The 55,999-nt window shown below is 69.1% G+C and carries 56 protein-coding genes and 1 pseudogene (2 of these 57 cut by a window edge); 25 read left to right on the top strand and 32 right to left on the bottom strand.

The genetic code is table 11. The features are described from left to right. Window positions 1–929, bottom strand: partial view of an alpha/beta hydrolase gene (locus AB0M14_RS31815; protein WP_365001687.1) — the 5' portion only. Its footprint begins 307 nt before the window's first position; only the first 929 of its 1,236 coding nucleotides appear in the window; the start codon lies at window positions 927–929; its stop codon lies beyond the left edge, outside the window. A gap of 72 nt (window positions 930–1,001) precedes the next feature. Here AB0M14_RS31815 and AB0M14_RS31810 point away from each other — a divergent pair, with 72 nt between their 5' ends. Further along, window positions 1,002–1,613 carry a TetR/AcrR family transcriptional regulator gene (locus AB0M14_RS31810; protein ID WP_365001685.1) on the top strand — a complete coding sequence of 204 codons (612 nt, stop codon included), beginning with the start codon at window positions 1,002–1,004 and terminating at the stop codon, window positions 1,611–1,613. Window positions 1,614–1,761: 148 nt separating this feature from the next. Here AB0M14_RS31810 and AB0M14_RS31805 read toward each other — a convergent pair whose 3' ends face one another. Next, window positions 1,762–2,157 carry a hypothetical protein gene (locus tag AB0M14_RS31805; protein ID WP_365001682.1) on the bottom strand — a complete coding sequence of 132 codons (396 nt, stop codon included), beginning with the start codon at window positions 2,155–2,157 and terminating at the stop codon, window positions 1,762–1,764. 220 nt (window positions 2,158–2,377) lie between these two features. Beyond that, complete coding sequence (locus tag AB0M14_RS31800; protein WP_365001680.1) at window positions 2,378–3,346, bottom strand: YafY family protein; 969 nt, start codon at window positions 3,344–3,346, stop codon at window positions 2,378–2,380. A 118-nt stretch (window positions 3,347–3,464) separates the two neighbouring features. On the opposite strand from AB0M14_RS31800, the gene AB0M14_RS31795 reads away from it, so the two are divergent. The 3 genes from AB0M14_RS31795 to AB0M14_RS31785 all read left to right on the top strand — a co-directional run bounded on the left by AB0M14_RS31795 (window position 3,465) and on the right by AB0M14_RS31785 (window position 6,459). Next, window positions 3,465–3,968 carry a DUF488 domain-containing protein gene (locus tag AB0M14_RS31795; RefSeq protein WP_365001678.1) on the top strand — a complete coding sequence of 168 codons (504 nt, stop codon included), beginning with the start codon at window positions 3,465–3,467 and terminating at the stop codon, window positions 3,966–3,968. Between the two features lie 217 nt (window positions 3,969–4,185). Continuing rightward, entirely contained in the window at window positions 4,186–5,715 is a 1,530-nt protein-coding gene (locus tag AB0M14_RS31790) for a phosphatase PAP2 family protein (protein WP_365001675.1), read from the top strand. 36 nt (window positions 5,716–5,751) lie between these two features. Then, the gene (locus AB0M14_RS31785) at window positions 5,752–6,459 is read left to right on the top strand and encodes a TVP38/TMEM64 family protein (RefSeq protein ID WP_365001673.1); all 708 of its coding nucleotides are present in this window, start codon (window positions 5,752–5,754) and stop codon (window positions 6,457–6,459) included. 42 nt (window positions 6,460–6,501) lie between these two features. On the opposite strand, the gene AB0M14_RS31780 is transcribed toward AB0M14_RS31785, so the two are convergent. Then, entirely contained in the window at window positions 6,502–7,089 is a 588-nt protein-coding gene (locus tag AB0M14_RS31780) for a hypothetical protein (RefSeq protein WP_365001670.1), read from the bottom strand. A 172-nt stretch (window positions 7,090–7,261) separates the two neighbouring features. Here AB0M14_RS31780 and AB0M14_RS31775 point away from each other — a divergent pair, with 172 nt between their 5' ends. Together AB0M14_RS31775 and AB0M14_RS31770 are read left to right on the top strand one after the other, a co-directional pair. Continuing rightward, a complete protein-coding gene (locus AB0M14_RS31775; protein ID WP_365001668.1) occupies window positions 7,262–7,834 on the top strand; it encodes an SRPBCC family protein in 573 nt (190 codons plus the stop codon). 56 nt (window positions 7,835–7,890) lie between these two features. After that, on the top strand, window positions 7,891–8,625 hold the full coding sequence (locus AB0M14_RS31770; protein ID WP_365001666.1) for a dienelactone hydrolase family protein: 735 nt from the start codon (window positions 7,891–7,893) through the stop codon (window positions 8,623–8,625). On the opposite strand, the gene AB0M14_RS31765 is transcribed toward AB0M14_RS31770, so the two are convergent. Continuing rightward, window positions 8,601–10,559 (bottom strand): Na+/H+ antiporter, encoded by a 1,959-nt coding sequence (locus AB0M14_RS31765; protein ID WP_365001663.1) that lies wholly within the window; start codon window positions 10,557–10,559, stop codon window positions 8,601–8,603. The genes AB0M14_RS31770 and AB0M14_RS31765 overlap by 25 nt on opposite strands. Before the next feature lie 71 nt (window positions 10,560–10,630). Between AB0M14_RS31765 and AB0M14_RS31760 the strand changes: the two genes are divergently transcribed. From AB0M14_RS31760 to AB0M14_RS31745, 4 genes are all read left to right on the top strand, one after another. After that, the gene (locus tag AB0M14_RS31760) at window positions 10,631–11,569 is read left to right on the top strand and encodes an alpha/beta hydrolase (RefSeq protein ID WP_365001660.1); all 939 of its coding nucleotides are present in this window, start codon (window positions 10,631–10,633) and stop codon (window positions 11,567–11,569) included. Between the two features lie 338 nt (window positions 11,570–11,907). Beyond that, the gene (locus AB0M14_RS31755) at window positions 11,908–12,522 is read left to right on the top strand and encodes a TetR/AcrR family transcriptional regulator (protein ID WP_365001658.1); all 615 of its coding nucleotides are present in this window, start codon (window positions 11,908–11,910) and stop codon (window positions 12,520–12,522) included. Between the two features lie 337 nt (window positions 12,523–12,859). Next, window positions 12,860–13,834 (top strand): enoyl-CoA hydratase/isomerase family protein, encoded by a 975-nt coding sequence (locus tag AB0M14_RS31750; protein ID WP_365001656.1) that lies wholly within the window; start codon window positions 12,860–12,862, stop codon window positions 13,832–13,834. A gap of 267 nt (window positions 13,835–14,101) precedes the next feature. Continuing rightward, window positions 14,102–14,491, top strand: coding sequence for a hypothetical protein (locus AB0M14_RS31745; protein WP_365001653.1), 390 nt, complete (start codon window positions 14,102–14,104; stop codon window positions 14,489–14,491). Window positions 14,492–14,797: 306 nt separating this feature from the next. Here the strand turns inward: AB0M14_RS31745 and AB0M14_RS31740 are convergent, their stop codons facing one another. From AB0M14_RS31740 to AB0M14_RS31730, 3 genes are all read right to left on the bottom strand, one after another. Beyond that, the gene (locus AB0M14_RS31740) at window positions 14,798–16,987 is read right to left on the bottom strand and encodes a molybdopterin oxidoreductase family protein (RefSeq protein WP_365001650.1); all 2,190 of its coding nucleotides are present in this window, start codon (window positions 16,985–16,987) and stop codon (window positions 14,798–14,800) included. A 142-nt stretch (window positions 16,988–17,129) separates the two neighbouring features. Further along, window positions 17,130–18,011 (bottom strand): SGNH/GDSL hydrolase family protein, encoded by an 882-nt coding sequence (locus tag AB0M14_RS31735; RefSeq protein WP_365001647.1) that lies wholly within the window; start codon window positions 18,009–18,011, stop codon window positions 17,130–17,132. Window positions 18,012–18,124: 113 nt separating this feature from the next. Beyond that, window positions 18,125–18,709: a TetR/AcrR family transcriptional regulator gene (locus AB0M14_RS31730; protein ID WP_365001645.1), complete on the bottom strand. Its 585-nt coding sequence runs from the start codon at window positions 18,707–18,709 to the stop codon at window positions 18,125–18,127. Window positions 18,710–18,805: 96 nt separating this feature from the next. Between AB0M14_RS31730 and AB0M14_RS31725 the strand changes: the two genes are divergently transcribed. After that, window positions 18,806–19,591 (top strand): SDR family oxidoreductase, encoded by a 786-nt coding sequence (locus AB0M14_RS31725; RefSeq protein WP_365001643.1) that lies wholly within the window; start codon window positions 18,806–18,808, stop codon window positions 19,589–19,591. Next, on the top strand, window positions 19,588–20,661 hold the full coding sequence (locus AB0M14_RS31720) for a dihydrodipicolinate reductase (protein ID WP_365001639.1): 1,074 nt from the start codon (window positions 19,588–19,590) through the stop codon (window positions 20,659–20,661). Before AB0M14_RS31725 ends, AB0M14_RS31720 begins: the two co-directional genes overlap by 4 nt. Window positions 20,662–21,014: 353 nt before the next feature. On the opposite strand, the gene AB0M14_RS31715 is transcribed toward AB0M14_RS31720, so the two are convergent. Continuing rightward, on the bottom strand, window positions 21,015–21,644 hold the full coding sequence (locus tag AB0M14_RS31715) for a hypothetical protein (protein ID WP_365001636.1): 630 nt from the start codon (window positions 21,642–21,644) through the stop codon (window positions 21,015–21,017). A gap of 189 nt (window positions 21,645–21,833) precedes the next feature. Between AB0M14_RS31715 and AB0M14_RS31710 the strand changes: the two genes are divergently transcribed. Further along, the gene (locus tag AB0M14_RS31710; protein ID WP_365001633.1) at window positions 21,834–22,550 is read left to right on the top strand and encodes a metal-dependent hydrolase; all 717 of its coding nucleotides are present in this window, start codon (window positions 21,834–21,836) and stop codon (window positions 22,548–22,550) included. Window positions 22,551–22,685: 135 nt separating this feature from the next. On the opposite strand, the gene AB0M14_RS31705 is transcribed toward AB0M14_RS31710, so the two are convergent. Next, entirely contained in the window at window positions 22,686–22,952 is a 267-nt protein-coding gene (locus tag AB0M14_RS31705; protein ID WP_365001631.1) for a hypothetical protein, read from the bottom strand. A 174-nt stretch (window positions 22,953–23,126) separates the two neighbouring features. Then, the gene (locus AB0M14_RS31700; protein WP_365001628.1) at window positions 23,127–24,221 is read right to left on the bottom strand and encodes a hypothetical protein; all 1,095 of its coding nucleotides are present in this window, start codon (window positions 24,219–24,221) and stop codon (window positions 23,127–23,129) included. A gap of 161 nt (window positions 24,222–24,382) precedes the next feature. Here AB0M14_RS31700 and AB0M14_RS31695 point away from each other — a divergent pair, with 161 nt between their 5' ends. Beyond that, window positions 24,383–25,180: a DUF2470 domain-containing protein gene (locus AB0M14_RS31695; RefSeq protein WP_365001625.1), complete on the top strand. Its 798-nt coding sequence runs from the start codon at window positions 24,383–24,385 to the stop codon at window positions 25,178–25,180. 172 nt (window positions 25,181–25,352) lie between these two features. Continuing rightward, window positions 25,353–26,225 (top strand): TIGR03619 family F420-dependent LLM class oxidoreductase, encoded by an 873-nt coding sequence (locus AB0M14_RS31690; protein ID WP_365001623.1) that lies wholly within the window; start codon window positions 25,353–25,355, stop codon window positions 26,223–26,225. Window positions 26,226–26,228: 3 nt separating this feature from the next. Here AB0M14_RS31690 and AB0M14_RS31685 read toward each other — a convergent pair whose 3' ends face one another. From AB0M14_RS31685 to AB0M14_RS31655, 7 genes are all read right to left on the bottom strand, one after another. Then, entirely contained in the window at window positions 26,229–26,999 is a 771-nt protein-coding gene (locus tag AB0M14_RS31685) for a helix-turn-helix transcriptional regulator (RefSeq protein WP_365001620.1), read from the bottom strand. Between the two features lie 63 nt (window positions 27,000–27,062). Further along, window positions 27,063–27,662 (bottom strand): TetR/AcrR family transcriptional regulator, encoded by a 600-nt coding sequence (locus AB0M14_RS31680; protein ID WP_365001617.1) that lies wholly within the window; start codon window positions 27,660–27,662, stop codon window positions 27,063–27,065. Window positions 27,663–27,712: 50 nt separating this feature from the next. After that, entirely contained in the window at window positions 27,713–28,714 is a 1,002-nt protein-coding gene (locus tag AB0M14_RS31675; RefSeq protein ID WP_365001615.1) for an NADP-dependent oxidoreductase, read from the bottom strand. A 32-nt stretch (window positions 28,715–28,746) separates the two neighbouring features. Next, a complete protein-coding gene (locus AB0M14_RS31670; RefSeq protein ID WP_365001611.1) occupies window positions 28,747–29,970 on the bottom strand; it encodes an acyl-CoA dehydrogenase family protein in 1,224 nt (407 codons plus the stop codon). 2 nt (window positions 29,971–29,972) lie between these two features. Further along, window positions 29,973–31,016, bottom strand: coding sequence for a phosphotransferase family protein (locus AB0M14_RS31665; RefSeq protein ID WP_365001608.1), 1,044 nt, complete (start codon window positions 31,014–31,016; stop codon window positions 29,973–29,975). A gap of 175 nt (window positions 31,017–31,191) precedes the next feature. Beyond that, complete coding sequence (locus tag AB0M14_RS31660) at window positions 31,192–31,488, bottom strand: hypothetical protein (RefSeq protein WP_365001606.1); 297 nt, start codon at window positions 31,486–31,488, stop codon at window positions 31,192–31,194. Beyond that, a complete protein-coding gene (locus AB0M14_RS31655) occupies window positions 31,485–32,627 on the bottom strand; it encodes a hypothetical protein (protein WP_365001603.1) in 1,143 nt (380 codons plus the stop codon). The genes AB0M14_RS31660 and AB0M14_RS31655 overlap by 4 nt, the downstream gene beginning before the upstream one ends. Before the next feature lie 255 nt (window positions 32,628–32,882). Between AB0M14_RS31655 and AB0M14_RS31650 the strand changes: the two genes are divergently transcribed. Further along, window positions 32,883–34,616, top strand: coding sequence for a pyruvate dehydrogenase (locus AB0M14_RS31650; RefSeq protein ID WP_365001600.1), 1,734 nt, complete (start codon window positions 32,883–32,885; stop codon window positions 34,614–34,616). Between the two features lie 64 nt (window positions 34,617–34,680). Here AB0M14_RS31650 and AB0M14_RS31645 read toward each other — a convergent pair whose 3' ends face one another. The 5 genes from AB0M14_RS31645 to AB0M14_RS31625 form a co-directional block, all read right to left on the bottom strand. Then, entirely contained in the window at window positions 34,681–35,772 is a 1,092-nt protein-coding gene (locus tag AB0M14_RS31645) for an FAD-dependent oxidoreductase (protein WP_365001597.1), read from the bottom strand. Window position 35,773: 1 nt separating this feature from the next. Further along, window positions 35,774–39,244: a LodA/GoxA family CTQ-dependent oxidase gene (locus tag AB0M14_RS31640; protein WP_365001595.1), complete on the bottom strand. Its 3,471-nt coding sequence runs from the start codon at window positions 39,242–39,244 to the stop codon at window positions 35,774–35,776. Between the two features lie 113 nt (window positions 39,245–39,357). Beyond that, window positions 39,358–40,017 (bottom strand): hypothetical protein, encoded by a 660-nt coding sequence (locus tag AB0M14_RS31635; RefSeq protein WP_365001592.1) that lies wholly within the window; start codon window positions 40,015–40,017, stop codon window positions 39,358–39,360. A 77-nt stretch (window positions 40,018–40,094) separates the two neighbouring features. Beyond that, complete coding sequence (locus AB0M14_RS31630) at window positions 40,095–41,678, bottom strand: molybdopterin-dependent oxidoreductase (RefSeq protein WP_365001589.1); 1,584 nt, start codon at window positions 41,676–41,678, stop codon at window positions 40,095–40,097. Window positions 41,679–41,680: 2 nt separating this feature from the next. Then, window positions 41,681–42,289 carry a fasciclin domain-containing protein gene (locus tag AB0M14_RS31625; RefSeq protein ID WP_365002037.1) on the bottom strand — a complete coding sequence of 203 codons (609 nt, stop codon included), beginning with the start codon at window positions 42,287–42,289 and terminating at the stop codon, window positions 41,681–41,683. A gap of 322 nt (window positions 42,290–42,611) precedes the next feature. On the opposite strand from AB0M14_RS31625, the gene sigK reads away from it, so the two are divergent. After that, the gene (gene sigK / locus AB0M14_RS31620; protein ID WP_365001586.1) at window positions 42,612–43,262 is read left to right on the top strand and encodes an ECF RNA polymerase sigma factor SigK; all 651 of its coding nucleotides are present in this window, start codon (window positions 42,612–42,614) and stop codon (window positions 43,260–43,262) included. Continuing rightward, complete coding sequence (locus AB0M14_RS31615; RefSeq protein ID WP_365001583.1) at window positions 43,255–44,004, top strand: anti-sigma factor; 750 nt, start codon at window positions 43,255–43,257, stop codon at window positions 44,002–44,004. The genes sigK and AB0M14_RS31615 overlap by 8 nt, the downstream gene beginning before the upstream one ends. Before the next feature lie 19 nt (window positions 44,005–44,023). On the opposite strand, the gene AB0M14_RS31610 is transcribed toward AB0M14_RS31615, so the two are convergent. Then, on the bottom strand, window positions 44,024–44,536 hold the full coding sequence (locus AB0M14_RS31610) for an anthrone oxygenase family protein (protein ID WP_365001580.1): 513 nt from the start codon (window positions 44,534–44,536) through the stop codon (window positions 44,024–44,026). Window positions 44,537–44,619: 83 nt separating this feature from the next. Here AB0M14_RS31610 and AB0M14_RS31605 point away from each other — a divergent pair, with 83 nt between their 5' ends. Next, window positions 44,620–45,201 (top strand): TetR family transcriptional regulator, encoded by a 582-nt coding sequence (locus tag AB0M14_RS31605; RefSeq protein WP_365001578.1) that lies wholly within the window; start codon window positions 44,620–44,622, stop codon window positions 45,199–45,201. Window positions 45,202–45,232: 31 nt separating this feature from the next. Here AB0M14_RS31605 and AB0M14_RS31600 read toward each other — a convergent pair whose 3' ends face one another. Together AB0M14_RS31600 and AB0M14_RS31595 are read right to left on the bottom strand one after the other, a co-directional pair. Next, the gene (locus AB0M14_RS31600) at window positions 45,233–45,883 is read right to left on the bottom strand and encodes a maleylpyruvate isomerase family mycothiol-dependent enzyme (RefSeq protein ID WP_365001575.1); all 651 of its coding nucleotides are present in this window, start codon (window positions 45,881–45,883) and stop codon (window positions 45,233–45,235) included. Between the two features lie 140 nt (window positions 45,884–46,023). Further along, window positions 46,024–46,563 carry an ester cyclase gene (locus AB0M14_RS31595; protein ID WP_365001572.1) on the bottom strand — a complete coding sequence of 180 codons (540 nt, stop codon included), beginning with the start codon at window positions 46,561–46,563 and terminating at the stop codon, window positions 46,024–46,026. 133 nt (window positions 46,564–46,696) lie between these two features. On the opposite strand from AB0M14_RS31595, the gene AB0M14_RS31590 reads away from it, so the two are divergent. Both AB0M14_RS31590 and AB0M14_RS31585 read left to right on the top strand, forming a co-directional pair. Next, entirely contained in the window at window positions 46,697–47,176 is a 480-nt protein-coding gene (locus AB0M14_RS31590; protein WP_365001569.1) for an Rrf2 family transcriptional regulator, read from the top strand. A 71-nt stretch (window positions 47,177–47,247) separates the two neighbouring features. Continuing rightward, the gene (locus AB0M14_RS31585; RefSeq protein WP_365001566.1) at window positions 47,248–48,426 is read left to right on the top strand and encodes an MFS transporter; all 1,179 of its coding nucleotides are present in this window, start codon (window positions 47,248–47,250) and stop codon (window positions 48,424–48,426) included. Window positions 48,427–48,475: 49 nt separating this feature from the next. On the opposite strand, the gene AB0M14_RS31580 is transcribed toward AB0M14_RS31585, so the two are convergent. After that, window positions 48,476–49,336 (bottom strand): NAD(P)-binding domain-containing protein, encoded by an 861-nt coding sequence (locus AB0M14_RS31580; protein WP_365001563.1) that lies wholly within the window; start codon window positions 49,334–49,336, stop codon window positions 48,476–48,478. Between the two features lie 687 nt (window positions 49,337–50,023). Between AB0M14_RS31580 and AB0M14_RS31575 the strand changes: the two genes are divergently transcribed. From AB0M14_RS31575 to AB0M14_RS31565, 3 genes and pseudogenes are all read left to right on the top strand, one after another. Then, on the top strand, window positions 50,024–50,305 hold the full coding sequence (locus AB0M14_RS31575) for a hypothetical protein (RefSeq protein WP_365001560.1): 282 nt from the start codon (window positions 50,024–50,026) through the stop codon (window positions 50,303–50,305). Between the two features lie 89 nt (window positions 50,306–50,394). Then, window positions 50,395–50,763, top strand: a complete 369-nt coding sequence (locus AB0M14_RS31570; RefSeq protein WP_365001558.1) for a hypothetical protein — start codon at window positions 50,395–50,397, stop codon at window positions 50,761–50,763. 38 nt (window positions 50,764–50,801) lie between these two features. Further along, a pseudogene (locus AB0M14_RS31565) lies at window positions 50,802–50,951 on the top strand (AAA family ATPase); the annotation flags it as partial. A gap of 50 nt (window positions 50,952–51,001) precedes the next feature. On the opposite strand, the gene AB0M14_RS31560 reads toward AB0M14_RS31565, so the two are convergent. The 4 genes from AB0M14_RS31560 to dgt form a co-directional block, all read right to left on the bottom strand. Then, window positions 51,002–51,793, bottom strand: coding sequence for an AraC family transcriptional regulator (locus AB0M14_RS31560; protein ID WP_365001556.1), 792 nt, complete (start codon window positions 51,791–51,793; stop codon window positions 51,002–51,004). Further along, entirely contained in the window at window positions 51,783–52,148 is a 366-nt protein-coding gene (locus AB0M14_RS31555) for a DUF4345 family protein (RefSeq protein WP_365001554.1), read from the bottom strand. The genes AB0M14_RS31560 and AB0M14_RS31555 overlap by 11 nt, the downstream gene beginning before the upstream one ends. Beyond that, the gene (locus tag AB0M14_RS31550; RefSeq protein WP_365001551.1) at window positions 52,145–52,546 is read right to left on the bottom strand and encodes a hypothetical protein; all 402 of its coding nucleotides are present in this window, start codon (window positions 52,544–52,546) and stop codon (window positions 52,145–52,147) included. The genes AB0M14_RS31555 and AB0M14_RS31550 overlap by 4 nt, the downstream gene beginning before the upstream one ends. 114 nt (window positions 52,547–52,660) lie before the next feature. Then, on the bottom strand, window positions 52,661–54,235 hold the full coding sequence (dgt, locus tag AB0M14_RS31545) for a dGTP triphosphohydrolase (RefSeq protein WP_365001548.1): 1,575 nt from the start codon (window positions 54,233–54,235) through the stop codon (window positions 52,661–52,663). Window positions 54,236–54,361: 126 nt separating this feature from the next. On the opposite strand from dgt, the gene AB0M14_RS31540 reads away from it, so the two are divergent. Next, entirely contained in the window at window positions 54,362–55,273 is a 912-nt protein-coding gene (locus AB0M14_RS31540; RefSeq protein WP_365001546.1) for an SPFH domain-containing protein, read from the top strand. On the opposite strand, the gene AB0M14_RS31535 is transcribed toward AB0M14_RS31540, so the two are convergent. Further along, window positions 55,259–55,999, bottom strand: partial view of a cation:proton antiporter gene (locus tag AB0M14_RS31535; protein WP_365001543.1) — the 3' portion only. The gene runs 468 nt beyond the window's last position; the window shows 741 of its 1,209 coding nt (coding positions 469–1,209); the start codon falls outside the window, past its right edge; the stop codon is at window positions 55,259–55,261. The two genes, AB0M14_RS31540 and AB0M14_RS31535, sit on opposite strands and share 15 nt — an antisense overlap.

The raw sequence follows: 55,999 nt of genomic DNA, 5'->3' as shown, positions 1-55,999 counted from the left end.
TCGGCGTCGGGGCCGATGAGGTGTTGGAGGCGGTTGCGGTCGGTGCGTGTCAGCAGCGGGTGCGCGAATCCGTCGGTGCCGTAGGTGGCGTGGCAGATCGCGGCCAGCCTGGTTCGCGGGCTGGCGTTCCAGTCGCGGGTGAGGGCGTGGACCCGGTGCAGATGGGCGAGCAGGGTTCCGCCGGGATGGTCGAGGTGCTCGGCGCCGAGGGCCTGTTGCAGGTCGAAGGCGCGCTGCACGATCTCGTCGGTCGCGAGCCAGCGGGTGGCGTGGTCGGTGAGGAGGCGGGCGAGGTCGGCGGGGGCGTCGCGGGCGACGAGGTGGCCGGCTTCGGGGACGACCGCGAGCGTGACGCGCGGGTTGGCGGTGCGGAAGCGGTGCACGTCGGTGTCGGTGAGGGGAGAGTCCCGTCCGGCGCGCACCAGCAGGATCGGCAGGTCCGGGGTGGCGGCGCCGGAGAGCAGGGTGGCGCCCGGTCCGAGGATGTCGGCGACCAGTTCGGTGAAGTGTGCGGCGAGCCCGTGGTCATCGCGCCAGCGGCGCACCCGATCCGGGTCGGCCTCGGGGACGACATCCACCAGCACCAGCCCGGTGACGCGCTGTGCGACAGCGGGTTCGGTGAGGGCCGCGAGGGCGGCCAGACCGCCGAGGGAGGCGCCGACCACCACGATCGGCGCCGGCTCGCGGAGCACCATCGCGATCACGTCGTCGGCGACCGCGCGCAGAGTGGTGGCGCGTCCGGAGCTTTCGCCGTGCCCGCGCAGGTCGAAAGCCACCGTCCGCAGCCCGTGCGAGGCCATGTGTGCGGCGATCGGGGCCCAGACGCCTCGGCGTTCACCGCCCGCGTGCAGAAGGAGCACGGTGGGTCCGGTGCCTGTCACGGTGGCGTGCAGCGTGGCGTCGTCCCGGGTGAAGTCGATCATCGGCATCTCGCACTCCCTCTTACCTTGGGATCTCAAGGTAAGTCGGTCAACCTTGGCATGTCAAGGTAATGTGGTCTCGTGAGCACTCCCAGAACGCGCCGGACCTCGCAGGAAGCCCGCCGGTTGATCCTCGATTCCGCCGCCGAGCTGCTCGCCGAGGGCGGTGTCGCCGCCGTGCAGGTGCGCGCGGTGGCGGCACGCGTCGGCATGACCGACGCCGGTGTCACCCACCACTTCGGCAACCGCGACACCTTGCTCACCGAACTCTTGCGCCACGGCGGCCGCCGGCTGCGCGACGCCCTCGAACAGGTCCTCGCCCGCTGGCTCGAGCACGCCCCGGACCTGCGCGAACTCGTCGCATCCCTGGAGCGCCTGTACCGGGACGGCTACGGCGAACTCGCGGTCGCGCTGCACGCGGCAGGCTGGCGTGATTCCGGCAGCGGCATGCTCGACCCGGTCGTCGACGCTCTGCACCGCCTGCGCCCACCCGGCAGCGCCCTCCCCGACACCCGCCACGCAGTCGCCGCCCTGCACCAAGCGATGGCCACAGAAGCCTTGTATGGCAGCGCTTTCCGTCGCAGCGCCGGTCTCACCGGCGCCGCCGCCGACGACTCCGCGGCACACATCGAATGGTGGGCCGTCCACCTCCAACACACACTGGGCCTCCCGGAACCCTCGCCGACTCGGTGACCCTTACCGAGTCGAAACAGGTCCGATCGACCGACGATCCGGTTGCCGACCGGCACTGGCAAAGAACGGCAACGGGCACAGTTGTGGCCATAGCGCGGGCCAATCCCGCACTATGGCCACTAGTGATGTTGTGCCGGTGCGGCATTCGTCAGCCGTTGAGGGCGGCGGTGATCTTGGCTGCCATCGCGGTGACGGCGGGGCTGGGCTTGCAGGTCTGGGTGGCGGCTTGGATTGCGACCTGGATGGTGTCGTGGAAGTTGCCGGCTTCGCCGGGGTGCTGGGCGAGCAGGTTCATGGCCGCGGTCAGGCTGGGCAGGACGTGGTCGGCGAGGTCGGCGACGGACTTGCCCGGCAGGTGGATGTCCTTGGTTTTGGCCGAGAGGACGTGCCCGACGAGTCCGGTTGCCGAGGTCAAGGCGATGGAGCCGTGGCTGATGGCCTTGTGGGGTGCGCCGGCCGCGGCGATCAGGGAGACCGCGCCGTAGGCGGCGGTGCGCAGGGTGGCCTTGTCGGAGTCGGTCAGGGTGCTGGTGGTGACGGACATGGTGTGTGCTCCTTGTGTTCGGTTGCGGCACTGTGGGTGCCGGTCGTTGTGTTCGATGTACACACTGTGTCGAGGTCGGCTGTCACCGTGCTGACAGCCGCCTGACATCACCTCTGACACCACGACCTCCGCCTCTCGAACCCGATGCCGGGGTCAGCCGGGACATGACCGAGGCAAACGCGTGTGCGTTCCACGCGGATGTCCCACCGATCGCGCGGGGTCAGGTGTCGTAGCGGGTGACCAGTGTGGCCGCGCGGTCGCGCAGGGCGGTGCGTAGCCAGGGTGGGGACAGGGCTTCGCCGGTCGCGCCGAGCTGCCACAGGGCCCAGATGGCGTGGCGGCGGTCTTGGAAGGTGACTTCGAGGTGGAGTTGTCCGTCGGTGCCGGTGTCTTCGGACAGGACCGCCAGGGCGGTGCCGACGAGTTCTTCGCGCTGGCCGGGGTGCAGCCGGACCAGCACGGTGACCTGGTCGCCGCCGGTGCGGAAGCGGGTGCTGCGCTCCTGCCAGGCTTGGTCGAGATCGACTCGGTCGGGTCGCTGTGCGGGTTCGGGCAGGACTTCGGCGGCGGCGATGCGGGAGAGCCGGTAGGTGCGGTCGGCGCCGTCCCGGAGGGCGAGCAGGTAGGCGTGGTCGCGGACGGTGACCAGGCCGATCGGGTCGACGGTGCGCCAGGTGGGGTCCTGGTTCACCGCGGCGTAGTGGATGCGCAGTTTGTGGCCGCGGAACACCGCGCGCCGGACCGCCGCCACGACCGTGTCGGGGACGTGTTCGGTGCTCTGGCGGCGCGCGAGCAGGTCGGTTTCGGGGTCGATGAGCAGGCGCTGGGCGGCGCCGTCGGCGCTGGTGCGGGAGCTTTCGGGTAGCGCGTCGACGACTTTGCGCATGGCGGCGGCCAGCGCCGAGCCGAGGCCGAATGCTTGTGCGCCACGCCGTGATCCGGCGACGAGCAGGGCAAGGGCTTCCTCGTGGTTGAGGCCGGTGAGTTCGGAATGGAAACCGGGCAGCAAGGCGAAACCGCCGTGGCGGCCGCGTTCGGCGTAGACCGGGACGCCGGCGGCCGAGAGCGCCTCGATGTCGCGCAACACGGTGCGGGTGGACACCTCGAGCTCACGGGCCAGCGCCGCTGCGGACATCCGGCCGTGCCGGCGCAGCAGCAGCACCATGGAAACCAGACGATCGGCGCGCATAGCAAAACCTTCTCAGAAATACGCGACACAGGATGTCGTGATTAGTGGGGAAGCTGATCCTATGACGAACACGCGAGTGGCCACTGAGCGTGCGGTGGCGCGCCGGAACGGACCTGTGATGCGGATTGTGACGATCGGTGTCTACGGATTCACAGCGGAAACGTTTCTCGCTCAGCTCACCGGGGCCGGTGTGGGGTTGGTGCTGGATGTGCGGCAGCGCCGGGGTGTGCGCGGGACGCAGTACTCGTGGGCGAATTCGGTGCGGTTGCAGCGGATGCTCGGCGCGGCCGGGGTCGGTTATCGCCATGTGAAGGGGTTGGCGCCGACGACGGAGCTGCGTCAGCTGCAATATCGTGCCGACGATCGTCAGGGTGTGGGCAAACGCAATCGGGTCGCGTTGGCGCCGGAGTACACCGCGGGCTATACCCGGGAGATTCTCGACCCGTTCGATCTCGGCGCGCTCGTGACCGAGCTTCCTCGGGATGTGGTGACCGCGGTGCTCTGCGTCGAGCGCGATGCCGCGGCGTGTCACCGTTCGCTGGTGGTGGCACGGCTGCACACCGAGCACGGTCTGCCGGTCACCGACCTGCACCCGGGCTTGCACTCCAATACCGTTGCCTAGCAGCGGATTTTGCCGGATCAAGGGTGGCCGATGCCGACTCGCCCCGTCGGCGGGCGGAGTCTTCGGCGAGGACCCGCACCGTGCCTTCGGGCACCGCGCGGCCGGGCGGGCGCGGCGTTTTCGGGCACCCCGGCTGATTGCGATCGCTCGTTGTGGGAAACCGTGGACAACGAACGACACCCACACCGGGTGGTCGCATCGAGCGAGAGGTGCTGCATTGACTGTCGACCGGCAAGGTGAGGTCGCAACGCGCACCGACAGCCCTGGCGGTACCGGCGAGTCCGCGGCCACCGAACGATTCCTGCTGCACAGCGTGGCCGCGTTGCTGGGTGCGGTCGCGGTCGGTCTCGGGTTCGCGGCGCTCACCGCGCTGGTGCGGTCGCGGTGGGAGCCGCTGCTGAGCGCGGATCAGGCGGTCTCGGACCGGGTGGTCGCGGTGGTGGCGCGCAACCCGATGCTGCTCCAGGTCCTCACCGTGGTCACCGCTTTCGGGGCGACCGCGACCTTGCTGTCGGTGCTCGCCGTGGCCGCGGTGTGGTTGTCGCTGCGCCGGTTACCGCGGCTGGCGGTGTATGTGATCCTCACCGGCGCGGGCGGTCTGATGCTCAACGCGGTGGTCAAGCAGCTGGTGGAACGGTTGCGGCCGGTGGTGGAGACGCCCGTCCACAGTGTCGCCGGGTGGAGCTTCCCGAGCGGGCACGCGATGGGTTCGCTGGTCTGCTACGGCGTGGTCGTGCTGGTGTTCGCGCCGATCCAACGCGAACGGGTCCGGCGGACGGTGACCGGGTTCGCGGTGCTGCTGGTGGCGGTGATCGGGCTGAGCCGGATCGCGCTGGGCGTGCACTACCTCACCGATGTGCTGGCGGGCTGGCTGCTGGGGGCGCTGTGGTTGCTGCTGGCCACGGTCGCTTTCGATCGGTGGCGCCGCGAGGCCGGGATCGCGGACCCGGGTCCGCTGCCCGGGGACGTGGCGGCGGACGCGGAAGCGGACTTGCGCCCGGTTCCGGTGCGGCACGCGCCCACGTTGCCGCATCCGTGGCGTGGCGCGGGCGAGCTGGCGGTGGCGTGGGTGCTGCTGGTCGGGGTGTTGCTCGGCATCGGGTTGTCGGTGCGGGAGCTGGCCGCCGAGACCACGGTCCTGCACTGGGATCATCGGGTGGTGGCGGTGCTGGCCGAGCATCGGAATGCGGTGTGCACCACCGTGCTCGAGGTGTTCGGCACGGTCGGCAACACCGTGGCGATCCTTTCGGTCGCGGTGGTCGTGGCGGTGCTGCGCAGCTGGCGGCCGGTGGTGTTTCTGGGTGTCGCGCTGGTCGGGGAGATCACCGCGTTTCTCACCGTCGCCGCGATCGTCGATCGTGATCGCCCGGCGGTGGCGCCGCTGGATCCCGACCTGCCGCCGACCGCCAGTTTCCCGTCCGGGCATGTGGCGGCCTCGGTGACGTTGTATGCGGGCACCGCCGCGCTGGTGTGGGCGTCCACGCGTGGCCGGCGGTTCCGGTTCCTGGCGGGCGTGGCGTTGCTGGTGCCCGTGCTGGTCGGCGTGCAGCGCCTGTATGCCGGAGCCCACCACCCCACCGACGTAATGGGCGCGGTGCTGCTGGGCGCGGTGTGGACCGCGATCGCGTGGTGGGTGGTCGAACCGGTCGCTGCCGATCGGTCCTCGGCGCTGCGAACCCGCCCGCCCGCGGTCCCGGCGATCTCGAACCAGTGCGGCGGGAGAACCCTTATGCGCGGGCTCGATTAGCGAGCCCGCACCGCGTGCGGCAGGGTTGTGCGCACCATGACAGACAACGACGACCTCGCCACCGACCGCCGCTGGCGGCACGGAGCGCGCCTGGCGGTGTACGCGGCGTTCCTGCTCGGGATGTTCTATCTCGTGGCCGTTGCCCGCGTCATCGATATCGACGCGGTGCGCGCGGCGATCGAGGCGACCGGTCCGGCGGCGCCGCTGGTGTACGTGGCGGTTTCGGCGCTGCTGGGGGCCGCGCTGGTCCCGGGCCCGATCTTGGCCGGAGGCAGTGGCCTGTTGTTCGGGCCGCTGCTCGGAACCTTCGTGACCCTCGGCGCCACCGTGGGGACCGCGACGTTGTGCGCGTTTCTCGGCCGGCGGGCCGGGCGGCGCAGCGCCCGCGGCATGCTCGGCGCCGAACGCGCCGAACGCATCGATGCACAGATCGCCCGGCGCGGCCTGTGGGCGGTGGTCGGGCAGCGCTTCATCCCGGGCGCCCCGGACGCGCTGGCCTCCTACACTTTCGGCGCTTTCGGCGTTCCGCTGTGGCAGATGGCAGTCGGTGCGTTCATCGGGTCCGCGCCACGAGCGTTCGTCTACACCGCCCTGGGCGCCTCGATCGGCGACTTGTCGGCGCCACTGGCCTACACGGCGATCACGGTCTGGTGCGTTGTCGCGATCATCGGCGCTTTCGCCGCGCACCGCGGAATTCGGAGCTGGCGCCGCCGGGATCGGGATACGGAATCGACGCAGGCCTAGGTTCGGCGTAATCGGTTTGGCGGCCGGTCCGGATCGACCTCGTCACGCGGGCGTCAGGGCTTCGTCGGGCCAGAGCGCCGCGGATGCGTGGCCGAGCAGGAGTTTGGTGTAGAAGACCGGCGCGAACCATGGTGCGGCGCGCGAAGGTCCCGCGGCACGGTCGAGTGCCAGTCCGGCGAGTGTCAGCACCGGACCGAGTGCTCGACGGTGCGGGCCGGCTCGACGAATCGCGAACGTAGCCGCCAGCAGGTAGCCGTAATGCGCTCCGGCCCACAACCATCCGGGCAGGCGGCGCGGTTCGCGGCGATCCAGCCAGGCCACAGCGATCGGGTGCAGGTGCAGGGCGGCGAACAGCAGGTGATCGGTGTCGGTTTGGCCCGGTCGTTCATACCAGCGAGCGCACGTCTTGGTGTTGTTCACCCACGCGCCGCCCCACAGATCGAATGCCATCAGTCGTAGCGTCAGCGATTCGCTGCGGGTGCTGTTCCAGGTGTTGGCGAGATTCGGCGCCGCGACCGTTCCCACGGTCGCGAGCCCCAGGGTGATGGCGGTGTTCGTGGGTGTTGCACCGGGGCCGACCAGCGAACTCCACGCTGACCGGATCGGGTGGCGAAATCGAATGTCGGCCATCTCAGTCTCCGTTTCGTGCGGTCCGGTGCCCTGGATGTTGCGCCGCGCCCGTCACGACCGGGCGTGCAGCAATATTTCAGCAACACATTCGAGTGTGCCATGTCCCCGGATAGAGTTCCGGCGCGGCTCGAGCGTGATAACGTCTACTTGTCCCAGACAGTCAGGGTCGAAGATGGCCGACAAGGTAAGCGCAACGCTGCGGCGATTTCTGCGGCCGCCGGAAGAGGTGGTTCGCACCCGGTCCGAGCAGGCCATGACCGATACGATGTCAATCGTCGTCGACGCACCGGCACAACAACTTTGGGACCTGGTCACCGATATCACCGGAATGGGCCGCTGGAGTACAGAGAATCGCCGCGGGCGCTGGCTGAACGGTGCCGTGGAACCGCGAGTGGGCGCATGGTTCATCGGGGTCAACCGGATCGGGCCCCTCACATGGGCCACCCCCTGCGAGGTAACCGTGGTCGCCCCGCTCGCCCACTTCGAGTTCCAAGTCCACATCGTCGGTCCCCGTTGGGGTTACCGTCTCGAACCTCATCCAGGCGGAACCCTGGTCACCGAGTACCGCGAATGGTCCTACACCTCCGCCTTCAACCGCGCACTGCGCTGGTCCGGCCCGCTGGGCAGAACACGGGACAACCATGCGCTGCACGGGATCCCGCAGACCCTGCGGGCACTGAAGGCGCACGCCGAAACGCTTCGGGCAGGGCAGAGCGATAAGCTGCCGGCACGGCCGACGGAATGAGAGCTCCGCACCGACCGGTCTTGTCTTCGTCTGGGACAGTGCCTAGATTCGTGCGCATGGAGCACATCGAGTTGGACGCACCCGACGGACCGATCTCCGCGGTCATGGCGCGCCCGCAGGGGCCGGGTCCATGGCCGGGAGTGGTGATCGTGCACGACATCACCGGTGCGAGCGCGGATTTGCGGCAGCACGTGCAGATGCTGGCCGAGCACGGCTATCTGGCGATCGGCCCGAATCTGTTCTCCCGCGGCCGCGCGCGCTGCCTGCGTTCGGTGATGCGGGCGCTGTGGTTCACCGGCGGCAGCACCGACGCCGACCGCGAACCCGTGCGCGACATCCTCGCCGCCCGCGCTCGCCTGCTCGCCGACCCGGACTGCACCGGGCGCACCGCGATCAGCGGATTCTGTATGGGCGGCGGCTTCTCGCTGCTGTGCGCGCCCCAGGGTTTCGACGCTGCGGCCCCGTTCTACGGCGGTCTCTACGGCGACTATCGCACGCTGCTCGACGGCGCCTGCCCGATCGTGGCCAGCTACGCCGGCCTGGATCCGACCCTGCCGGGCGCGGACGCGAAACTCGAACGCACCCTCACCGCACTCGGTGTGCCCCACGACATCAAAACCTATCCGCGCACCACCCACGGATTCGCCAACACCTTCCCCGGCGATCAGCTGCTGCGCGTCACCGGTTTCGGCCACAACCCGGCCGCGACCGCCGATGCCTGGCAGCGGGTGTTCGCCTTCTTCGACACCCATCTACGCACCGGCTCTCAGCCGAGCAGCTCATCGACGTAGCACCACCGCCACGCCTCACCGGGCTCGATACTGCGGATCACCGGATGGCCGGTACCCCGGTAATGCTTGGTGGCGTGATTGCCCGGGGAGGAGTCGCAACAGCCGATCTCCCCGCAGGACAGGCACATCCGCAGATGCACCCAGCTCAGCCCTTCGGCGAGGCATTGCGCGCATTCGGCGGCTCCGCGCGGCTGCGGCGCCAGGGGTGCGGCGCGCAGGTGCGCGCAGTCGTCGGCCGAGCTGGGCCCGGCGAGCAGTTCGACGCGGTCGTCCTCGGTTTCGTCGAATCGGTCGATCATCGATTCCTCGAGATCGAGGCGGGCCAGCACATGCTGGAGGATCTCGTAGTCCATCGCCCCGGAATCGCGCACCGCCAGCACGGTTTCGCGTTCGGCGGCCAGCATCGCCAGGCGCAGCCGCCGGTATTCGGCGGTGGGTGTGGCCTGTTCGGCTTCCGAACGCCCCAGCCGTTCCCAGGCGGCGTTGGTCTTCCAGGCGACCCGTTCACGCAGTGACTGCACCACCGCCTCGGGTGTCCGGTCGGTGACTTCGCTGTCGAGCACCGCCAGCCCGGCCGAGGTCGCCTGGGAGAGCAGGCTCGCCTTCTGCAACGCGTCCTCGGCGCGGCTGGGCCCGCGCAACTTCAGCATCCGCACCAGCCATGGCAGCGAGGTCCCTTGCAGCAGCAGCGTGCCCGCGACCACCACCAGCGCCAGCAGTTTCAGCACCGCCAGCTGCGGGGTGTCCTCGGGCAGCAACAGCACCGCCGCCAAGGTCACCACCCCGCGCATGCCCGCCCACGACACCACCGTCGCGTGCTTGGCCATCGACTGATCCGCGGGCACCGTCGTCATGCCGAGCCGGTCGAACAGCAGCGCCCACGGGAACACCCACAGCGGCCGCGCCAGCATCACCGCCGCCAGCACCGCCACCGCCGCCAGCACCAGGGTCGTGTGGTCCAGGCCGCTGCCCCAGGCGCCCTCGAGGATCCCGCGCACCTGCAGACCGATGATCAAGAACACCGCGCTCTCCAGAATGAACTGGATGGTGCGCCAGTTGGTGCGTTCGGCGATGCGTGAGGCGGCGCTCTGCCAGGCCGGGGCGTTGTGGCCCAGGATCATCCCGCACACCACCACCGCGATCACCCCGGAGGCGTGCACCTCTTCGGCGGGCAGGTACGCCACGAACGGCGCCAGGAACGACAGGGTGGTGTCGAGCACCGGGTCGTTGATCCGGCGGCGCAGGAACGCCAGCAGATAGGCGACCGCGACACCGACGAGCGCGCCGCCGCCCGCGGCGAGCAGGAAGTCACCGCCGGCGTTCCACACCGACACCGTGCCCGCCGAGGCCGCGATCGCGGTGCGCAACGCCACCAGCGCGGTCGCGTCGTTGAACAGCGACTCGTCTTCGAGGATGGTGACGATCCGGCGCGGCATCCCGATCCGGCGGGCCACCGCGGTCGCGGCCACCGCGTCCGGCGGGGCGACCACCGCGCCGAGCGCGACCGCGACCGCGAAGGGCACCGGCAGCAGCAACCACACCACCGCCGCGACGGCGAAGGTGGTGAACAGCACCAACCCCACCGACAGCAGCGCGATGGTGCGCAGATTCGCCCGGAAATCCACCAGTGAGGTGCGGATCGCGGCGGTGTAGAGCAGCGGGGGCAGCAACCCCAGCAGCACCACCTCCGGTTCCAGATGCACCGTGGGCACGAACGGCAGATAGGACGCCGCCACCCCCGCCAGCGTCAGGACCAGCGGTTCGGAAATCCCGAACCGCCGCGCCAGCGCCGCGAGACTGGCCGCCGAGGCCACGAGAACCACCAGGCCGATCGCCATATGCACCGCAGCATTCTCGCAGAGCATGCTCGCCGGGGCGCGCAACCGCCACCCGGTGCGCATCCCGGCGGCGAATCCCGGCCCGGTAGATGACACGTGCCGGACCGGCCGAAGCGGCGATGCGAGTACCGTTCGCGCGCAATGCTGGTCGGCACAAGGAGGTAGACGTGGAAGAGGAGTTCGCGGACTGGCGGGCCAACGGCCGCCGGTTCACCCATCGCGGTCATCAGATCTTCTGGCGCGACAGCGCTTTCAGCGGAACCCTGCCCGACGAGGACGGCGCGCCCGAGAGTCGTCCGGGCCCGGAACGCGTCCTGCTGTGCGTGCACGGGTTCCCGACCGCGTCCTGGGATTGGCACGCGATCTGGCCGGGGCTGTGCGCGGAGTTCACCCGGGTGCTGGCTCCGGACATGATCGGCTTCGGCTGGTCGGCCAAACCTCGCGGTTATCAGTACACGATTTCCGATCAGGCCGACCTGCACGAGCAATTGCTGCGCGATCAGGGGATAGGCCGGGTGCACATCCTGGCCCACGACTACGGCGACACCGTCACTCAGGAATTGCTCGCCCGCGACAGCGAACGCAGGAAAGCCGGCGACGAATCACTGGTCATCGAATCGGTGTGCCTGCTCAACGGCGGATTGTTCCCCGAAACCCATCGGGCCCGCCCGATCCAGAAACTGCTCGCGAGCCCGCTGGGCCCGGTGCTGTCGCTGCTGGCCACCGAATCGACCTTCCAGGCCAGCCTGGCCGGGGTGTTCGGGCCCGACACCAAACCCTCGGTCGCCGAACTCGACCAGTTCTGGCTGATGTGGTGCGGGCGGCACGGCAAACGCAACGGGCACAAACTCATCCGCTACATGGCCGAGCGGCGCACGCATCGGGAACGCTGGGTGGGGGCGCTGATCGGGACCGAGGTGCCGGTGCGCCTGATCGACGGGCTGCTCGATCCGGTCTCCGGCGCGCACATGGTGCAGCGCTATCGCGAACTGGTGCCCGGGGCCGATGTCGTGGAATTGGCGAAGGTCGGGCACTATCCCCAACTCGAAGCGCCGGAAGAAACCCTGGCCGCTTTCCTGGAATTTCACAGCACTCGCGTGCATTGAGCACAAAAAGCCCGAGCGCCAACCAGATAACCGGTGGTTACCATTGGTGGCGTTCGGGTCGAAAGACTGCGGCACCGAAAATTCGGGGAGCCGCGCGCGGGGGGCTCAGAGGAATATGCCGATTCCGGCGAGCAGAACCACCGCTGTGAACACGATTCCTGCGACGAGAAGATCGATGAGCATGGAACTTTTCCTTTCGTGCCTGCCCGCACCGTGCGGGCATTGAGTTAATCTCCAGCAAAACGTGATCTGTTTCACTTTTTCGGTCCGGAAAGCAAAATAGGCGGCTGACCGTGGCACCTTTTCCGGTCCTATGGGGTGCGCCATAGAATGATCCGGTGGCCAGCACCCGCCGAGCACGCTCCGACACCGCCCGCCCCCGCCTGCCCGACGCCCGGCGGCGGATGATCGAGGGCGCCATCGACTCGCTGCGCGTGCACGGCGCCAGCGGCACCAGCGTCGACCGCGTCCTGGCCGCCACCGGCGCACCCCGCGGCTCGGTCTACCACCATTTCCCCGGCGGACGCACCCAGCTCATCGCCGCCGCCGTCACCACCGCCGGCGCGGTGATGACCGAACTCATCGACACCCTCACCCGCGACCACACCCCGGTCCAAGCCCTCGACCAGTTCGCCGCGATGTGGCGGCAAACCTTGCGCGACAGCGACTTCCGATCCGGCTGCCCAATCTTCGCCGTCGCCGTCGAAACCAACGACGAAGCCCCTGAACTCGCCCACACCGCCGCCGAGATCTTCGCCCGCTGGCACCACGCCCTGGCCGACCTCCTCGTCCGCCACGACATCCCCGGCGACCGCGCCGCCCGCCTGGCCACCCTCACCGTCGCCGCCATCGAAGGCGCCATCGCCCTGAGCCGCATCCAGCACAGCACCCAGCCACTCGACGACGCGGTCGACGAACTGCGCGCCTTCTACACCACCACCGAATCCCGCTGACGCCCTCGGGTCGATCCCGTGCGGTCGCTGAGCACCACGGGCACGCCGGTCGGTGACCGTCAACTCGAAGTCCGGTCGAAGTCCGGCACCCCCGTGACGCCGTCGCACAGCCGGCCGTCCCGGTGCGGGTACCACTGATACGCGTCGACGGCTGGTGCGCAGGGCTCGGGGAGACGTGGAAATTCTGTGCATCCGACCAGAGATGCGGATGCGGAGGGCGGTTACCGTGGAGCTCACAGTCTGGCTCGCAGCCCGAATCGGTTGCCGCGGAATCGATATCGGGTCGCCGCAGAATCGATTCAGGAATGCGGGCCGCCGCTCGTCGAAGGAGATCGCGATGACACGGACCGCCGACCTCACCTTGGAGACCATCGAGCTCGAACAGGACGGGCGGGTCCTGACCGCCCGCATCGTCGCGCCGCCGTTGAACTTCGTGACGATCGCGGTGGTGCGCGATCTCGACCGGCTCACCGCGGCGGCCGACCGCGACGACAGCGTAGGCGCGATCATCCTCACCGGCGGGCTGCCCGGACGGTTCCTCACCCACGCCGACCCGCGCGCCCTGACCGGCATGATCGAGCTACCGCACCCGTTCGTCCCCGCCCGCGTCGCGGCCCCACTGTTGCGGGCGGGCAGCCTGGCCCTGCGGATCCCCGGCGCGGCCGACACCATCGAACGCGTCGGCGGCGGACTCGGCGCCGGCCTGGTGTGGGGTCACCGCTGGAAACGAACCACCCTGCGCATGAACCGCTCCGGGGTGGTCTACCTCGCCGCGATCAACGGCCCCGCCCTGGGCGGCGGCCACGAAATCGCCCTCGCCTGCGACCTGCGCTACGCCGCCGACGCCGAGCACGTCCAGTTCGGGCAGATCGAATCCCTGGCCAACCTGATCCCTGGTGGCGGCGGCACCCAACGCCTGATCCGCCTGGTCGGCGCCGCCAAAGCCATCGAACTCACCCTCGAAGGCGCGCCCGTCTCCGCCCAGGAAGCTCACCGCCTCGGCCTGGTCCACCACCTCACCACCCCCGACCAGCTGCTCCCCGAAACCCACACCACCGCAACACGTCTGGCCGCCCGCAACCCCGTCGTCGTCGCCGAGGCCAAACGCGCCATCTACTTCGGCACCGACAAATCCCTCGCCCGCGCCCTCGACGCCGAACAAGCCGCCTTCGTCTCCACCGGCACCACCCCCGCCGCCACCCGCACCACCCACGCCTTCTTCGACGACCTCGACCGCCTCGGCGACACCCCCTTCCTCGCCGACCCCAAACCTTGGATCAACGGCACCCGCATCGACCAGACCACCCGCTGACACCCGGCCCGGCTCGATCGTCGTTCCTGCGATACTCCGCGCCCTCCAGCGCACATCACGTCCGGCATCGCCGCAGGCGGGCAGCGCTGCACCAGCCACGATGCTGGGCAGTGCGGGCGGTGCGGACGCTCGATGTGCCCACCTTCGGCATGAGACACCGGTGCGCGGTTCCGGGGGAGCCACGCCGCCGACCGCTGGACCTATCCGGACCTCGAGGACCGACCTGGAACCCGCGACAGGCCGAGAGGGCCGCCGTAGAGTCTGCACATGGCGGTCCAGTTAGAACTGCAACCCGCGCCGCCGCTGCGGCTGAGCCCAGAATGCTTGGTGTACACCGGGATCGCGCGGCTGTACCGCACCGGCGCGGTGCTGATCCAGACCTCCGGCGCGACCGGCGAACAGTTCGGATTCTTCCTGCCCGACGTCCCCCCGCTCACCGCGGGCACCGCCGAGCCGGGACTGTGGGCAGAGGTTTCCCTGATGACCGCCATCGCCACCGCCACCTCCGGCACCTTCCCGTTCGGCGTCGAGCAAGTCCACCCCGCCTACGTCCCGGACCCACGCGGCGGCGGCAACCGCTGGCTCAACCTCTCCGGCACCGCCCACATCGGCCGCGAGATCCGGATCGCTTACCGCGTCACCGTCCAGACGGCCTGACGAGGCAGCCCACCACCCGTTGCGCAGGTCGATCTCGCACACCGCTACGTCCAGGATGTACCGCTACACGAGAGGGCAGCTCCACTCAGTCCGCAGATGGGTGTCGAATAAGGCGAACACTCACAGCCGCGCGGCGCCGCCGAATACACGCATACTCACTGCCGATCGTCGTCAGTTCAGAGCTACACCCAGGCATATCGCGCAGCACACAGCAGCGCGATGTTGACCAATCCAAGCACCGCTCCCAGGGCACTGCCGCGAATCGCGCTGCGGAGCACGGTGTTCCGAGTCAGCGGGACCGGATGGTCAGCCGACCGCGGCGACGGTGTCTGCCGGTGTGTCCGCCGGTTCTGCCGCCTGCACACGCACCCAGGTGCTGTTGACGGCGGCGGCGCCGGAGAACGTGTCGGTCAGCGACGGGTCGTGCAACGCGTTGACGTTCTTGCCCGGCAGGGAGGCGGCGACCTGCCAGCCGACGCCGGGTTCCTGGTGGCCCCAGCCGTGGGGGACGGCGATGGTGCCGGGGCGGATGTCGTCGCTGACTTCCACCGGCACCACGATCGAACCGGTCTTGGAGGTGACGGTGACCGGGGCGCCGTCGGTGAGGTGGCGGGCGGCGGCGTCGGCGGGGTGCATGAGGGCGGTGCAGCGGTCCTTGCCCTTCACCATCGCGGGTACGTTGTGCAGCCAGGAGTTGTTGCTGCGCAAGTGGCGGCGGCCGATCAGGCGCAGGTCGTAGCCGTCGGCGGTGGCTTGGGCGCCGTGCGCGACGTCGTCGAGCAGGGCGCGGGCGGCGGCGAGGAAATCCGGGGGCGCCAACTGGACTTTGCGGTCCTTGGTGCCGATCAGCTGCCGCAGCCGTGGGCGCAGCGGCCCCAGGTCGACACCGCCCGCACTCTCGCGCACCTTGCCGACGGTCAAACCCCGCAGACCGCGTCGCAGGACACCATAGGGACCGGTCGCGACACCCAGCGCCGACAACCGCAGCGGACTGAACTGTTCGAACAGCCGATGCAACGCACCGGTGGTGACACCACGTGCGGGCAACGGCAGCATCTCGGTCACCAAGCGCGCCATGATCTGCCAATCCTCGAGACCGTCGGCGGGCGGATCGAAGACCCGCGCGTTGTAGCGCAGATTGTTGCGCACGCTGAACACCGGCAGCAGCACGTCGAGATCTTCGCGTTCCAGCGGCGAGATCGGCGGCAGGATGATATCGGCGTGCCGGGTGGTCTCGGTGACGTACATGTCCACCGCGACATAGAAATCCAAACCCTCCAGCGCCGCGTCGAGCTCACCGCGGTTCGGGGTGGACAGCACCGGATTACCGGCATAGGTGACCATCGCGCGGATCGTGCCGTTGCGGATCTCGTCGGTCAGCACCGCGACCGGCAGCTCGCTGCGGAAGGACTTGAACCGCCCGGAACTGTCGGTCCACGCGCCATGCCCCACCGGCAGATACTTCGCGAAGCGCGCCGCATCGATCGGCGGTGTCGCGAACATATGACCACCGGGACGATCCAGGTTCCCGGTGGCGGCGTTGACGATGTTGACCAGCCAATGCGTCAGCGTCCCCGTCACCTGCAAGCACACCCCCAGCCGCGCATACAGCACCGCCGACTCCGCAGCCGCGTGCTCACGCGCCAGCCGGCGGATCACCTGCGCGTCCACCCCCGCGAACGGCGCGGCCTGCTCTGGCGTGAAATCGGCGACCAGCGCCCGGATCTCACCCCAACCCGAGCACTGCTTCGCGATCGCGGCCTCATCACAGAGCTTCTCGGTGACCAGCACATGCAGCATCCCCAGCAGCAGATACGGATCCCCGCCCGGAGTGACCGCGACATGCTCATCGGCCAAGCGCGCGGTCTCGGTACGGCGCGGATCGATCACCACGACCTTCCCGCCCCGCTTGCGCACCTCCTTGATCCGCAGTTTGGCCCCGGGCATCGTCGTGATCGACCCGTTGGACACCGCCGGATTGGCCCCCAGCACCACCAGCCGATCGGTGCGATCGATATCGACCACCGGCATCAGCACATTCGACCCGAACATCCGCCACGCCACGAACTCCTGCGGGAACTGATCGATCGAGGACGCGGTGAAGAAATTCTTGGTCAGCAGCACCGCCCGCAGCAGCGCGCCATAGATCACCGACGAACTGTGCGCGGCCGGGTTACCCAGATACATGCCGATCGCACTGGTCCCGTGCGCGCCGCGCACCGCCCGCAACCGCCGCCCGATCTCGGCGAACGCCTCGTCCCAGCCGATCGGCTCGAAGCTGTCCCCGACGCGGCGCACCGGGGTGCGCAGCCGATCCGGGTCGTGATGCAGCCCGCCCATCGCGGTCGCCTTCGGGCAGATATAGCCCTGGGACAGCACGTCGTCGGGATTGCCTTCGATTCGGGTCACCTGCTGATCCTCGACAGTGACCAGGATTCCGCAGTGGGCCTCACACAGCGTGCACTGGCGGGCGATAGTCGTAGCGCTCACGGGCATTTCACCTTCCCCTCGGTGGTCCCAGGCTACCCGCAGTGGCTCAGACGGTTGATCCACCCGTGGGTGGATCTCTGGACCCACCCACGGCCGTCACAGTGACGTTTTACGTTGGGGGACAAGGCGATACGGGGGAGTAGACCCCCTACCGGCCCAGCACCGCCAGCACACTCCGCGCCTGATGATCAGCACCCAGCTGATTCGGATGGAACGGCACCCCGGGACCGACCGGATTACTGGTCAACGGAATCAACCCCTCACCCCAGCGCACACCCGGCGGCTGACAGGCATCATGCCCATGACTACCGGCATAGGTGTCGACATGCTCGACACCGCTCGCCCGCGCCACCCGCGCCAGCATCGCGTTCAACTCGATCAGCCGATGCCCCAACCAGATCGCGTCCGGATCCGAAATCGGGATCTCCGGAAAACACCCACCCTCGGTCCCGACGATCTCGAAATAGTTCAACAGCAACACCCGCGCCCGCGGCGCACGCTCCCGAATCCCGCGCAGCACCGCCGCCACCTTCGGCTCGGCCACCGCGATCGCCGCCGACATCCGATCCACCCCGCCACCGGTGAACGAGCTCAAACACGGCGTCGCCGCCGCATCCGCGGTCACACAGCCCAGCACCGCCGCCGCCAGACCCGCGTCGTTCCCGCCGATCAGCACCGTCACCAGATCCGTACTCGGACTCAACTTGTCGAACTGCGGGGGATTACCCCGCGACGTCGTCGACACCTGCGGCCGGGTCATGTCGTCGGTGATCGCACCACCACAGGACGCGTCCCGGAACTCCGGGACCGCCAGCGCCGCCGCCACCTGCCGGGCATAGCTGCTCGAACTCTGCAAGCACGACACCGGCGCGAACTCCGTGGTCAGCATGGACGGATTCAACGTCACATCCGCCGCCCAGGAATCACCCAGCGCCACATACTCGGTGAACGCCGGCGCCGCGGCCGCCGGCGGCGCCAGCACCCCCAACCCCACAGCGGCGCAAGCCAACAACGCCCACGATGCCTTCATCATGACCCTCCCGAAACCAGCCCCGACCTGAGCCCACGCCCAGCGCAGGTGAAACTACCAGCCGGTAACCGATTCCGCACCAGAAACCGAATGTCATTCGGGACCAGGCCGATTCACTCCTCCGGACGCTTGCCCAGAATCCCGTACAACAACAGATCCTCCAGCGACTCCGCGAACCCGTCCAGATCACCGACATCGCGAATACACATGGCGAACAACGCCGCCCCGGCAATCGTGTCCAGCAACGTATCCGGATCCAGCCCCACCCGCTCCGGCGCCGCACCCGCGGCCAGATACTCGCCCAGCTCCGCCCGCGTCGGCGAATCCAGCCGCGCCGACAACTTCTCGTACAGCGTGGCATCCTGCCGCATCTCCGCCATCAGCCCCGGCATCGCGACCCGGGTTTCGGGGGAGCCGAACAACTGGATCGTCCCCCGGATCACCTTGCGCACCTCACTGGTCAGATCCGCGGCCGTCTCCGCCGAACCGACATCGGGAAACACCGCCTGCGCGATCAGATGCGCCTTCGAGGGCCAACGCCGGTAGATCGCCGGGCGGCTCACCCCCGCCCGCAACGCGATCGCATCGATCGACGTTGCGGCATAACCGTTCTCGACCAGCAGACTCCGGGCCGCCTCGAGCACGGCGGTATCGACCGCGGGATCACGACGGGGGCCGAGCCGGTGGCGTGTGGTCACGAAATCTCGTCCTTGTGAGCGCGGGCAGCAGTCGTTACAGTCTGTCACAACAAAGTCGTTACAGCGTGTAACTGCTGCGGACTTCGAGGAGAATCCGTGTACACCCCGGTCCCGCTACTACAAGACAAAGTCATCGTCGTCTCCGGCCCCGGCCTCGGCCACGCCCTCAGCACCGAAGCCGCCCGCATGGGCGCCACCCTGATCCTGGTCTCCCGCACCGAAGAACGCCTGCGCCACATCGCCGAGGAAATCACCGCACTCGGCGCCCAAGCCACCGTCATCCCCGCCGACATCACCGACGAACAACAACGCACCACCCTCGTCGAACGCGCCATCGCCGCCTACGGCCGCATCGACTGCGTCATCAACAACGCCTTCGCCATCCCCCCGATGCACCCCATCACCCAGATCGACCTCGACGCCCTGCGCACCGTCAACGAAACCAACGTCTACGCACCCCTGCGACTCACCACCCTGTTCGCCGACGCCCTCGCAGCCACCCACGGCTCCGTCATCATGCTCAACTCCTGCGTCACCTACAGCTCACAACCGGAATTCTCCGGCTACAAACTGTCCAAAGGCACCCTCGCACACCTCGCCTCCTCCCTCGCCACCGAACTCGGCCCCCGCGGCATCCGCGTCAACAGCGTCGCCCCCTCCTACGTCTACGAAGACATCAACAAGGCCTACTTCGACTGGCTCGCCAGCCAATCCGGCGTCGACCACGCCGAGATCTACCGCCAGAAAGCCGAACCCACCGACCTCAAACGACTCGCCGAACCCGAAGAAGTCGCCCGCGCCACCCTCTTCCTGGCCAGCGACCTCGCCAGCGCCATCACCGGACAAATGCTGACCGTCGACTGCGGGGAGTTCCACCGATGACCACCAAACGCATCGTGCTGTGGGGGACCGGCGTCGTCGGCTCCATGGTCCTCACCGAAATCCTGCGCCACCCCCGCTACGAACTCGTCGGAGTCGGCGTCGCCAACCCCGACAAAGTCGGCAAAGACGCCGGAGACCTCTGCGGCAGCCCGAAAACCGGCATCCTGGCCACCGACTCCGTCGACGAGCTCATCGCCACCCGGCCCGACGCCGTCGTGCACTACGGACCCACCGCCGCACTCGCCGACGACAACATCCGCGTCATCAGCGCCTTCCTGCGCGCCGGCATCGACGTCTGCTCCACCGCCATGACCCCCTGGGTATGGCCGGACATGAAACAACTACCCGACCTCTGGCGCGACCCGATCACCCAGGCCTGCGCCGAAGGCGGCGCCTCCTGCTTCACCACCGGCATCGACCCCGGATTCGCCAACGACCTGTTCCCGATGACCCTGATGGGCCTGTGCGGCGAAGTCACCTCCGTCCGTGCCTCCGAACTCCTCGACTACACCGACTACGAAGGCGACTACGAATTCGAGATGGGCATCGGGCACCCGCCCGAATTCACCGCACTGCTCGAACACCCCGAGATGCTCATCATGGCGTGGGGCGCCACCGTCCCGATGATCGCCGCCGCGGCCGGCATCACACTTGACGACATCACCACCAGCTGGGACAAATGGGTCACACCGACCGACCGGCCCACCGCCAAAGGCGTCGTCGAAGCAGGCACCGTCGCCGCGATCCGGTTCACCATCAACGGAATCCACCGCGGGCGCGAAGTCATCACCCTCGAACACGTCAACCGCATCGGCCTCGACGCCGCACCGGACTGGCCCGCGGGCACCCGCGACGACGTCTACCGGGTCGACATCCTCGGATCGCCGTCCATCTCCCAGGAAACCTCGTTCCGGTTCACCGACGACTCCGGCCGCACACCCGCCGTCGCGGGCTGCCTGGCTACCGGTATGCGCGCACTCAACGCCGTGCCCGCGGTCAACGCGCTACCGCCCGGCTGGGTGACCGCGCTGGACCTGCCGCTCATCCCAGGCGACGGCACCATCCGCTGACCATTGTTTCGTCACAGTGACGTATTAACGGCGGGTGGTTGGACCCGGGGCAGAAGGGGCGCAGGGGCGAGAATCCTTGAACATCAAGATATTCCGGCAGAAATCGGCCTGAACCGGAATATTTCCAGAAACCCTGGAAACGACGCAGAGCGGATCAGTGCACACCGTGCACCCACGCGGATCACGCCGCCACACAGACCAGGAGGGAGCCGCGCCGAAGCCCGCCGATCATGCGAAAGAGTGCATACGACAGCATGATTCGATAACCTCGACAACCCCCGATCACAGCAAGGTTCTCGGACCGATAATCAACATTATGTCATGTAGCGGTTATCGGTCCGATCCTCCACACCTCAGTTGTAAACCGCTCCGAACGACGGGACCGAGATGACACCCAGCTGGTACTGATAGCCGTCGGGATTGGCCTCCGACACCGGAACCGACCAACGGTGCCACAGCGACCCGTACACCGCGGCCACGATCATGCCGGGACCGGTGTCGAGCACCTTGGTCCGAATCGTGGTGTCCACCGGGACATCCTGATGTTCGATCAGCAGGTCCGTGGCACTGCGCCCGTTGGACACGTTGTACCAGATGACCTCCAGCTTCGCGCCGGCCTGATTCGGCGAGATGGTCCCCGGGCCGCCGAAGAAACCGAACCGGAAACCGTCCATGCCCAACGCGATACCCGAACCGTAGACACCGGGCCCACTACCCCGCCCGATATCGGACTGCGCGGGATACTGGAACGGCTGGGCGGGCAGCGCCGCCCGCTTGGTGGACGGCAGGTCCTTGGCGGCGAGAAGCCGATCGATCGCCGCGGTGGCAGCCGCATTGCCGGTGGCCGCCTTACGCAGCTGCTGAACGGCGGAGGTCCAATCGACTGCGGCCGGCTCCTCGGCGACCGACGGGCCGCCTCCCAGCACGACGAGGGCCGCAACAGCCCCCGCGGCGGCCAGACGTATCGAACGCACACGATGCATAGCCGAGTTCTCCTGACGTTGGCGGAATATCACGGGAGCAAGGCAAACCAGACGGACGCACGAATTGCCGAAAGCATGCCAGCCGCACCGCGGCGCACACCCCCGACACGCCGGTCCGCCTTGTGCCGCAGCGCCATTCCCCTGATCAGGCGACTTCGCGATACTCGTTGCTTCAACTAACGTTATCCGGTGCTTGGACATTCTCATGCGACCAGTGGCGCGTTTGCCTGGTCGGGGGCGGCGGCGCTGCTGCCCGTAACGGTGTTGAGTTATCCCGCCCTGCAAGACGCTTCCGGGCATATCGGAACAGTGGAGCTGGTGCTCGGGGTCTTCCTCACCGCGGGCGCCGCGCTACTCCCCGACGCCGACCATCCGAAAAGCTCGATCGCACATGTGCTGGGACCGGTTTCGTACTTCCTGTGCGTACTCATCAGCAAACTCTCCGGCGGACATCGGCGCGGCACCCACTCCCTGCTGTTCGTGGCCGTAGCGACCTACGCGACCTGGGCCGGGGCGCACTGGGTCGGCCGGCCGTTCACCCTGGCGCTCGTCTTCTTCCTGCTGGCCTTGGCCGTTCGCGCACTGCACCTGTGCCCGCCCGGCGACAGCATCCGGACCTACGGCACGGTCATCGTGCTCGCGGTGTCCGGCACCTTCGTCATGGATCACTACATCGCCGACAAGCCCGCCTGGCTGCCCTTCTGCGTGGGTTTGGGCGCACTGGCCCACATCCTCGGCGACTGCCTGACCGACCGCGGGTGCCGACTGTTCTGGCCGCTCGACATCCGGGTGCGCTTCCCCATCATCGAGCGCACCGGCAACAAGGTCGAGACCTGGGTCATCTCACCGCTGTTCGTCCTCGGGACTATGGCGGTGCTCTGGTACTGCATCACCCAGCAACCCTGACCCTGCTCCCCTGCCACCCAGCCGACTCCCCTGTCCTCTAAGCCAGTTTTTGAACTAGAGGGGGCAGCCGATCGACTGTGTGGCGAAGGCAGCAGTCTATGCATTAGTACGCATAGGCCAATGTGAGCATTTACTTCAAAAGGCCAGCCGCACCGGATCATTCGGTTGACTCTTCGACCACCGGAACTGAGTATCCGGCTCGTCCCGCCGCTCCAGAACGCCGGCATCCGCCAGCGCCCCCAGTGCCCGATGCAGTCCCTCCCCTAGCGGATTGGCTGACCAGAACACACCTTTCACGTCCAGGAACCCCTCCTCCGCCGAGAAGACTCCGAGCGCCCGCCCGACGATGTAAGCAGCCCCGTCCCAATCCGTCCACTCCGCCAGCTCCACCGAGAGATTCACACCAACGAGCATGCCAGGGGCGGCCGCCCCCTTCCCTTCAAAGAGGTCTTTAAAGTCTCGCGGTGCTGTGGTGACGATATCTAGAGATAGGGCTGACATTGTTAGATGCGCATATCTACACACTGGGATGTGTGATTGAGATCGTTCTTTGATCGCACACCAGGCCGCTACCGGTTAGAACAGCTGGTCAGAGTGTGCGTCGGCTTCAGCACGGACATCGTCGGCGAACCGCTCCTCCACCTCGGCCTCGTCGCCGGCGCTGTGGGCGGTGTAGAGCAGGAGGCAGCCGCGGATGCCGTCGAGGAGGTCTTCCAGGAGGTCGAGGGCGGGGCGGACCGGGTCGAGACGGCTGATCCGGAATTCGGCGAGCAAGGCCGCCCGGGTGACGCTGTCGACCTCGTATTTTCTTGCCTGTTCCTCTATTTCGGCGACGCGGGCGACCACGGCCCACGGGGCGGGGACGTGTCCTTCGGAGACCGCCATGGCCTCGGCGATGAGGTCGGCGACGACTGCGGTGGGGGTCTCCCCCGCTACCAGGCGTTCCAGCACCATGGTGGGCGTATCGACCTGAAGGGCTTCGAGTTCGTCGGCTTCCACGACGACCTCCGCGGTCGGGATCCCGGCGAGTTCGCCGGCTATCTCGGCCGCGGCGTAGAGCCAGTGCGCGGCCGCGACGGAGGCCGAGGCGGGGTCGAGTTCGGTGAACAGTTCGAGGGTGCCGAGCGGGTCGGCGCGCAACAGTTCGTCGGCGGCCTGCACCTGGGCGGGTGAGACGTCGGGGCGGGACAGTTCGACGGCTTGGCGGGCCCGGCCGGACAGGTCGCCGAGTTCGGCGTATTCGATGGCGCGTTGTTCGCGATCGACCTCGGCCACAATGGTTTCCGTGAGGTATTCGACGTCGATGCTGTGCAGGGCGCGGCCGACGCGGTGCGCGGATTCGACGACGCCGCTGTAGGAGACGACCAGGCCCTGCTCGGTGGGCAGGTTGGGGTGGCGTAGCCCGGCTTCGACGTCCTTGAAGTTGCGGCGTTCCTCGGCGCGGCGCCAGGCTTCGCTGTTGGGGACGTCGGGATCGCCTGCGGCACTGGCGGGATGGGTGTAGGTGCGCCACTGGAAGCGGGACAGGGTGGTCAGATTCGACGCCAAACCCGTTGCCTGGTCCGGACTTATCGGCGGAAGCACGGCAACCGTCTCGGTCAGGTCGCCGCGCCCGGTCGCCCAGATGGCGACTAGAGCGTTGCGGTCGGCGTCGAATGCGTATCGGGTCACGCCGCACAGTGTCGCCCATCGGGTGCTGTCGCGCCTGCGCAATGGGGTCCTTTCCCGTTCGCACAGCGGCGATTCCAGTAATGGCGGACGGGTGCGCCGGGTACCGGGTGGGCGCGGTGGAACAATCGGTGGCGGTATATCCACTGGCTGAAGGACTGCAGATGACTCTCGATCATGGTGACCCGGGCGATGCGCCGTCGATTCCGCAGCCGACCGGGCCGGTGGTGAACGCCGCTCGGCCGACGGCGGCGGAGGAGGCGAGGACGGTTGCGGCGTCGGGGAATACGGCGACGCTGGCGAGTCTGAGCGAGGACGGGTCGCCGTGGGCGTCGTTTGTCACCTATGGGCTGCTGGCGGGTGCGCCGGTGCTGTGTGTGTCGCGGATGGCCGAACACGGGCGGAATCTGGCGGCGGATCCGCGGGCGAGTATTTCGGTGGTGGCGCCGGAGCTGCCGTCGGATCCGCTGGCGGGGACGCGGATCACGCTGGCGGGTGTGGTGGAGCGGCCGACGGGTGCGGAGGCGGTGGCGGCGCGGGAGGCGCATTTGGCGGCGGTGCCGGCGGCGAAGTACTACATCGATTACAGCGATTTCACGGTGTGGGTGTTGCGGGTGCGGCGCGTGCGCTGGGTCGGCGGGTATGGGCGGATGGATTCGGCGTCGGCGGAGCAGTATGCGGCCGCTGCGCCGGATCCGGTGATTCCGGTGGCGGCGGGTGCGATCACGCATCTGAACGAGGATCACGCGGACGCGTTGTTGTCCATGGCGCGGGTGCTCGGGGGTTATCCGGACGCTTCCGAGGCCGGTTGTGAACGTGCGGACCGCTACGGTCTCGATTTGCGTGTGGTGACGCCGCGTGGGGTTGCCCGGACTCGGGTCGGTTATGCCGAGCCGATCGACGCGATCGACCAACTGCGGGCCGCCACAGTCGAATTGGCGCGCCGCTCGCGCCAGTCCTGAGCGTCGGCGCGTTTGGTGGCGCCCGCGTGGTCTTGCTGGGTGTAGGTGGTCGATCGGGGTGGAATCGGGGAATCGCTTGACGTGTGCGGGCGGTGGGTGGTTTGTTGAGTGCGTGGAGTTAGAACACGTTCCAGTCTTGTTCTGACCGCGCATCCAGCAGAAAGGCTGCACATTGCGATTCACCTATGCCGAGGCGATGACGAACCCGGAGTACTACGTGCCGTTGGCGCAGGCGGCCGAGGCGGCCGGGTACTCCTCGATCACGGTGGCCGACAGCATCGCCTACCCGAAGGAATCCGACGCCACCTATCCCTACACCCCGGATGGGAATCGGGAGTTCCTCGAGGACAAGCCGTTCATCGAGGCGTTCGTGCTCTCGGCGGCGATTCTGGCGGCGACCAAGACGTTGCGGGTGACACCGTTCGTGGTGAAGTTGCCGATCCGCCCGCCGGTGCTGGTGGCCAAGCAGGCGGCCTCGGTGGCGGCGCTGAGCGGGAACCGGTTCGGGTTCGGGGTGGGGATCAGTCCGTGGCCGGATGACTTCGAGATCCTGGATGTGCCGTTCGAGAAGCGCGGCGCGCGGATGGACGAGTGCGTCGATATCGTGCGCGGGTTGTGCGCGGGCGGGTATTTCGAGTACCACGGCGAGTTCTACGATTTCCCGCCGATCAAGATCAGCCCGGTGCCCACCGAGCCGATCCCGATCCTGATCGGCGGGCACAGCGCTCCGGCGCTGCGCCGGGCCGCGCGCTGTGACGGCTGGATGCATGCCGGCGGTGACGGCGAGGAACTGGACCGGTTGCTGGTCAAGCTGGACAAGCTGCGGGAGGAGTACGGGACGCGCAAGGATTTCGAGGTGCATGTGATCTCGCTCGACGCCTACACCGTCGACGGGATCAAGCGGCTCGAGGACAAGGGCGTCACCGATGTGATCGTCGGCTTCCGCTCCCCCTACACCCGTGAGCACGACACCGAGCCGCTGGACACCAAGATCGCGCATCTGTCGAAGTTCGCGGAGCGGGTGATCGCGAAGGTCAATTCCTGAGTTTCAGGGGTTGAGCGCGGCGCGGGTCGCCGCGTCGGCCGGGAAGAACGATTCGATGGCCAACTCGGCGACCGTGACGTTCATGGGTGTGCCGAAGACGGTGGTCACGCTGAGAAACGACAGGTCCCGGCCGTCGTGGCGCAGGCGCAGCGGGACCACCACCTGGTCGGGTTCGGGCAGGACGAGGTCGGTTTCGCCGCCGGGGTAGGCGCGGAGTTCGGTGTGCAGTGCGGCCAGTTCCGCGGAGCCGGTGCCTTCGATCTGCCGGGTGAGGCGGGCGAAGAGGTGGCCGCGCCATTCGGGCAGGTTCAGGATGCGCCCGGCCAGGCCGTCGGGGTGCAGGCTGAGCCGCAGCGCGTTCACCGGTGGGGTCAGCAGCGCCGGATCGATGCCGGCGAGCAGCAGCGCGACTCCGGCGTTGGCGTCGACCATGTTCCAGGATTGGTCGATCGCCAGCGCCGGATAGGGCTGATGCCCTTCCAGGATCTGGCGTACGGCCGCGCGCACCGGGGCCATCTCCGGGGTGTCGAGTGTGGGCTCGGCGAAGGCGGGGGCGTATCCGGCGGCCAGGAGCAGGCGGTTGCGTTCGCGCAGCGGGATCTGCAGGTGTTCACACAGGTTCGCCAGCATGGCGCGGCTGGGGGTGGCGCGGCCGGTTTCCACGAAGCTCAGGTGCCGGGCCGAGGTGTCGGCCCGCCCGGCCAGTTCGAGTTGGCTGAGGCGGCGTTCCAGCCGCCAATGTCGGAGCAGGTCACCGGCTGTCAGAGTGCGCACCTGTGCACCCTACGAAGTTCTGACGGGCACGGCCATTACCGCACAGGTAATCGGCGGTCACTCTCAGCGGCGGGCGCCGACGATGCGCAGGGCGAGGTCGACGTAGTGGTCGCCGAGGTCTTCGGGTTGCCAGGCGCCGTCGTCGCGGTACCAGCGGGCGATATCGATGCCGAGGGACAGCACGGCGACCGCGGCCATCTGCGGGTTCGGGTTGTCGAAGCAGCCCTGGGCGACGCCGTGTTCGATCAGGGTGCGGACCTCGGCGTCGATGGTGTGGCGGAGATCTTTGATTTCGCGCTGGTGTTCGGGGCTGAGCGCGGCGAGCTCGTAGTTGATGACACGGGCGACGGTGTGGGCGCGGGCGTGGTGGATGACGAAGTCTCGCACCAGGGCGATGAGCTGCTCGGTCGGGTTGTCCGACGAGGCGATCGCGGTCTGGACGCAGTGCAGGGTGTCCAGGTGGCCGGTGCGTGAAATCTGGTAGAGCAGTTCCTCTTTGGAGCGGTGGTGGACGTAGATCGCCGCCGCGCTCAAGCCGGCGATCGAGGTGATGTCGCGGGTGGTGGCGCCGTGGAAGCCGCGTTCGGCGAAGGCGAGCACGGCGGCGTCCAGCAGCCGTGCCCGCGTCTCGTCCGCGCGTAAGCGGTCCCCTGATTCGGTCACGTGCCCAGTCTCCCATTCCGTGTGACGGTCCCGGCTGGGCACGTCCGGTTTCAGATCGCCAGCACGAGTTTGCCGGTGTTCGCGCCGCTGAACAGCATGTTCAGGGTGTCGCCGAACTGGCTCACGTCGCCTTCGACGATGTGTTCGCGGGTTTGCAGGCGGCCGTCGGCGAGCCATTGCGCCAGGCGCGCGCCGGCCTCCGGGTACCGGTCGGCGTAGTCGAAGACCACGAATCCGGTCATGCTCGCCCGGAAGACCAGCAGCGACATGTAGCGCGAGGGGCCCGGCGGCGGCTTCTGCTCGTTGTAGGCCGAGATCGCTCCGCACAGCACGATGCGCGCACCCCGGCGGAGGTTGGCCAGCGCGGCGTCGAGGATCTCGCCGCCCACGTTGTCGAAGTAGAGGTCGATGCCGTCGGGGGCCACGGTGCGCAGCTGCCGCAGGACGTCGCCCGCGCGGTAGTCGATGGCGGCGTCGAAACCCAATTCCTCGGTGAGCATCCGGCATTTCTCGGCGCCGCCCGCGATGCCGATGACGGTGGCGCCTTCGGCTTTGGCGATCTGCCCGGCCACGCTGCCGACCGCGCCCGCGGCCGCCGACACCAGCACGGTGTCGCCCGCGCGCAGTTTTCCGACCTCGAGCAGGCCGAAATACGCTGTCATGCCCGGGATTCCGAGCGCGCCCAGCCAGGTGGGGCCGGGGGCGAGGCTCAGGTCGACCCGTTGCACGCCGCGGCCGTTGCTGATGGCGTACTCGGTGACGCCGAAGGTGCCGCTGACGGTGTCGCCGACGGCGAAGTCCGGGTGGGTCGATTCGATGACGGTGGCGATGTCGAGGGCGCGCATCACCTCGCCGATACCGACCGGCGGCAGGTAGGAGCGCACATCGTTGAGCCAGCCGCGCATCGCCGGATCCAGGGAGATGAAGCTGATCTTCACCAGGATCTCGCCCGCGCCGAGCTCGGGCAGCTCGGTGGTGGTCACCGTCCAGGTGTCGGCGGTGGGCAGACCGGTCGGCCGTTCGGCCAGGCGCACCTGCTGGGTTTTGGTCATTCAGAACTCCTTGTCGGTTGGGACCAGGCGGGTCAGGGCCGGCGTCCCCAGGACGGATCCCGGCGGCGTAGTTCCCGCTGTGCGATGGTGCGTTTGTGCACCTCGTCCGGACCGTCGGCCAGGCGCAGGGTCCGCACGTGCGCGTACATCAGGGCCAGCGGGAAGTCGTCGGAGACGCCACCGCCGCCGTGCACCTGGATGGCCCGGTCGATGACCTTCAGCGCCATCTGCGGGGCCGCGACTTTGATGGCGGCGATCTCGGTGCGCGCGTTCTTGTTTCCGACGGTGTCCATCAGGTAGGCGGCTCGCAAGGTCAGTAGCCGGACCATCTCGATCTCGATGCGGGATTCCGCGATCCAGTCCTGGATATTGGCGCGGTCGGCCACGGGAGCGCCGAAGGTGGTGCGGGACTGTGCTCGATCGATCATCAGATCGAGGGCGCGTTCGGCCATGCCGATGGCGCGCATGCAGTGATGGATGCGGCCGGGGCCCAGCCGCGCCTGGCTGATCATGAACCCGTCGCCTTCACCGGCCAGCAACGCCGTGCGCGGGACCCGGACGTTGTCGAACACGATCTCGGCGTGGCCTTCTCGGTCCTGGTAGCCGAACACCGGCAGGCCGCGTACGACGGTGACGCCCGGGGTGTCGAGCGGGACCACCATCATGCTCTGCTGACGGTGCACCGGTGCGTCGAGATCGGTCTTGCCCATGACGATGAGCACCTTGCAGTTCTGGTGCAGCGCGTTGGAGGTCCACCATTTGCGGCCGTTGAGCACGTAGTCCTCGCCGTCGCGGTCCATCCGCAGGCGGATGTTGGTGGCGTCGGAGCTCGCGACCTCGGGTTCGGTCATGGCGAAGGCCGAGCGGATGTCGCCGGCGAGCAGCGGCGCGAGCCATTCCCGCTGGTGCTCTTCGGTGCCGAACAGGGTCAGCACCTCCATGTTCCCGGTGTCGGGGGCGCTGCAGTTGGTGGCTTCGGGGGCCAGATGTGGACTGCGGCCCATGATTTCGGCGAGCGGTGCGTATTCGGAGTTGGTCAGGCCCGCGCCGTGCTCCGGGTGTGGGTGGAACAGATTCCACAGTCCGCGCTTCTTGGCTTCGGTTTTGAGTTCCTCGAGGATCGGCGGCTGGAAGTGCGGGTTGCCGGATTCGCTGAGCTGCGCGTGGTAGATCGGTTCGGCGGGATAGATCTGCTCGTCCATGAAGGCCAGCAGATCGTCGCGGTAGCGCAGGGCGTGGGCGGAGAGTGCGAACATCTCTAGTCCTTGGCGGTGTCTTGTAGGGCGGCGGTTCCGGCGCGCAGGAGGGGGTCCACCATGTCGCCGACGCCGGCGAAGCCGGAACCCACGGTCTGGCCGTGCAGGTAGCGGTAATGGATGCCCTCGGCGATCACCGCGAGCTTGAACGACGCCAGCGCGACGTAGAACCCGATGTGGGTCAGGTCGAGGCCGGCGCGGCGGGCGTAGCGGTCCAGCAGTGCGGTTTCGGGGAGGAAGCCCGGCGCGGTGGCCACGTCGGTGACGCCGGGCATGCGGCGCGCGCCCATCCGCTGATAGACCAGCAGCAGGCCGATATCGGTGAGCGGGTCGCCGAGGGTGGCCATCTCCCAATCCAGGACCGCCGCGACGTGATCCTGGGTGTCGATCAGCACATTGTCGAGCCGGTAGTCGCCGTGCACGATCCGGGTCGCCGCGGACGGGGGTTGCTGTGCGGCGAGCAAGGCGTGGAGTTCGTCGGCGGCGGGCAGGTCCCGGGAGTGCGAGGCGTCGAGCTGTTTCTTCCACCGCCGCACCTGGCGTTCCAGGAAGCCTTCCGGCCGCCCGAAATCCGCCAGGCCCACTGCGGCCGGGTCGACGGAGTGCAGGGCGGCGAGGGTGTCGATCAGGCCGGTCGACACCGCCGACGTGCGGGCCGGGCCCAGCGCCGCGAGCTCGGCGGCGCTGCGATAGGGGGTTCCGGCGACGAATTCCATCAGATAGAACGGCGCACCGAGGATCTCGGGGTCCGCGCACAGCGCGTAGGTGGCGGGCACCGGCACCTCGGTGCCGGCGAGCGCGCTGATCACCCGATGTTCCCGGGACATGTCGTGTGCGGTGGGCAGCACATGGCCCAGTGGGGGCCGGCGCAGCACGAATGTTGTCGCGCCGTCGGTGATTTCGTAGGTCAGGTTGGATTTGCCGCCCGCGATCAGGTGGCCGGTCAGCGGCGCTGCGGCCAGATCGGGCCGGTGCTCGGCCAGCCAGGCGGCGAGGCGGTCCAGATCCAGGCCCGGTAGGTCGCCGGAATCGCTCGAATTGCTCATCACCGCACCAATTTTGCGACGCGCTCGGGCAGGGCGGCTCGGATTCGCGGTGCGCGGGGCCGCCTGGCGTCGATCCTGTTCACGGGGTGGGTCCTCTCCGAGCTCGCGCAAGAGCACAGCAACTTACTAAGCGCTTGCTAAGTTCCTGCCACCCTGCGTGATGAAAGCCCGGCGGTCAAGGGGTTCGGGGAAACCCGCGGGTCACCGCGTAGACCACCGCTCGGTAGGTGAGGATCGCCGGGACCACGATCAGCAGCATTAGGCGCAGCGCGAGCACCGCGGCGGTGATCGCCAGGTACGTCGGGCCCGCGCCGTCGGGTGAACCGAAGCCCTGGCGCGCCGAGAGCGCCGCGGCGATCGGATGCAGGGCGAGGTACAGCACGAGCGGGATCAGCGCGATGCGCAGCCGACGCCACAGGATGCGCGGGGTGGGCAACTGACGCCACACCGTGCGCGGGGCGGGGAGTTTCATGGCGCCAGCTCCGGTCCGGAAGTGAGGAAGGCGAGCAGCAGGGCGTTGCCGATCACGCCGCCGGTCGCGAAGCGCAGGCGGTCGCCGCTACGCAGCGGCAGGCCGAGCAGGTTGGTGGTGCGGTAGAGGCGGGTGAAGGTTTCGGGGTGGTCGAAGGCGCGGGCGGGCGCGAGGGCGAAACCGGTGGCCGACACCGAGACTCCGAGCAGGACCGGGCCGCTGTCCATGTCGCCGGGGCCGTCGTGGCCCTCGCCGTATTCGTGGATGCCGCTGAAGCCGAGCACCGTGCGTTCCTGGCCGAACAACGCGAGGGCCAGCTCGCGGGCCAGGGCGCGGTCGGCGAAACCGGCGAAGTAGGCGGCCAAGCCGGTGCCGGAGGCGCGTGGCGCGTCGTGGGCGCGGCCGTCGACGCCCATGCGCTGGATGATCAGTCCGGTGTCCCGATCGATCTGGGTGGCGCGCACCTGCCGCGCCCAGTGCGTGAGGACCGCGGTGTGGTCGGTGCCGGTCGCCCGGCCGTGCACCGCGATGGCGGCGGCTACCGCGGCGACGTCGGTCGGGTAGGCCTCGCCGGGGAAAGTGTCGAGCAGCGCAGTGGGTGCGGCCAGCAGCCGGCGTTCGTAGGCAGCGATCAACATGTCGTGCTGGGCGGCGAGATCGGCGGGAAAGTCCGGATCGATCAGGCGGGCCATGCCGAGGGCGAGCGCGGGATAGGAGAGGTAGGCGTGCCCGTTCGGGCTGCCGGGCACCGCCAGTCCGTCCTCCCCGTGCCAGGCCGAGGTGAATTCGGCGCGCATGGCGGGCAGCAGGCTCTTGGCGGCGGCGCGAGTCGCGATGGGGGCGTACCGCTCTCGCCACTGCGGGTGCGCGAGGCTGACCTGGGACAGACCCAGCGCGGTCATCTGGTGTTCGAGCAGACCCCACATTCCGGTGAGCCCCTCAGCGCCCGCCGCGCGGCGGCGGTCATCCTCGGCTTGGAAGGCCACCAGCTCCTCGGCCAGACCTCGCGCCAGCGCGGGGTCGCCCCGAAACCAGTTGTCGGCGTCCCGCCCGCACCACCACCCGGGCAGCAAACCCGCGACCAGGACCGCCGCCACCACACCGATCCCAATCGCCGACCGGCGACGGGTGATCGACACACCGGACTCCGCCGGACTCGCACCTTTGTTCACGCTTCACCGTATCGGAATCGACCTGCCCAACTCCCCTGCACACCAACAACATTCACACAACCCGCACAACCCGCGCACAATCCGCACCCGATACCCCCGTCGAGGAGCCGCTCCCCCGCGCGAATCGCCCGGACGACGGGTCGAGCCGTGCGGGTGCTACTCCTCGGGTCCTACCCTGATCCCGGTCCCGTCCCGCGGTTCTCCAGCGAAAGCAGGTAGCTCATGGCGACATCGGCCGACATGCTCGTGCGTGATCTGGTCGCGCTCGGGGTGAGTCGCATCTACGGCATCGTGGGCGACAGTCTCAATCCGGTGGTGGATGCGGTGCGCCGGACCGAGGGCATCGAGTGGATCCATGTCCGGCACGAGGAGGCGGCGGCGTTCGCGGCGGCGGCCGAGGCGCAGCTGACCGGGCGACTGGCGGTGTGCGCGGGCAGTTGCGGTCCGGGCAACCTGCATCTGATCAACGGGCTCTACGACGCGCACCGCACCGGTGCGCCGGTGCTGGCGATCGCCTCGCACATTCCCTCGAGCCAGATCGGGACCGGGTTCTTTCAGGAGACCCATCCCCAGCAGCTGTTCGGCGAATGCAGTCATTACAGCGAACTGGTCTCCGCACCCGAGCAGCTGCCCCGGCTGCTGCGGATCGCGGTGCAGACCGCGGTCGGGGCGGGCGGGGTGTCGGTGCTGACCATTCCCGGCGATGTCAGCTCCCAGAAGGCGCCCGCGCAGCAGCCGCGGGGCACCGCGCCGGCGCAGCGGTCGCCGGTGGTGCCCGGTGCGGAGCGGATCGCCGAACTGGCCGAACGGCTCGACGGCGCCGAGAAGGTCATGCTGTTCTGCGGTGACGGGGTGCGCGACGCGCACGCGGAAGTGCTGGCGCTGGCCACCGCGCTCGCCGCGCCGGTGGGTCACAGCCTGCGCGGCAAACAGTGGATCCAATACGACAACCCCTTCGATGTCGGCATGAGCGGGCTGCTCGGATACGGCGCCTGCTACGAAGCGATGCACGAGGCGGACTGTGTGGTGCTGCTGGGCACCGACTTCCCCTACGACACCTTCCTGCCCCAGCAGCACACCATCCAGATCGACCACGACCTGACCCGCTTCGGCCGCCGCACACCGCTGGATCTGGCCGTGCACGGCGACGTCCGCGAAACCCTCGCGCTCCTGCTGGGCCGGCTGCGCCCGCGCACCGACCGGTCCTTCCTGGACCGGATGCTGCGCCGGCACGCCAAACTGCTGGACAAGGTCGTCGAGGCCTACACCACCGACATCGCCGACCGCACCCCCATACACCCCGAATACGCTGCCGCCCTGCTGGATTCGCAGGCCGCCGCGGACGCCGTGTTCACCGTCGACACCGGCATGGGCAATGTCTGGGCCGCCCGCTACCTCACCCCCAACGGCCGCCGCCGGGTGATCGGCTCGTTCCTGCACGGCTCGATGGCCAACGCGCTGCCGCACGCCATCGGCGCCCAGCTCGCCTACCCCGGCCGGCAGGTGGTCGCGATCTGCGGCGACGGCGGCCTGAGCATGCTGCTCGGCGAACTGCTGACGCTGCGCACCTACGACATCCCGGTGAAGGTCGTGGTGTTCAACAACGCCAGCCTCGGCATGGTGAAGCTGGAGATGATGGTCGACGGCTACCCCTCCTTCGGCACCGACCATCCCGTCGTGGACTTCACCGCCATCGCCCGCGCCTGCGGCCTGCCCGCGGTCCGGGTGGACCAGCCCAGCGGGATCGAAGAAGGCCTCCGCGTCACCTTCGCCACCCCGGGCCCCGCGGTGCTGGAGTTGATCACCGACCCGAACGCCCTGTCCATCCCACCCAAGATCACCGGTGAGATGTTGCGCGGATTCGCCCTCAGCGCCGGCCGCACCGTCCTGGGCGGCGGTGTCGGCACGATGGTCGAACTGGCGCGCGGCAACCTGCGCAACATACCGCGGCCCTGACCGTAGGCAGGGTTCGAACATCGGCCGAGCGCAAAGCCCAGAGCGCGGAGCAATGCACTCGGGGCTAGGCGGTCGAGCGGAGGGCGCGGCGGGACCAGTACGGGGAGTCGAAGCGGTGTTCGGCGGCGTAGTGGTCGGCGCGGTCGAGCAGGTAGCGGGTGCAGGCGTGGTCGAGGGCTGCTTCGTAGGCGGTGAGAGTTTCGGGCCAGGGGGCGTGGGCGTCGAGGAGGGATTCGATGGTGGCGGTGGCGGACGCAGCGGAGGTCAGGGCGTGCAGGATGCCGTTGCCGGAGGCTGGGTCCAGGGCGAGGGCGGCGTCGCCGACTGCCAGCCAGGGGCCGGAGGTGGGGTCGATGTCGCGGCGCAGGCGCTGGCTGGTGGCAGCGTAGACGCGGGGCGGCGGGGTGGGAGTGCCGACTTGCACGCGGTGCAAGGTTTCGGTGGCGGCGGTCAACGCGGTGTGGAATCCGCGGGGGGTGGACAAGTGGTGCCGGGCGCAGAGATCGGCGTCGGTCATCAGGACGGCGATCATGGTTGTGCCCGGTGGGAGTGGGGCGGTGTACCACCAGCCGAGTTCGGTGGTTTCCAGTAGGAGCGGGTGCTGGTGGGCGTCGGGGATGTGGTGCCAGCGCAGCGCTACTCCGACTTGGCGGTCGAACCGGATCGGGCGGGCGCCGAGGGTGCGGGCGGGCCCGGCGAAGCGGCCGGTCGCGTCCACCAGGACCCGGGCCGAGAGCTCCCGGCCGGTGCGGGTGCTCAGGTGCCAGTGCCGTCCATCCCAGCCGGTGATCCGGGCGGACTCGCCCTCGAACAGCGCCGCGCCCGCCTCGGTGGCGGCGGTCGCGAGCAGACGGTCCAGTGCGCGCCGATCGACCTGCCAGCCGCAGCCGTAGGGATCGAGCAGGTGCGAGCGTTCGGTGACGCCGCCCCAGTGACTGCGAATACCCCACCCCGGCAACGGGTTCAGGGCGCGGAATCGATCCCAGAGGCCCAGCGCCGACAGCGGCGCGCGGATCTCCGGCGGCAGGGATTCGCCGATCCGGGGCTCGCTGTAGCGGGTGCGTTCGATCAGCGCGACCCGGCGGCCGGAGCGGGCCAGCCGCCGCGCGGTCGCCGCCCCGGCCGGACCGCCGCCGAGGACGACGACGTCGAACACCTCACTTGTCCTGTCGGTCGTGCTCGCAGTGTCCTTCGAGGCACTTGCGCAGATGGGCCAGATTCAGTCCGAGCGCCCGCAGTTTGCGTTCCAGTTCCGGAGTGATGGTGCCGCCGGGTCCGAGCAGGCAGCGCAGCAGAGCGCACCAGCGCTGCTCCTGTTCGCGCAGGACCTCGATCAACCGGCCGCCGCCACCGGCCGCGGTTTCGGCGTCGTGGTCGCCGCCACGCCAGACCCCGGCCGTGCGGGTCGTCTCGCGGGTGAACGGGACTCCCGCTCGGGTCCAGCCGCGGGCGCGCACCCGGATCCGGTGCAAACCGGTACCGGCGGCAGCGAACTCGGCGGTGTAGCGGTCACCGTCGCGGGCGAACGGCACCGTCGCGGTGGTGTGGTCCGGGCCCGTCACCTCCGCCCACACCGACACGGTCTCGGCGGGCAGAGCGAGACCGGATTGGGTGACAGTCGCCTGCAAGCGCACCGAAGCGCCCGGCTCCCAGCCGGTTTGGTGCACCTCGGCGCGCAGCGACACCGCGGAATACGCGTGCACGATCACGCTGTAGGGCACCCCGCGATCAACCACCGCTCTCGAGCCGCGACCAGCCTGATCCTGCTGTTCACCGCCCGCCGCACTCGGCTCGCCAGCGGCCTGATTCTCCAGTTCGCTGTGCTCGACCCCAGTATTCGGCTCGTCGACTGCACGACCCTCTTGTTCGGCGAGGCGGACGCGGCGGCGCAGCTCGTTGCGATCCCGCGGCACCACATGCGGATGCGGCGGCGGATCGGCGTGCAAGCCCAGCGCGATCTCGCGGTGCACGCCGCCGTCGGCGGCGGGTTCGGTCGGCGGTGCTCCCAGGGTGAGCAGCACATGCCAGGTGCCGGCCCGGTCGAAGCGATCCGGGATCAGCTGGGCGGGCAGCACCAGCCGGTAGTAGCTGACACCGGAACCGAGCACGTACCGCATCGACGGCTCGGCGGTGGCGCGCCAGGGTTCGAGCAGGAATCCGTTCGGGGTCTGCAATCGGAAGTCGATGCCCGACACTCGCGGGCTGAGCAGGATCACATCCACACCGGCGTCGGCGTCGGTGATCTGGAACGGGATCCGGTGCACCGCGCCGGGCGAGAGCCGGCCGTCCGGGTCGAGCACCACCTCGGCGTTGCTGACTCCGGCCAGGATCTGCAGGAAATGCTTTTGCAGCACGAAGGTGTTGTCCACCCCGATCGCGCCGGTGACCAGCAGGTATCCGCCGTTGTTGCCGGAAATGGTCTGGAGTGCGGGCGCACTGGTGTTCTGCGCGGTGCCCAGGCCGATGGCGTAGGTGCGTTCGGTGAGATCACCGGCGACGTCGGCGATATAGCGGGCCCGGTTCTCGTTGCCGTCGGTCAGCACCGTCAACGCCCGCACATCGAAGTCCGCGCCGGTGGCGTCGAGGATCCCGCGGCCTTCGGCGAGACCATCGCCGATGGAGGTCGCGCCGTCCGGATCGAAGTCCGCGCCGCGGATCGCCCCGAGGGTGCTCGCACGGTTGGCGTCGGACAGCCCGCCGGCCCCCAGCCGCAGCACCGGCTGCACGACCTGGGCGTCCTGGTTGTAGCGGACCAGGCCGACGCCGTCGCCTTCGAGCATGACGTCGACGAAGATCTCCGCGGCCTGTTGCAGCGCATGATGTTTGCTCTGCCCGTCGCCGCGGTCCTCGGCCATGCTGCCGGACCGGTCCAGCACCAGTGCGACCGCCGCGGTGGTGCGGGCGACCGTGCTGGCGTCGATGGTCAGGCTCCAGGTCCGGCCGCTGACCGGTTCGAGCACGGTGACGGTCTGGGTGGGGATCGCCGAGGGCGCGGCGCCGGTGCGGTAGATGACCCACAGCCGGGCCGTGGCGACCTCCGCGCCGCTGGTCGGGCCGACGGTGACATCGGTGTTGTGGGCCACCAGTTGCGGGTGCGCGGGCGCGCCGCCCGGCGCGTACTGCAAGGTGACCGGCCCGCCCGGCGCGACCACCTCGAAGCTGATCGCCAGCACCTGTTCGCGCACCATCCCCATCGGGCCCTGCGAGACGTCGAGGAAGTTCAGCGACGGGGTGAGCAGCGTGATCGAGGCCTGGTCGCAGCGTTCCACCTCCACATGCGCCGTGCCCTGCCGGGTCACGAAACCGAGGCTGTGCCAGCGCTGCACCATGTCCATATAGCTGCCCAGCCCGCGGGTCCACTCCTGATACCCGCTCGCGCCTTGCACGGTGACCCGGTTCGGGCGCGGCACCGGCCACCAATTGCTGCCGCAGGCAAAGAAATCCGCCTGCCACGGCAGCGCCATCGACGCGGACAGCGTGCCCGCGGCGGCGACCGTGTGATCGACGCGGAACGCCGCGGCGTAATTCGCCGGATCCAGGATGGGGCGGTTGGCCGAATCCTTGCCGCCGGCCTCGATGCCGGGGAAGAACGCGCCGCCGACGCAGGCGTCGAGGGCGGCCCGGTCCATACCGTCCGGGGTGACCGTGGCTTCCGGTGCGGGAACGCCGGTCCAGTCGTCGACGAAATCGGTGTTGTCGCGCCAGCGCCGTAGATGGGTGAGCTGGATGGCGGTCAGCTCCGAATCCGAGCCGGCGAGATCGGGCATGTTGCCGTCGGGACGCAACCGGCGGTAGATCCGGGACTTGGTGGCCGGGTCGGTCACCGGGTCGGGCCAGCGGTGCACGAACTCCGCCTCGTACACCCAGCGGGTGTCGCGGGCGCGCTGCAGAATCGGGTACACGTCGTGGGTGTAGGAGGTGTTCGCCGGGGCGGTCGCCCGGCCGGCGTCGACCATCGCTTGCAGCAGCCGGTCGTACAGGGTGGTCGAGCTGTCCTGGTGCGGCGCGAATTTCGGGGGCGCGGAGATCACCCAGGCGCCTTCGACCGCGGGGCTCGCACCGGTGGCGTGCAGGGTGATGGCCGCCGAGACCGGTCCGTCGGCGATATCGTCGTACCAGCCGGGGTTGCCCCAGAAGTCGACGATGCCGTTGCCGCCCGGCGAGGCCGAGGTACCCGCACCGGCGAAGACCAGCAGCCGGTTGTCGTTGTCGGTGCGCATCTCCCCCAGCGGCACCGTGACCACCGGCTGTCCGGCGAACCGAATCACCCCGCCTTCGAACACTTTTCGCTGCACCGGGCCCGTGGTGGTCTGCGCGCCGGGGTCGATGATCAGATCGGCGGCGGGCTCGCTGTTGCCGCGGTCCGGATAGGCGGCTTTGCTGTTGACCAGCCCCACCGTCCAGGTGATGTCGGCGTCGGCGCCGGTGATCTCGGTCGCCGTCCCGTCGTCGTGATGGGCGAAGATCCGGAACCGCGCCGCCTGCCGTTTGACCCGGCACTGCGGATCCTTGAAGCCGCCGGGCGGATCGGGCAGCTCGTTGCGTCGCTCCGGGCCGATGAAGAACTCCGGACTGTTGCCGACTCGTGCGATCCCGATCGCCGGATGTATGCGATATGTCGTAGCCATGGCGTCCTCCCTGCACCGCCACCCCACCGTACGCTCCGGAATTCGCCCCGAACAGGCACTTTCGGCGTTTCGCCGCACGCGGTGACAGCGTGGTGACGGCGCGGTCGGTTAGCTCAGGACGGGCCGGTGACCCGGTGCACCCGGCAGTACTCGACGTGCAGCCACTGCCAGTGGCCGTCGACGGTGATCTCGGCGCAGCAGTGGGTGTCGGGCTGCTCGTGCATGTGGCGGGGGCATTCCTCGATCAGTGCGCGCAGCCGGTCACCTTCGAGGGCGAAGGCCGTCCGGCTGCCGGTGAGGAAGAGGGTGTCGGCGGCAATCGTCTGCCGCAGAATGTCTTTGAAGCCGCGGTGGTGCCGGGTTGCCGCGCTCGCATCCGGGACGGCCGGTAATCCGCGGCAGACGACGGTGTGCGGGCGGCCGCCGGTCAGCTTGGCTCGTACGTCCTTCCAGCGTGCGGCCGGGAAGCCGAGGCTGTGATGCAACAACACCAGGTCCAGCGCCGGTTCGGTGCCGTGGCCGTATTCGTTGCATCCGATTCCGTTGTGCCGCAAGGGAAGATAGACGAGCGTTCGCGGCGAACGGGCCGCCAGGGCCCACGCCATGGCCAGGGTCCTCGCGGCCGTCTTGTCGACGGTGATCTGCACGCCGTGACAGCCCTCGTGCAGGGGTGCGTGCTCGATCGGGCGCGCGGGGCGGACCACCCGATATGCCTCCCGCCCCAACCGCACCGTGTTGATCAGCGTCCGCCAGCGCTGCCCTTCCAGCCGCACTCCCCCTCCTCCGGTTGTCCCGGGGTGGACGGTAGGTCAGCGGGCGTGCCGCGGACAAGCGGAATTCCGTGATCGGGTCAGCGCACGGTGATCACGCGGCTGTGCCATCCCGTGGCGCCGTCGGGGAACGGCGTGGCGCGCTGGTCGGTCTGTGGTGTGCCGGTGGCGTCGGTGGCGCGCACGCGCAGGGTGTGGGTGCCGGGGGTCGCCTGCCAGCGCCAGGTCCACTGTCGCCAGGTGTCGGTGGAGTATTCGGCCGCGAGAGCGGCGGGCTGCCATGGCTGGTCGTCGACCTGGACCTCGACGGCGGTGATGCCTCGCCGCTGTGCCCAGGCGACGCCCGCGACGATCACCTCGCCCGCGCCGACGGTGGCGAAGGCGGAAGGGACGTCGATACGGGAGGCGGTTTTGATGGGGGCGCGATCGGCCCAGCCGCGTTCGGTCCAGTAGGCCGCGGCCCGGTCGAATCGGGTTACTTCCAGGTCGGTGACCCATTTGGTGGCAGACACATAGCCGTAGAGGCCGGGGACGATCAGCCGGGCCGGGTAGCCGTGCGCGATCGGCAGCGGTTCGCCGTTCATGCCGATCGCCAGCAGTGCGTCACGGCCGTCGGTGATCGCCGACAGCGGTGTGCTCGCGGTGAATCCGTCGACGCTGCGCGAGAGCAGCATGTCCGCGTCCGGGCGGACACCGGCCTCGGCGAGCAGTTCCGCCAGCGGGTAGCCCAGCCAGTGCGCGGTACCGGCGAGGTCACCGCCCACCTCGTTCGACACACAGGTGAGAGTGATGATCCGCTCCACGGCAGGCCGGCGGCGGAGCGCGTCGAAGTCGATCACCACGGGCCGATCCACCATCCCGTGGATGCGGAGCCGCCAATCCGCGCTGGCCAGCGCGGGCAGCTGGAGGGCGGTGTCGACTCGGTAGAACCGGTCGTTCGGAGTGACGAACGAGGTGAGGCCGTCGACTCGCGGCCGCGCCTCCGGCGGGATCGCCGGAGCCGGATTCGCCGTGCGCGGCAACAGGAAACGAGCACGGTCGGCCACGACGTCGTGCAGGCGCGCCGACAGCGCACGCCCCAGCGCGGCTGTGCCGATGACTACCGCACTCACGCTCGCCGCCGTGATCAGAAACTTGCGGCGGGACGGGCTCGCCGCAGCCACACCCACGATCGGCCCGGCCACAGCCGGAGGCCGGAACAGGTGACCCGTTATCAGCAGCCGCAGCACCAGGATGCCCGCGAGCACACCCACCACTGTCGGGAGCACGAACCACGGTGTGGCCGTGGGCCTTTGCCATGCCGCCACCGCTGTTACGCCGCCGAGGACCAGCAGCAGTGCGCTGCCCAGTGGACGCCGGCGCTCGAGCAGGCCCGCGATCGCGGCGCCGAGCACCATCACCACCGCCATCGAGGCGAACAGCGCCTGTTTGTCGCGGTCGCCGAAGCGGCGGATCGCGGCATCCTTCAACTCGTGCGGCGTGAGGTCGACCATGGTGGCGCCGAGGGCGTAGAACGGCGAGGAGGCGGGGTCGACCAGCACGGCGACCAGATGACCCACGCTCAGCACCGTCGCCGCGGCCAGCACACCCGCCCCCGCCGCGGGCACCCGGCCGATCCGCCGCGCGGGCGAATCGGGTTCGGGTGCCGCGGGTTCGGCGTTCATGCTCAGGCCGGCGGCATGAGAACGGAGTCGATCAGGTAGACCGTGGCGTTCTTGGTCTGCACGCCACCGCAGATCACCGACGCATCGGCGACTTTGATGGAGTCGCCGGAGCCGGTGACGGTCACCTGCGCGCCCTGCACCGTCTGGTGCGTGCCGGCGATCTTGTCGGGCGCGATCCGGCCCGGAACCACGTGGTAGGTCAGGATCTTGGTGAGGGTGGCCGAATCGGTCTTCAGCGTATCGATGGTCGCGGGCGGCACCTTCGCGAACGCGGCGTCCACGGGCGCGAAGACCGTGAACTCTCCGCCGTTGAGTGTGTCGACCAGGTTCACCTGCGGGTTCAACTTGCCCGACACCGCCGAGACCAGCGTGGTCAGCAGCGGATTATTGGAGGCCGCCACCGCCACCGGATCCTGGGCCATACCGCTGACCGAACCCGCTCCGGTGGGCACCTGCGCGGCATAGTCCTTACAGCCGGGTCCCACCAGATCGGCGGCCGCGGCGTTCGGCATGGATGTGGCGGTTGTGGTGGGCGCTGCCGAGGTCGCCGAGGCGGTACCCGAGTCGCTGTCGCTGGAGCAGGCGCTCGCACCCGTGACGGCGGCTGCCATCGCGAGGGCTGCGACGGTCCTGCGAGAGAGAAGCTTCATGATCGTTCCTTTGATTGATGGGAGGGACGGTCACCGGCCGGAGCTCGGGGGGAGAAGTGGCTCGGCCGGTGACGGTCCTACTGCGGGGCGGCTCGGCCCCTGGCGGCGCTCACGTATCCCAAAACAGCGCCGCAAGGATTTCGCTCCGAACAGCGCATAGGTTTGGTCCCACGGGGAAACAATCGAAGCGAAAGAAATCCGATCCGGGCACCAAACCGGGCCGGGTGGCGTATCGAAGTCCAGGTGAACGCCGTATCACCCCAACTGACGGAGACACAGCGCTATGGCGGATGAACGCCGCATCCTGTCGCTCACCCACGAGCGCACAGCAGCACCGGAGGCCTGCCCGGCACACCGTCCGGCCCCCGACCCGGAGGTGACCCGCCGGCTCGCGGGGCTGCTGCACCGCGTCGCCGACGGTGACCGGGAAGCCTTCACCCAGTTCTATCGCTCCACCCACGACCGGGTCTTCGGGCTGGCGTTGCGGGTGCTGCGCCGGCCCGCGACCGCCGAGGAGATCACCCAGGAGGTGTACCTGTATGTCTGGAACACCGCCGAGCAGTACGACCTGCGCCTGGCGAGCCCGATCGGGTGGCTGATGATGCTGACCCACCGCCGCGCCGTCGATCGGGTGCGCACCGAATCCTCGGCCAGCATCCGCGATCTCACCTACGGGCATCGCCAGCTCGGGCGCGATCACGACATCGTCGCCGAGACCGTCGGACAGCGTTCGGAGGAACGCGCCGTCGTCGCCTGCCTGGACACCCTCACCGACACCCAGCGCGAAACCGTCGCACTCGCCTACTACGGTGGCCGCACCTACTCCGAAGTCGCGCAGCACCTGGGCATTTCGCTCAACACCGTCAAAACGCGCATCCGCGACGGCCTCAAACGACTCCAGAACTGCCTGACAGAAACGATGCGCGATGCCTGACATCTACTCCGCCGCCGACCTGCCCGACCTCGCGTACCCCTACGCCTTGGACGCGCTGTCCGAGACGGACGCCCGGGCCGTCGAGCATCTGCTGGATCATGCCGACGAGGACTCCGCCGCGGACTTCCGCGCCACCGTGCGCGATCTGCGCGAAACGCTCGCCGCCATGACCGCGGTCGATGCCGTTCCCGCGCCGCCCAGTGTCGAGGAAGCGTTGCTGCGCGCACTCGAAGCCCAGGACGGACCCGCGGATTCGACGGACCGGGCGAACGGGTTCGCGGCGGCGGAGTCACCGCAGCGGCTGGGCCGGCGGTGGCTCGCGCTCGCCGCGGCGGTCGCCGTCGTGGTCGGCGTCGCCGCCGGAATCACGGTGTACCGCAACCAATCCGGGCCCGGTGCGATCACCGCCGAGCAGGTGCGCACGCACAGTGACACCCAGCAGCGCACCGTTCCGGTCACCGGGGGCGGCACCATCACTGTCGACGTGTCCCGCGAACTCGGCGCGGCGATCGTCTCCTTCGACGCCGTCCCGCCGCCGCCGGCGGATCACACCTATCAGCTGTGGTTGATCTCCGGGGCCGACAAGGTCGATTCGGCAGGCGTCCTGAGCACCTTGCCCACCAGCCGCGCCCCGATGCTGATGCGTTTCGGCGACGCCGGTCAGCTCGCGGTCTCGGTGGAACCGGAGGGCGGTTCGGTCGCACCCACCACCGATCCGGTGGTCGGTGTGCCGCTGACGTGAGCGGCCGGCTCGGCGCGGGTCAGGCGTGCGCCGGGGTGCGCGTCTCGGCACTCGCGCCGAGTGCCTCCTTGCCGGAACGGGCGGACCACAGGGCCAAGGCGATCATCAATCCGAAGGCCACGAGGGCGGTGCTGGTGCGCAGCGCGTGGAAGATGTCCCAGCGGGTGAGGATTTCGGCGTAGTTCTCCGGTGCGCCCGCGGTGACCCAGCGGTTGATCTGATGATTGATCGGCACGTTGCCCAGGCGGGTGATGCCGAAGGAGGCGACGACCAGGGCGGCGGCCGCGCCCGCCATCCGGCGGGCCCGGCCGGTGCGCAGGACCGCCAGCCCGAGGCAGCTCAGCGCGGCGGCCGCCATGGTGAGTTGCATGCTGATGCTGTTGGCCTTCATGAGCGCGGTGTGGAACTCCAGGCGCATCTGCAGCGGAACCCGATGGAACGTCGGCGCGAGGTTGGCGAGGCCGTAACCGAATGCGCCGGCGAGCAATCCGGTGCTGAGTACCGCGACGGCTTGGATGAGACGAGTGCGCATGAGAACTCCTGAAGATGCTCTAGACTTCTTACAACGCTGTAAAGGTTAGAGTCGATCGATAACTTTGACAAGGGTGTAAGAATTTGGCTGCTTCCAGGGAACCACGGCGCCGCGCCGACGCCGAGCGCAGCAGGGCGGCGATCCTCGACGCCGCGAGCCGCCTCCTGGCGGAGGGGGTGGAGACCGGCGGGCTGGCGGCCGTCGCGGAGGCCGCCGGTGTCACGCGGCAAACCGTCTACGCCCACTTCGCTAGTCGCGAAGAGCTTTTCGCGGCAGTCGCCGAGCGGATCAGCGCCGATACGGTCGCCGCACTCGACGCGGCCGACCTCGACACGGGTCCCGCGGCCGACGCGCTACTCCGCATCCTCGACCTCAGCTGGCGAGCCGTCGACCTGCGTCCCTTGAAACAGCGAGTCGCACCCGAACCCGGTCGGAGCCAACGCCTTCCACCTCCGGTCGCCGAACGCCTCATGCGCCTGCTGCGCCGCGGCCAGGACACCGGCGAATTCGACAGCGCCACCACAGCGCAATGGCTCGCGGCCACCCTCATCGCGATCACCCGCGCCGCGCGTGCGGAAGTCGAAGCCGGGCGGATGACCCGCGCAGCGGCCGAAAAGTCCCTGCACCAGAGCGCACTGCGACTGGTCGGGACCACCCAGCCCTGAGGCAGCGCCCACCCTCAGCGCTGCGGGGCCGTCAGTTCTCCGGCTGCACGCGGGCGCGCAGGATGGGCACACCGGTGCCGGACAGGTCCTCGCAGTAGGCGGCGCGGCCAGCCATCGCCATGGTGAGCGCGATGGTCGTTCCGGTGACCAGAGGGCCGGTGCCCACTGTGAAAGGACCGTCGGTCGCCTCCAAGCGCAAGTCCGCGATGGCGCGGTGGCTGGATACGGTGAAGTCGCGTGTGGCGAAGAATCGGGCGACCTCGGTGGCGGCTTGTGTCGACGGCGTTCGGGCCAGCCCGAGGGGACGGCGGATGTCTTGGGCGTGGACGACCGCCTCGCCCAGCCAGGCCGCCGTATGTCCGGACGGCGCGGTGGTGCTGGTGCGGACCGCCCGGAATCGTTCGAGGGTTTCCGCCGGGGTCGCACCACGATACGCGGCGATTTGGCGGGCGTTGTGCTTGTCGAAGTCGAAGCGGGCGCTCAGGACGCTGACCAGCCAGCGCCACCGGCCGACGCTCGCCCCGGCGGTGAGGTGGGCGACGACGTCCTCGACGACCCACTCCCCACACAGCGACGGCCGCCGCCATTGCTCGTCGGTCAAATCGGCGAGATCCTCGGCCAAGGCCGCGCGTTCCGCGTGGGCCATCGCCCAGAGGGCGTCGCGAGCAATGACTTCGGTCACTGGATACCTCCATGCTGGGGAGCCGCCCGGTGCGCACGCGGGAGCTCTTCGTAATCCAGACGGGACAGCTCGCGCGGATTCATCGGTGCGGCTACGTTCTATCAGCTGGCACGGAGGCCACTCGCCCCGGCCGCGGCCGGCTAGCCAGTTCCGTTGTCCCGCTGCGCCTTACGCTTGGCTCGCGCCATTCGCAGCAGGTAGGCCGGTGTCGGCGGCACCCAGCCCAATTGCACCGCCTGGCCGAGGTCGTCCCGGTTGGCCCAGTGCTCGATCACCTTGTCGTCGGCGATTCGCAGCCAATGGGTTTGGGTGACAGCGAAAGTCTTGCCGGTGGGCGGGAACACCTGATCCACTTGCCCGTCCTCGTCGTAGGCCACGAACGGGCCGACGTGCCGTCCGTGCATGGTGGTGTGCAGGGCGACCAGATCTCCCTCCACGACTGCGGATTCGACGGTGTGGCGCAGGTCCGCGTATGCGCCGCGCAGCCACAGGGCGGTGGCGTAATAGGCGGCGGGTCCCTGTCCGCGGGTGGCGGGCGGCTCCCCCTTCGCCTCGCGGTTGGTCGCCTCCGGATGGATTATCGCGTCGAAATCCGCACGCGTGCCGTCAGCCATGATGTGCACCGAGCGGATCGCCAGGGCACGGGCGGTATCGGCAGCGGTCGGGGCAGTCTTGTCCACTAGGACCTCGCAATCTATTGCACGCGAACTTGTCTCCAGTGTGTATCGACCGTCGTCGGCTGCTGGTTCAAATCCCGCGGACGCACCTCAGTCGAGCGGCGCGGTCGATTCGGGATGTGTAGTATCCCTATTCATGTTGATGGGCGAAGGGGTCGAGTGGGGGCTGCACTGCTGCATGGCGCTGGCGTGGCTGGAGGATCTCGCGCCGATCTCGACGGCCAGGCTTGCGGAGATGTTCGAGTTGCCGCCGGAGTATCTGAAGAAGCGGTTGCAGCCGTTGGTGCGGGAAGGGATTCTCGAGTCCGCGCCGGGCGCGCGTGGCGGGTATCGGCTGGGGCGGGCGCCGGAGCGGATCACGGTGATGGATGTGGTGGGGGCGGTCGAAGGGCGCACGGAAGCGTTTCGGTGCACCGAGATTCGGCGGCGCGGGGCCGGGGCGCTGGCGGCGAAATCGGAGTTCGCCGAACCGTGTGGGATCACGACCGCGTTGCGGCGGGCCGAGTTGGCGTGGCGGCGCGAGCTGGCCGGCCAGACGCTGGCCGACTTGATCGCCGGTGCGCCGGCGAACGCGCCGGTTCGGGCGCGGCGCTTCTACGAGGGCCTGGCCGGGTAGCGCGGAGGACCTACCGGTAGTTGGTTGCCCGGCCTCGTCGGCCGGGCTTTTTCGAAAGGAGAATCGGGATAATGAATGTCCTGATTAAGGGTGGCTCGGTGGCCGAGTCGAATGGGCTGCGGCGCACCGCGATTCTGGCGGTGGGCACCTTCGCCGTCGGCACCGATGCGTTCATTCTGGCGGCGTTTCTTCCCGATCTGGCGGCGGCACTGGACGTGTCGACCGCGTCGGCGGGTGCGGCGGTGACAGTGTTCGCGACGGCGTACGCGCTGCTGTCGCCGGTGCTGGCCACGGTGACCGCGCAGTTGCCGCGGCGGGCGCTGCTGGTGACCGCGCTGGTGGTGCTGGGGCTGGCGAATCTGGGGTCGGCGCTGGCGACCAGCTTCGCGGTGCTGCTGGCAACCCGGGTGCTGGCGGCGGTCGGTGCGGCGGCGTTCACGCCCAATGCCGGTGCGGTGGCCGCGGCGCTGGTGCGGCCGCAGGCTCGGGCGCGCGCGTTGGCGGTGGTCGTGGGCGGGTTGACGATCGCCACCGCCCTGGGCGTGCCGCTCGGCGGGCTGATCGGGCATTGGCTGGGTTGGCGTTCGGCGTTGGTCGCGGTCGCGATCGTGTGCCTGCTGGCCGCGGCCGGGGTGGCGGCGTGGGTGCCGTTCCTACCGGGAAGTGCACCGGTGCCGCTGGCTACCCGGCTGGCCGTGCTGCGGAACCGGTCGGTGGCAAAGGTGCTGCCGCTGACCGTGCTCGGCATGGGGGCGGCCTACGTCGTCTACGCCTACAGCGTGCCTGCGCTGGCGGGGCTGGGTATCGAGGCGTCGGACACCGCGTCGGTGCTCGCGCTGTATGGATTCGGTGCGGTCGCAGGCAATTTCGCGTCCGGGTTCGCCACCGACCGGTGGGGCGCGCGGCGAGTGCTCACCGCCGGATATCTGGTTATGGCGAGCGCACTGGGCCTGATGGCAGTCCTGGCCGCCACCGGTTTCGGCGCCCCGTGGATCGTGGGCGCACTCGCCGCGGCGTGGGGTGCGGCCAGCTGGTGCCAGACTCCGGCCCAGCAGCATCGGCTCCTCGAGGCCGCACCACAGGACGCCGGTGTGGTCGTCGCCCTAAACGCCTCCTGCATCTACGTGGGGATCGGAGCGGGCACCCTGCTCGGCGGGGCTGTCATCGAGCAGGGCACGACCGCCGTGTTCGCAGTCGGCGCCGCCGCGGCACTCCTCGCGCTGCTCTATCAGCGAAGCACGGCGCGCTAGCCGACCGCGAAAGTACTGCCAGCAGGACAGCGCTTCGCAGCAGCGCGCCCTATCCGCGCGCGAAGCGTTGCACCAGCCGCGAGTAGCTGTCGTGGGCGTGGCCCGCGGCGATCGCCTCGGCGACAAGGGTTCTGGTGTAGGTCGGGAGGTCGGTGTCGATTCCGCGGGCTCGGCTTTCGGCGATCAGGTCGTCGAGCGAGGGCAGGTGGTGTTCGAGAGCGCCGTAGGGGGTGGCGAACTCCGCGCGATCGATTTCTTCCGCGAGCATCGGGAACAGCGACGGGAGCGCGCTCAGGGAGGGGTGGGCCTGCTGGGCGAAATCGCCGATTCGGATGCCCGCGGTGCCGAGAAGTGCCGCGGCGTGCAGGTATCCGTTCAGCAGGCCCCACATGATGTCGTGGACGGCCATGCCGTACAGGACCGGTTCACCCGGGTCCTCGGAGACCAGGGTGGCGCGGCCGCCGAGGACCCGCAGCAGCGCCGCGTGCCGGTCGAACCCGGCGCGGGGGCCGCCGTAGAACACCACCGCGTCCGGTGAACCGATGGCTGGTGCGATGGTCATGATCTGGCCGTGGAGATAGTCCGCGCCGTGTCCGGTCGCCAATCGGCCGGTGGCCCTGGCCTGTTCGGACGTGCCGTCGGTCAGATCGACCACGGTGCGGCCCGCCAGCGCCGCACCCGCCGCGTTCAACAGCTCCTCGGCGACCGCGCCGCCCTTCACATTGACGATCACGACCGCCGCGGCGGTGACGGCCGCCTCGGGGCTCGCCGCCCACCGCGCACCTTTGGCGACCAGCGAATCGGCTTTGTCCGCCGACCTGTTCCACACCGTCACCGGATATCCCGCGTTCAGCAGGGCACCGGCGAGCGCCGACCCCATCTCCCCCAACCCCAGGACTGCGACCGACATTGCTTCTGCGTTCCCATTTTCGCTCACGAAACGGACACTAGAAGCTCAATCTAACTTCAGGTCAAGCTCATTCGCCCGGCAGGGGAACCGAATCGGGAACGGTGAAGGTCGGCGGCGGCGATTGCGTAGTGGGGTTCGGTGTCTGCGTACTCGTCGGCGGGGGCGGCGGAGAGGTCGGGTCGCCGCCTTGCCCCTGCGGGACGCACACCCAGGCACCATTCAGCCATTGCCACTGCGCCGTGATGTTTCCGTGCGAGCAGTCGTCGCCGGACTTGTGCGCCGGCGTTGTGGGCACCGAGGGCTGCTGCCCGCCGGTCGGTCCGGGGACCGGAGCCGGGGGCGCATTCGAGCCGGTGGAAGCCGGTCCGGCAGGCGTGGGCACGGTGGGGGTGGTCGTCTTGTCGTCGTTGCCGGACTTATCGTCCGAACATGCCAACAGGGATACTGCCGCCGCTGACGCGAGTGCGAATGCCGCGACCGGCCTGAGTCGATGGAGGGGTGTTCCCATCCGGATTACCGCCTTTCCCGGGTTGAATTGCAGTGCAGCGAAACAACGTGAGCAGGTAGGCAAGCGGAGCCATCGTAACCCTGCTCAGCAGCGCGAAGACTCGCGAACACCGGGCAGGGCTACGTCTGCCGGGTGTCGATAAAGGCGTTTTGTCGGCGGACGCTCGTATGGTTGGGCGCATGACCGATCTCCCGCCGCCCGCCGCCGCGCGGCCCGTCTTCGGCGAGGCCGGCGTGCACGCTGTCGTCCGGGCCGGGCGCACCGTGCACGCGGTCAGCCTGGTGCAGTGGGTCGGCGGGCAGGAAGCCCCCGAATTGCTGTGTCGCACCGGGGTGGCCGGTTGGTCACCGGCCGCGCTGGCGCCGACTCGCGCCGAGGTCACCTGTGCACGCTGTCTGCGCAAGATCGGCGGCGGCTCCGCCCCGCTTTCCCGTCAGCTTCGCTTATTCGACCAGGAGTGACTTCGCGCTGTCGGCCGTAACAATTCGGCGAACGAAACCGACAGGCACTCGACCGCGTTTTGGAGTTATTTCCAACGAAAGGGATTCGCATGAGGAAGCCGATAGTCGCCACCGCTCGAATCACCGCCGCCGCGGTGCTGGGCCTGGGCGTCGCGACAATGATCGGCTCCGGGCCGGCCCAGGCCGCGCCGCAGGACTGCGTCATCACCCGAGACCTCACCAGCGCGACCGCGACCTGTCACGACTTCGACGCGCCGCCCGGGCGCGAATACGCCTTGATCGTGGATTGCTTCGGCCTGCACGGCATTCCGAATGCGTTCCCGCTCATGGCAATCGGGCCCTACAGCGGCTCGTGGAGCGGCTCGTTCAGCCCGTCCGGCCAGGGCACCGCCTCCTGCCTGGGTCCCTATAGCGTCGGGACCGCCACCGGTGCCCGCGTGGCGATCTACCGCGAGTGATCCGTCGTGCCCTACGCCCGGCGGGTGCTGCTCGATCGGAATTGGAGTTGCATCCGCGCGTGACGTTCATTGTGGGCGAAAACGGTAGCGGTAAGTCGACTTTGCTGGAGGCAATTGCTACCTGCTGGGGATTCAATCCCGAAGGCGGGACGAAGAATTTCAATTTCTCGACACGAAGTTCGCATTCGGGGCTCATTCAATGTGGCCTCGACGAGCTACTGGACTGAGCGCGCCCGCCTCATGCCCTGGCCAGCGCCGGAACGATGACGATGTCGATCCCCTGGCCGAGCACCTCGGAGGCGGTGAGTCCGAACAGGGTGCGGAAGGTGTCGCTGAAATGGCTGGCCGAGGCGAAGCCCGCGTCGGCGGCGGCGCGGGTGAGGTCGGCGCCCGCGCCGACGGCGGTGCCGACCGCCAGCAGCCGCGCCCACAAGCGGTAACGCCGGAAACTGGTGCCGGCGCCGGCCGAAAACAGGTGCAGGAAGCGCGAACTGGAGATGCCCAGGTCGACGGCGAAGTCGGCGGCCCCGCGCGGACTCGCGGGGTCGGCGGCGATCGCATCCAGCACCGCGCCGATCCGTTCGTCGATCACCGCGGGCGTGTCCGCGCCGGCGATGATCCGGCGCAGTTCCCGCGGATCCGGCGCGCCGGACCGGAGGTGGGCGATCAAGGTCGCTTCCTCGCGGTGCGCCGCCGCGATGGGGGTGGCAGGTTCACGCATCGCGGCACGCAGATGAGTGGCCGCCGCGGACCGGGGATCCAGATAGTAGAACAGCACGCGGCCGCTGGTTTCGAGTTTGTGGGCGGTGCGCGCCGGAACCAAGGCGCTGCGCCGCTGCCAGTGGCCGCCGTCGGGCGTGCGGATCGTGACCGGCTCGTCGACGCCGAGCACGAAGCACTGCACCGGTGTCGAGTGGGTGTCCAACTGGAACGACGGGCCGAGGTAGGCCGCCTGCCCCGGCCAGAGCCACAGCGTGCGCGCGCCTACCCGGCAGGCGGTATCCGTGCGCCCGGCCGGTTCAGGCGACACCGAGCACCAGCGCCGCTCCGGCGAGCTCGACCAGGCAGTAGAACCAGATCGGATAGAAGCCGACTTCACTGTCGAGCAGCCGCGACACGATTCGCCCGCCCGCCATACCCGCCAGCGCGAACCCCACTGTCAGGGCGGCCCCGGTCCGCATGTCCCCGCTGCCGAAGCCCGCCCAGAACAAGACGGCGGCAACCGCGATCCCGAAACCGCCGTAGACCGCGCGGATCTCCGAGCGGCTCACCGCCGTCTGCACCGACAGCCCGAACGGGCGCGCCAACCCCGCCGGTGCGGCCAGCGCATACAGTCCCATCCCCGCGAAAAGCACCGCGACGAGTGACAACACCACAGTCCTCATCGCTGCCCCGCAACCAGTGGTTGCGGCTCATCGGCCCGCAACAGCGCGGCCCCCGCACCGAGCGCCACCAACCCCACCACATCGACTGCCGCCACCCGCACCAATCCCGGGCCGACCGACCCGCCCGCGAACGCCAGCACCAGAAACCCGCCCAAGCTGATCGCGTTCGCGCTCAATGCGAACGGCCGCCACCCTGGCCGGAACACCGCCACCAGCAACCCGATCCCGATCACCGCGAACAGCAGCGCGCGATGCCGCAGCACCACCTCGAGATCACGCCCCGCCGGAGCGATCCCATAGGCCGCGTACATCCCTTCCGGCACCACCGCCCCCGCAGCAGGCACGATATTGAGCAGCCCCACCCCAACCAGCAGAGCCCGACCGGCAAGTCGACGCATCATTCTCCTCCGATAGACGTCCTGCGATCCTCACACCCGCTGCGGCCCAACCGCTTCCGAAAACCTGCTACCGCGGGAGCGGGCGTCGAGGACTACGAGCGCCGCGCCCGCTGACTACAGCACGAACAGGTCCGACCACAGTTGGGCGCTGCGGCCGGACAGCGCGTCGAGCAAGGATTTGGCCTGATTGTCGGTCAGTGCGGCGACGAAGTCGATGACCGCGCGGCCACGGGCGAGGGCCCGGATTTCCTCCAGGCCCGGGGTGGCGTTGCCGCCCGCGCCGCGGACAGCGAGCAGGTCGGTGGTGGCGAGGGCGCCGTATTCGGCTTCGGCGCGGGCCGCCAGGGCTTGCAGCCGGCGCGGCAGGCGGTTCGCCTCGTAACGGTCGCCGAGCCACTGCTCCAGCGCCGTCACCAGGGCGGTCACCAGCTGGGCCTGGCCGCGCTGGTGCAGGGCGAGATCGGGCCGGAGCAGCACGAAATGCTTGTGCACGAACTTGAGTACTTGCACCTCGTGCCATTGCGCGGGCGCCAGCAGCACGTGCCCGGATCGAGTCGGCGGATCCGGGACGACACCGATCCCGGACACCAGCCGGGTCGTCCACCCCGCCGAGAACCGGCCGACGGCCTGCTCGGCCTCCGCCGAGCCGTCGAACGGCATCGCCAGCAGACCGTCGACCAGCTCCTCGTGCACGCGGCGCACCGCGAACAGGAACGTCTCGTCGTCGGCGATCCAGGAATCCCGGTTCCGCAAGCGCCGCCGCAGGTGCTCGAGCGCGTACCCCGGCGCGCGGGACCCTTTGGCCAGCTCGGCGTTGTCGTATCCGGCCAGCTCGCGGGCGCCGGCGAGCCAGTGCCCGAGTTCGGCGGCGACCGGCGCGTGCTGGAGCACGCCGATCCGGTGGAAGTCCTCCAGATCGTGGATGGCGTAGGCGATGTCGTCCGCGATGTCCATCACCGAGGCTTCGACGGTCTGCTGCCAGCTCGGCAGTTTTCCCGCGAACGGGGCGCGGGCCTGCGTCAGCTCCGCCAGCTCGGTGACGTAGACGGAGAACTTGCTCGAGCCGCTGCCGGGTTCCTCGGCCGGCTCGGACGCACCGCGCGGCGGCTCGGCCAGCTGCCGGGGATGCGGATCCGGATGCGCGAGCCGCGTCCACGGATACTTCAGGATCGCGGCGCGCACGGCGGCGGTCAGGTCCAGCCCGGTGCCGCCGGCCCCGGTGTCGCTGGTGGCGACGATCCGCAGACTCTGCGCGTTGCCCTCGAACCCGTCGGGCAGACCGAACCGGTGCCTGGCCAGCCGGTCCAGCACCTGCTCGCCGAGGTGCCCGAACGGTGGATGACCGAGATCGTGCGCGAGCCCGGCGGCTTCCACGACATCCGGGTCGCAGCCGCCGAGCCGCTCGATCGTCGCCGCGGCCGCCGGGTCGGCGATCAGGCGTTCGGCGATCGCCCGCGCCACCTGCGCGACCTTGAGGCTGTGCGTCAAGCGGTTGTGCAGCAGTCCGGACCCGCTGGCGCTGACCACCTGGGTGACCCCGCCGAGCCTGGCGAAGTACGGCGACGCCGCGATCCGATCCCGATCCACCCGGTACGGACTGGCCGCGAGACCCGCGGGCACGGGCCCGGAGAGTCCCGCCGAACCTTGCCGGCGCCGAACCTGCCGCGGGTCCACTCGATCACCAACCATGATTGCGACCCTAATCGCCCGGCCCGGACCGGCGGCAGCTCGGCGGCAATTTCCGCCGCGCGAAAATACGGCGACGGCGCGCCCGCATCGAGCTATGCTCTGGCAGAAAGGGATCGGGGGGGTCCAATGGCACAGAATCGTAGCGGCATCCGGCTACACAGAACTCGCTGGTGGGCACTGGGATTCGGTGTTCCGCTGCTCGTCGTCGTGCTGGCCGCGGCCGGTTGCTCGACCGCGCCGAATCCGGATGAGGCAGGCCTCGAATACGACGCGGGCCCCTTCAGCGCGACCACCTTCTCGAACTGCATCGCCCCTGGTAACCGGGAGTACCGCGGCCCGGGCGACCAGTTCTTCCTCTATCCGGCCGGGCAGCGCACCTTCGAATTCGCCGAAGGCAAGGACGCGGAGATCCCCGAGGCGACCGTGGTCTCCAAGGACGATCTGGAGCTGCGGGTGACCGGTCTGGTGACGTTCAGCCTCAACACCGACTGCGAGACCCTGCGGCAATTCCACGAACGAATCGGCATCAAATACCAAGCCCACGACTCCGACGGCTGGGTGCAGATGCTGCGCGAATACATCGGCCACCCGTTGAACCGGGCCATCGACGACGCCACCAAGGCCTACAACTGGCGGGACCTGTACACCAGCGCCGAAACCAAGGGCGCCTGGGAGAAAGCGGTCGGTCAGCTGACCGCGAAGTACATCGCCGAACAGGGCGGTGAGGCGTTCTTCTGCAGCCCCGTCTTCGTACCCGGCTCCGGCGGTGACTGCGGCGATCCGCAGTTGACCATCCAGCAGCCGGTGCCGCCGGAACCGGTCCGCGCCGCGCTGACCGACACCCAGCGCGCGATCGAAGCCACCCGCGCCCAGCAGGAAGAGAACATCCGGGTGACCACCGAGCTGGAGGCCATCCGCAGGCTGGTCGAAGTGCTCGGTCCCAACGGGTACGTGCTCTACCAAGCCATCAAAGACGGCAAGGTGCAGGTCGTTCCGGTGCCGAACGGCGTCGACGTGAACATCTCACCTGGGCGCTGAACGCTTGCGCCGCTGGTAGACGCGGGCGGTCAGCGAGGAACCGAGTCCGTGCAGCACGACGCTGCCCGCCACGGTGAGCACCATGGCCGTCAAGGCGAGGTCCGCGCCGCTGTCGTGGAGTTTGTTGAAGGCCAGCAAGCCGAACACGATCGAGGTGGTGCCGCGCGGGCCGAGTAGTCCGATCAAGAGGTCCTCGACCCAGGTCAGGCCGGATCCGGTCAAGGCCAGCAGGACCGGCACGATCCGGAGCACGGTCAGCGCCGCGCCGCAGAACAGCCAGAGCCGCCAGTCGCCGACTTCGCCCAGCGTGTACACCGCGACGGCGCCGAAGGTGAACCACATGACCACGGTGAGCAGGAACCCGACGTCGTCGATGAGTTCGAGTTCGCGGTGCCGCTGGTCGGGGCGGCGCAGGCGGTGAATGGCGAGTCCGCAGACGAAGGCGGCGACGAAGCCGTTGCCGCCGAGCGCGGTGGACAGCGCGTAGGTCAGCAGCGGGGCGGCGACCAGGAGCATGCGCTTGGCCTGTGCGTTCATCAGCGCGGCATGATCGGCCCGGTTGAACAACGTGGCCAGGACCGCGCCGACGGCGACACCGACGCCGAGGGCGATCAGCGCGGCGGGCACGGCGGTGGCCAGCGCCTGTCCCGGCGTCTTCTGCTGGGAGAGGTCCCCGGCGAGGATGAGCGCGAAGACGATGACCGGGGAGACGACGCCGTCGTTGTA

Origin of the sequence: Nocardia sp. NPDC051832 (genome assembly GCF_040681285.1) — a bacterium.
Taxonomy (GTDB): Bacteria; Actinomycetota; Actinomycetes; order Mycobacteriales; family Mycobacteriaceae; genus Nocardia.
Note: the sequence above shows the minus strand (reverse complement) of the source record. Positions and strands in the feature narration are given on the sequence as shown.

Excerpts from the sequence above, each read along its gene's own strand:
- AB0M14_RS31665 (WP_365001608.1), bottom strand. The coding sequence starts at position 31,016 with ATGAGCAATTCGAGCGATTCCGGCGACCTACCGGGCCTGGATCTGGAC.
- AB0M14_RS31625 (WP_365002037.1), bottom strand. The coding sequence starts at position 42,289 with ATGGCAGCCGCCGTCACGGGTGCGAGCGCCTGCTCCAGCGACAGCGAC.
- AB0M14_RS31720 (WP_365001639.1), top strand. The coding sequence starts at position 19,588 with ATGACCACCAAACGCATCGTGCTGTGGGGGACCGGCGTCGTCGGCTCC.
- AB0M14_RS31780 (WP_365001670.1), bottom strand. The coding sequence starts at position 7,089 with ATGGCCGACATTCGATTTCGCCACCCGATCCGGTCAGCGTGGAGTTCG.
- AB0M14_RS31695 (WP_365001625.1), top strand. The coding sequence starts at position 24,383 with ATGACTCTCGATCATGGTGACCCGGGCGATGCGCCGTCGATTCCGCAG.
- AB0M14_RS31570 (WP_365001558.1), top strand. The coding sequence starts at position 50,395 with ATGAGGAAGCCGATAGTCGCCACCGCTCGAATCACCGCCGCCGCGGTG.
- AB0M14_RS31795 (WP_365001678.1), top strand. The coding sequence starts at position 3,465 with ATGCGGATTGTGACGATCGGTGTCTACGGATTCACAGCGGAAACGTTT.
- AB0M14_RS31805 (WP_365001682.1), bottom strand. The coding sequence starts at position 2,157 with ATGTCCGTCACCACCAGCACCCTGACCGACTCCGACAAGGCCACCCTG.
- AB0M14_RS31650 (WP_365001600.1), top strand. The coding sequence starts at position 32,883 with ATGGCGACATCGGCCGACATGCTCGTGCGTGATCTGGTCGCGCTCGGG.
- AB0M14_RS31540 (WP_365001546.1), top strand. The coding sequence starts at position 54,362 with ATGGCACAGAATCGTAGCGGCATCCGGCTACACAGAACTCGCTGGTGG.
- AB0M14_RS31585 (WP_365001566.1), top strand. The coding sequence starts at position 47,248 with ATGAATGTCCTGATTAAGGGTGGCTCGGTGGCCGAGTCGAATGGGCTG.
- AB0M14_RS31750 (WP_365001656.1), top strand. The coding sequence starts at position 12,860 with ATGACACGGACCGCCGACCTCACCTTGGAGACCATCGAGCTCGAACAG.
- AB0M14_RS31670 (WP_365001611.1), bottom strand. The coding sequence starts at position 29,970 with ATGTTCGCACTCTCCGCCCACGCCCTGCGCTACCGCGACGATCTGCTG.
- AB0M14_RS31550 (WP_365001551.1), bottom strand. The coding sequence starts at position 52,546 with ATGCGTCGACTTGCCGGTCGGGCTCTGCTGGTTGGGGTGGGGCTGCTC.
- AB0M14_RS31580 (WP_365001563.1), bottom strand. The coding sequence starts at position 49,336 with ATGTCGGTCGCAGTCCTGGGGTTGGGGGAGATGGGGTCGGCGCTCGCC.
- AB0M14_RS31735 (WP_365001647.1), bottom strand. The coding sequence starts at position 18,011 with ATGAAGGCATCGTGGGCGTTGTTGGCTTGCGCCGCTGTGGGGTTGGGG.
- AB0M14_RS31740 (WP_365001650.1), bottom strand. The coding sequence starts at position 16,987 with ATGCCCGTGAGCGCTACGACTATCGCCCGCCAGTGCACGCTGTGTGAG.
- AB0M14_RS31615 (WP_365001583.1), top strand. The coding sequence starts at position 43,255 with ATGCCTGACATCTACTCCGCCGCCGACCTGCCCGACCTCGCGTACCCC.
- AB0M14_RS31785 (WP_365001673.1), top strand. The coding sequence starts at position 5,752 with ATGACAGACAACGACGACCTCGCCACCGACCGCCGCTGGCGGCACGGA.
- AB0M14_RS31660 (WP_365001606.1), bottom strand. The coding sequence starts at position 31,488 with ATGAAACTCCCCGCCCCGCGCACGGTGTGGCGTCAGTTGCCCACCCCG.
- AB0M14_RS31775 (WP_365001668.1), top strand. The coding sequence starts at position 7,262 with ATGGCCGACAAGGTAAGCGCAACGCTGCGGCGATTTCTGCGGCCGCCG.
- AB0M14_RS31575 (WP_365001560.1), top strand. The coding sequence starts at position 50,024 with ATGACCGATCTCCCGCCGCCCGCCGCCGCGCGGCCCGTCTTCGGCGAG.
- dgt (WP_365001548.1), bottom strand. The coding sequence starts at position 54,235 with ATGGTTGGTGATCGAGTGGACCCGCGGCAGGTTCGGCGCCGGCAAGGT.
- AB0M14_RS31640 (WP_365001595.1), bottom strand. The coding sequence starts at position 39,244 with ATGGCTACGACATATCGCATACATCCGGCGATCGGGATCGCACGAGTC.
- AB0M14_RS31675 (WP_365001615.1), bottom strand. The coding sequence starts at position 28,714 with ATGACCAAAACCCAGCAGGTGCGCCTGGCCGAACGGCCGACCGGTCTG.
- AB0M14_RS31555 (WP_365001554.1), bottom strand. The coding sequence starts at position 52,148 with ATGAGGACTGTGGTGTTGTCACTCGTCGCGGTGCTTTTCGCGGGGATG.
- AB0M14_RS31610 (WP_365001580.1), bottom strand. The coding sequence starts at position 44,536 with ATGCGCACTCGTCTCATCCAAGCCGTCGCGGTACTCAGCACCGGATTG.
- AB0M14_RS31800 (WP_365001680.1), bottom strand. The coding sequence starts at position 3,346 with ATGCGCGCCGATCGTCTGGTTTCCATGGTGCTGCTGCTGCGCCGGCAC.
- AB0M14_RS31630 (WP_365001589.1), bottom strand. The coding sequence starts at position 41,678 with ATGAACGCCGAACCCGCGGCACCCGAACCCGATTCGCCCGCGCGGCGG.
- AB0M14_RS31770 (WP_365001666.1), top strand. The coding sequence starts at position 7,891 with ATGGAGCACATCGAGTTGGACGCACCCGACGGACCGATCTCCGCGGTC.
- AB0M14_RS31715 (WP_365001636.1), bottom strand. The coding sequence starts at position 21,644 with ATGCATCGTGTGCGTTCGATACGTCTGGCCGCCGCGGGGGCTGTTGCG.
- AB0M14_RS31590 (WP_365001569.1), top strand. The coding sequence starts at position 46,697 with ATGTTGATGGGCGAAGGGGTCGAGTGGGGGCTGCACTGCTGCATGGCG.
- sigK (WP_365001586.1), top strand. The coding sequence starts at position 42,612 with ATGGCGGATGAACGCCGCATCCTGTCGCTCACCCACGAGCGCACAGCA.
- AB0M14_RS31745 (WP_365001653.1), top strand. The coding sequence starts at position 14,102 with ATGGCGGTCCAGTTAGAACTGCAACCCGCGCCGCCGCTGCGGCTGAGC.